At 38.3% G+C, this 57,671-nt stretch carries 37 protein-coding genes (1 of these 37 cut by a window edge); 31 read left to right on the plus strand and 6 right to left on the minus strand.

Annotated elements, in window-relative coordinates; genetic code table 11:
- The 13 genes from IM797_RS19665 to IM797_RS19720 all read left to right on the plus strand — a co-directional run.
- On the plus strand, positions 1–1,445 hold the 3' portion of the coding sequence (locus IM797_RS19665) for a RagB/SusD family nutrient uptake outer membrane protein (protein ID WP_194128879.1). 67 nt of this gene lie to the left of the window's left edge; only the last 1,445 of its 1,512 coding nucleotides appear in the window; the start codon falls outside the window, past its left edge; it ends in the stop codon at positions 1,443–1,445.
- Between the two features lie 26 nt (positions 1,446–1,471).
- Positions 1,472–2,416: a putative zinc-binding metallopeptidase gene (locus IM797_RS19670; RefSeq protein ID WP_194128880.1), complete on the plus strand. Its 945-nt coding sequence runs from the start codon at positions 1,472–1,474 to the stop codon at positions 2,414–2,416.
- Between the two features lie 24 nt (positions 2,417–2,440).
- Positions 2,441–4,888, plus strand: a complete 2,448-nt coding sequence (locus IM797_RS19675; RefSeq protein WP_194128881.1) for a zinc-dependent metalloprotease — start codon at positions 2,441–2,443, stop codon at positions 4,886–4,888.
- A gap of 22 nt (positions 4,889–4,910) precedes the next feature.
- A complete protein-coding gene (locus IM797_RS19680) occupies positions 4,911–7,262 on the plus strand; it encodes a zinc-dependent metalloprotease (protein WP_194128882.1) in 2,352 nt (783 codons plus the stop codon).
- A gap of 10 nt (positions 7,263–7,272) precedes the next feature.
- Positions 7,273–8,388, plus strand: coding sequence for a thioredoxin family protein (locus IM797_RS19685; protein WP_194128883.1), 1,116 nt, complete (start codon positions 7,273–7,275; stop codon positions 8,386–8,388).
- A 253-nt stretch (positions 8,389–8,641) separates the two neighbouring features.
- Positions 8,642–10,579: a DPP IV N-terminal domain-containing protein gene (locus tag IM797_RS19690; RefSeq protein WP_228098972.1), complete on the plus strand. Its 1,938-nt coding sequence runs from the start codon at positions 8,642–8,644 to the stop codon at positions 10,577–10,579.
- Between the two features lie 116 nt (positions 10,580–10,695).
- Positions 10,696–12,330 carry a hypothetical protein gene (locus IM797_RS19695; RefSeq protein ID WP_194128885.1) on the plus strand — a complete coding sequence of 545 codons (1,635 nt, stop codon included), beginning with the start codon at positions 10,696–10,698 and terminating at the stop codon, positions 12,328–12,330.
- Positions 12,331–13,122: 792 nt separating this feature from the next.
- Entirely contained in the window at positions 13,123–13,482 is a 360-nt protein-coding gene (locus IM797_RS19700) for a hypothetical protein (RefSeq protein ID WP_194128886.1), read from the plus strand.
- Positions 13,458–14,186: a rhodanese-like domain-containing protein gene (locus IM797_RS19705; RefSeq protein WP_228098973.1), complete on the plus strand. Its 729-nt coding sequence runs from the start codon at positions 13,458–13,460 to the stop codon at positions 14,184–14,186. The genes IM797_RS19700 and IM797_RS19705 overlap by 25 nt, the downstream gene beginning before the upstream one ends.
- Before the next feature lie 20 nt (positions 14,187–14,206).
- A complete protein-coding gene (locus IM797_RS28755; protein WP_370583099.1) occupies positions 14,207–14,419 on the plus strand; it encodes a rhodanese-like domain-containing protein in 213 nt (70 codons plus the stop codon).
- Between the two features lie 155 nt (positions 14,420–14,574).
- Positions 14,575–14,889 (plus strand): hypothetical protein, encoded by a 315-nt coding sequence (locus IM797_RS19710; RefSeq protein ID WP_194128887.1) that lies wholly within the window; start codon positions 14,575–14,577, stop codon positions 14,887–14,889.
- Positions 14,890–14,963: 74 nt separating this feature from the next.
- Positions 14,964–15,533, plus strand: a complete 570-nt coding sequence (locus IM797_RS19715; protein ID WP_194128888.1) for a YeeE/YedE family protein — start codon at positions 14,964–14,966, stop codon at positions 15,531–15,533.
- A gap of 6 nt (positions 15,534–15,539) precedes the next feature.
- A complete protein-coding gene (locus IM797_RS19720; RefSeq protein ID WP_194128889.1) occupies positions 15,540–16,040 on the plus strand; it encodes a DUF6691 family protein in 501 nt (166 codons plus the stop codon).
- A gap of 856 nt (positions 16,041–16,896) precedes the next feature.
- On the opposite strand, the gene IM797_RS19725 is transcribed toward IM797_RS19720, so the two are convergent.
- From IM797_RS19725 to IM797_RS19750, 6 genes are read right to left on the minus strand one after another with little or no spacing between them, the layout of a single operon-like run.
- On the minus strand, positions 16,897–17,319 hold the full coding sequence (locus IM797_RS19725) for a DoxX family protein (protein WP_228098974.1): 423 nt from the start codon (positions 17,317–17,319) through the stop codon (positions 16,897–16,899).
- A 23-nt stretch (positions 17,320–17,342) separates the two neighbouring features.
- The gene (locus tag IM797_RS19730; RefSeq protein ID WP_194128890.1) at positions 17,343–18,089 is read right to left on the minus strand and encodes a LytTR family DNA-binding domain-containing protein; all 747 of its coding nucleotides are present in this window, start codon (positions 18,087–18,089) and stop codon (positions 17,343–17,345) included.
- Between the two features lie 11 nt (positions 18,090–18,100).
- The gene (locus IM797_RS19735) at positions 18,101–19,180 is read right to left on the minus strand and encodes a sensor histidine kinase (RefSeq protein WP_194128891.1); all 1,080 of its coding nucleotides are present in this window, start codon (positions 19,178–19,180) and stop codon (positions 18,101–18,103) included.
- Between the two features lie 33 nt (positions 19,181–19,213).
- Positions 19,214–20,617, minus strand: a complete 1,404-nt coding sequence (locus IM797_RS19740) for an efflux transporter outer membrane subunit (RefSeq protein ID WP_194128892.1) — start codon at positions 20,615–20,617, stop codon at positions 19,214–19,216.
- Positions 20,618–20,627: 10 nt separating this feature from the next.
- Positions 20,628–23,795, minus strand: coding sequence for an efflux RND transporter permease subunit (locus IM797_RS19745; RefSeq protein WP_194128893.1), 3,168 nt, complete (start codon positions 23,793–23,795; stop codon positions 20,628–20,630).
- 21 nt (positions 23,796–23,816) lie between these two features.
- Positions 23,817–24,821, minus strand: coding sequence for an efflux RND transporter periplasmic adaptor subunit (locus IM797_RS19750; RefSeq protein WP_255526933.1), 1,005 nt, complete (start codon positions 24,819–24,821; stop codon positions 23,817–23,819).
- A 618-nt stretch (positions 24,822–25,439) separates the two neighbouring features.
- Here IM797_RS19750 and IM797_RS19755 point away from each other — a divergent pair.
- From IM797_RS19755 to IM797_RS19840, 18 genes are all read left to right on the plus strand, one after another.
- Complete coding sequence (locus IM797_RS19755) at positions 25,440–26,030, plus strand: RNA polymerase sigma factor (RefSeq protein ID WP_194128895.1); 591 nt, start codon at positions 25,440–25,442, stop codon at positions 26,028–26,030.
- Between the two features lie 230 nt (positions 26,031–26,260).
- Positions 26,261–27,310 (plus strand): FecR family protein, encoded by a 1,050-nt coding sequence (locus IM797_RS19760; RefSeq protein ID WP_194128896.1) that lies wholly within the window; start codon positions 26,261–26,263, stop codon positions 27,308–27,310.
- Entirely contained in the window at positions 27,307–30,867 is a 3,561-nt protein-coding gene (locus IM797_RS19765; protein WP_194128897.1) for a SusC/RagA family TonB-linked outer membrane protein, read from the plus strand. Before IM797_RS19760 ends, IM797_RS19765 begins: the two co-directional genes overlap by 4 nt.
- A gap of 26 nt (positions 30,868–30,893) precedes the next feature.
- Positions 30,894–32,255, plus strand: coding sequence for a RagB/SusD family nutrient uptake outer membrane protein (locus tag IM797_RS19770; protein WP_194128898.1), 1,362 nt, complete (start codon positions 30,894–30,896; stop codon positions 32,253–32,255).
- Positions 32,255–34,246, plus strand: coding sequence for a TlpA disulfide reductase family protein (locus IM797_RS19775; RefSeq protein ID WP_194128899.1), 1,992 nt, complete (start codon positions 32,255–32,257; stop codon positions 34,244–34,246). Before IM797_RS19770 ends, IM797_RS19775 begins: the two co-directional genes overlap by 1 nt.
- Positions 34,247–34,251: 5 nt before the next feature.
- Positions 34,252–35,865: a S41 family peptidase gene (locus IM797_RS19780; RefSeq protein WP_194128900.1), complete on the plus strand. Its 1,614-nt coding sequence runs from the start codon at positions 34,252–34,254 to the stop codon at positions 35,863–35,865.
- A gap of 53 nt (positions 35,866–35,918) precedes the next feature.
- Positions 35,919–37,067, plus strand: a complete 1,149-nt coding sequence (locus tag IM797_RS19785) for an AhpC/TSA family protein (RefSeq protein ID WP_194128901.1) — start codon at positions 35,919–35,921, stop codon at positions 37,065–37,067.
- 1,004 nt (positions 37,068–38,071) lie between these two features.
- Positions 38,072–38,668: an RNA polymerase sigma factor gene (locus IM797_RS19790; protein ID WP_194128902.1), complete on the plus strand. Its 597-nt coding sequence runs from the start codon at positions 38,072–38,074 to the stop codon at positions 38,666–38,668.
- Positions 38,669–38,751: 83 nt separating this feature from the next.
- Complete coding sequence (locus IM797_RS19795) at positions 38,752–39,900, plus strand: FecR family protein (protein WP_194128903.1); 1,149 nt, start codon at positions 38,752–38,754, stop codon at positions 39,898–39,900.
- 237 nt (positions 39,901–40,137) lie between these two features.
- A complete protein-coding gene (locus IM797_RS19800; RefSeq protein WP_194128904.1) occupies positions 40,138–43,599 on the plus strand; it encodes a SusC/RagA family TonB-linked outer membrane protein in 3,462 nt (1,153 codons plus the stop codon).
- Positions 43,600–43,603: 4 nt separating this feature from the next.
- Positions 43,604–45,136 (plus strand): RagB/SusD family nutrient uptake outer membrane protein, encoded by a 1,533-nt coding sequence (locus IM797_RS19805; RefSeq protein WP_194128905.1) that lies wholly within the window; start codon positions 43,604–43,606, stop codon positions 45,134–45,136.
- A gap of 8 nt (positions 45,137–45,144) precedes the next feature.
- Complete coding sequence (locus IM797_RS19810) at positions 45,145–45,774, plus strand: hypothetical protein (RefSeq protein ID WP_194128906.1); 630 nt, start codon at positions 45,145–45,147, stop codon at positions 45,772–45,774.
- Between the two features lie 10 nt (positions 45,775–45,784).
- Positions 45,785–46,219 (plus strand): hypothetical protein, encoded by a 435-nt coding sequence (locus tag IM797_RS19815; RefSeq protein ID WP_194128907.1) that lies wholly within the window; start codon positions 45,785–45,787, stop codon positions 46,217–46,219.
- On the plus strand, positions 46,220–49,069 hold the full coding sequence (locus tag IM797_RS19820) for a pitrilysin family protein (RefSeq protein WP_194128908.1): 2,850 nt from the start codon (positions 46,220–46,222) through the stop codon (positions 49,067–49,069).
- A 1,466-nt stretch (positions 49,070–50,535) separates the two neighbouring features.
- Positions 50,536–51,228, plus strand: a complete 693-nt coding sequence (locus tag IM797_RS19825; RefSeq protein WP_194128909.1) for an RNA polymerase sigma factor — start codon at positions 50,536–50,538, stop codon at positions 51,226–51,228.
- Between the two features lie 303 nt (positions 51,229–51,531).
- Positions 51,532–52,701 carry a FecR family protein gene (locus IM797_RS19830; RefSeq protein ID WP_194128910.1) on the plus strand — a complete coding sequence of 390 codons (1,170 nt, stop codon included), beginning with the start codon at positions 51,532–51,534 and terminating at the stop codon, positions 52,699–52,701.
- A gap of 284 nt (positions 52,702–52,985) precedes the next feature.
- On the plus strand, positions 52,986–56,207 hold the full coding sequence (locus IM797_RS19835) for a SusC/RagA family TonB-linked outer membrane protein (protein WP_194128911.1): 3,222 nt from the start codon (positions 52,986–52,988) through the stop codon (positions 56,205–56,207).
- A gap of 10 nt (positions 56,208–56,217) precedes the next feature.
- A complete protein-coding gene (locus IM797_RS19840) occupies positions 56,218–57,630 on the plus strand; it encodes a RagB/SusD family nutrient uptake outer membrane protein (protein WP_194128912.1) in 1,413 nt (470 codons plus the stop codon).
- Positions 57,631–57,671: the final 41 nt, after the last annotated feature.

The following is a 57,671-nucleotide window of genomic DNA, read 5'->3' on the forward strand; positions in this document are numbered from 1 at the left end:
TAGCGGAGTACAGTCAGGATGAAATGCGTCCGGGATCAACTGAGGACCTCACTGCACTCATGTACAGTGAAGCTTATCCTGCGAAAACATCACTTGAAACATTTGATGTATTGACTGATGATGTGCAAAATAATCCACTTGTTTCCGTAAACGGCATGCCGATTCCGGCTTACCTTACCCTATTACAGACTGGAACCGCAATGTATACCTTTGACAAAACTATGTTCGACCAGAACAATAAGCTGGCATCTGGAGCTGACAGCTATTCTGTACTCTATGTTAGAATCAAGGGGTGTAATGTGATCATGGACTACATTGATAAAGTAAAAGGTACAGCGGTAGACAAGAAAGCCATATTGGGACAATGTCTATTGCTTCGTTCTTACTACTATATGAAATTGATTACATTATATGGGGCAGCCTATAGTGCACCTGGAATAGACCCTGAGACCAGTTTAGGTGTGCCCCTGATTCTGGAAAGTCAGGTCAAAGATGGGGGAGTGTCCAGGAGTACTCTTAAGGAGGTATATGATCAGATTGAGAGAGACTTGATCAAGTCAGAGTTGTTGTTAAAGGACAATTATTCGCCATCCAGTCTATTCAGGGTGAGTAGTGATCTTGCAAATGCCTTACTGTGTCGTTTTTATCTATATAGGGGATTGGATAGTGACTGGGACAAGGTTATACAGTATGCAAATTTATCATTGGAGAAAAGGTCTACGCTTACTGCTTTGACAACTTTTTTTAATTCAGCAGGTAATGTTAGTTCTTTTGGACTATATAATTCCGCCAGTCCTGAAATGATCTGGATTTCTACATCAACTTTCAATACTAGTATTTTTCCGATAACTACTGACTTAAGGTCCTTGCCACCTTATACCGTATCAAATGATCTTACTCAACTTTATGATAAAGGTACAGGGACAAGCAATTATGGTGACCTGCGTTACCTGAACTATTTTCAGTTTTCTATTTTTAACGGTAGTAGATATGCTTATGCCACAGCGAAGCAAACATTGAATTCTGGTTATGGTTCGAAGGGATTTAGGGTAGCTGAATTATACTTGAACCGTGCTGAAGCGCATATCAGAAAATTGTTGAAATCCGGAAACGAATCGGATCGCCTAGCTGCACTTGAGGATTTGAATCGCTTGAGGCAAAGTAGGTACGATACAAGAAATACAGTTTATCTGCCCGTAAACATTATTGATGCTGCGCCACTTTATCAGTTTTACCAGCAGGAGCGTAGACGGGAGTTAGCTTTGGAAGATGGACACCGCTTTTTAGACCTCAAAAGATGGGGCTTAGGAGTCACTCACGTATATACTGGCCTCGATGATGTAAGTACAACTTTTGCACTTCCTGCGAATAGCCCACTTTATGCTTTGCCAATTCCATATACAGCTACACTGGCAAATTTGAGCATTGTACAAAACCCAAGGTAATCAAATGATCTCTTAAAACTAAACTAATGAAAGCACATATACACATAATAGCCACAATTTGGTTAGCGCTCAGCTTGAATTCATGCAAGAAATCTGAAGGAGAATTGAGCCCCTCAGGTATTATAGATAATTACAGTGTACCTCAAGGTAATAATACATACGACCAGACCATTGTAGGATATTACCAGAAATACGGCACTTACCTTTTGTATGAGTTTTCGGAAAAGGATGCCTACTGGACGCCTACTGATTGGAAAAAGCCGCTACCTGGAGGTGCAGGTGGGTCTTGGAGTGCTGGTACTGAAGTAGCTGGCTCAAATCCGGAAAATATTCCTGCCCAACTTGAGTTGTTAGATAAAAGCCTGTTTCAACATTATCCGAATGCTTTTCTGAAAACTTTTCTTCCGGTAAAAATCTTGTTATGCAGTAAAGTGGACTCTGTCTATAACACTTATGTATTCACACCTGTTTATACCGCAACAAAAGCTGTTAAAAAGGTTCCTGCACATTATAACTACGACAATATCGCAGTAAATTACGGTGATGCGACAATCTCAACCATGACTGCTGCAGAAAAGCTGGCCTTTTTGGCAAGGGTGAATCTGGTATTCATTCAGAGCATCATAAGCCGCGGACTTGTCAAACCAACCAGTGAGTTTATCAACAGCGCAGATTATATTACTGCTATGACTACACAGGCGCAAGCCTATGGTAAGGGAATTATCCTCAGTTATTCCTCTGTTAATGCTACCGCAGATTGGAATGCATATATCACTGCAATGGTGACTTATTCTGAGGCTGACCTGAACAAGACTGTTGTCATTACCAATACCTCGGCTGTTGGTATCCTTAATCCTACAAAGGATACGACTGGCTCTATCAAAAAACGCTATAGTATTGTACGAAACTATTTTATAGATAATTATCAGGTAGATCTGCAGAAGATAGGGAATGCGTCAAGAGGTCTGTAAATCATTCGAAACTCAAAAAAATAGATGAAATTAAAATTAAGGATGTGTCTGGTCATGGCTATTTTCGCAATGGCCCTAACCCTCAGGGCTCAGACAGATCGAAAGATCCAGGCTTTAGACAGTTATATTAAACCAACTGCAAAATCCCATAAGGGAATGTTTAATATTTACGAACAGGATAATAAGTATTTGGTAGAGATTCCTGATCATTTGCTAAACAGGGACATTCTCACTAGTATCACTATCATTCGTGGTTCTGCGCAGCGTAAACGTAACCCGGCAGATCGTTTTGGTTTTGCAGGAGATGCGGTCGGTGATCGAGTGATCCGGTTCAGAAAAGGGCAGGGTGCAAATATAGAATTGTTTGACCCAACTTTTGTACAGGCTTTTGATACCCTGAACATTTATCTGAATGTGCTCAAAAATACTTTGTTGCCAGCTTTGGTCTCTTTCGATATCCTGGCAAAGAGTAGTAATAGTTCGCTGATTGACATTACTGCCATGTTTAATTCAGATAGTGAACTGTTCTCGCTAAAAGTAGCGAAAGAGGACTTAAAGCTGGGTTCTTTTGACGCTCAAAAATCGAAGGTGCTTGGCGTAAATAGCTTTGACAATAATATTGTTTTTCGCTCAGTTAGAAGTTATACTGTGGGACAAGCTCCCACTCCTTCTGGCTTTCAGCCACCCGCTCTTACTGTGAAAAAAGAAGAACTAGCGCCAACCATCTGGGAGGTTGGTGCTTCCTGGTATTTACTCCCGGAACGGGCAATGAAACCACGTTATGCAGATGCAAGGGTTGGTTATTTTACAACGGGTATAATGAACTACGATAAAAACCCTGAACAGGTAGAAATGCAGTCGATGGCTAACCGGTGGCGTATTGAACCGAAGTCTGTAGATCTTGAAAGATATTTAAGGGGTGAGATCGTAGAACCTGAAAAACCAATTGTGTTTTATATTGATAGGGATATGCCGAAATATTTAATTCCGTATGTGATTCAGGGCGTAAATGCATGGCAATCTGCTTTTGAGAAAATTGGTTTTAAAAATGCTATAGTCGGTAAGCTCGCACCTACTTTATCTGAAAATCCGGAATACAGTATGGAAGATGCAAGGTATTCTTATATTTCCTATAAACCTTCGGAAATGGCAAATGCCTATGGTCCGCAGGTAGTTGACCCACGCTCAGGAGAGATTATTACTTCTCATATTGCGGTGTTTCACAGTATCCTGGAAATGCTGCAACGCTGGTATTTTTCCATGTGTGCGGTTAATGATCCAAAAGCCCGTAAAGCTAATTTTGATCAGGATCTGATCGGAAAGATGCTCAAGAATGTTATCACGCATGAGGTTGGGCATACATTGGGGCTGAGACATAATTTTATTGGTAGTTCGACCTATGCTTTGGACAGTATAAGAAGAGCAGACTTCGTCCGAAAAAACAGTTTCGGGCCGTCAGTAATGGATTACATGCGGTTTAATTATGTTGTTCAGCCGGGTGATGGTATTCCATCCGACCAGCTTTTACCCAGGATTGGCGTATATGATGATTATGCGATTGAATGGGGTTATAAGTATCGTCCGAATTACAACGATTCATTTAAGGAGGCCGTGGATTTATCTGCTTGGGTAACTGGGAAAAGAAAGGATCCAAGATTTAACTATATCAACGAAACGGATTTTTTTGACCCTCGTGTACAATCTGAAGATGTTGGAGACAATAGTATGAAAGCTTCTCGATTAGGTGTGGCAAACTTAAAGCTGACTATGTCAAATCTGGAGAAATGGGTAAAAGGTGATGATGATAATTATTTGGCATTGCGCTCCTTTTATCGTGCAGTAGAAGGACGTTATTACAACTACCTGGTACATGTGGTGAAAAATGTTGGTGGTGCTGAGATTGCTAATGCGCTGAGGTCTGAAAGCAAGTTCAACTACACACCATTAAGCAGAGAACAGCAAAAGGAAGCCATGGCTTACCTTAGCGAATATATGTTGACTGAACCCAAGTGGATGTATCCTGAAAGTATTAAAGCGAAAACAGGTTTTGATTTTGACACTGATGTTGAAAGGAGCTATTCTGACTTGATGGGACGTTTGTTGTCAAAGTACAGCCAGATCGTCCGCAATCAGCAGGTATCTTCACTTAATGCATACACCGTTAAGGAATTCCTTACAGATTTAAGAATGGCTATATATGGACGGATAAAGAAAGGTGAAGCCATTTCTCAGTATGATCGCATGTTGCAACGAAATTTTGTAAATAAAATATTAGGACACGCGGGTAATAAAAATAACCTTGCTGCCGATGTCAGCCTGGAAATGAAACGTTGTATCGATGCGATCGAACAACAGGCACGTAAGGATGTGGAATTGCAGCAGGACTCTTTATCAAAAATGCATCTTACTGCGATTGCAGATATGATTAAGGTTTGGCGTACCGGAAAAAGATCCTCGTTACTTAATGAATAAAATACTTATACCAATTAGAAGAATGAAATTTATATTATATACATTATACTTTAGCTTTTTTTGCGCTGTAATACAGGGGAAAGCTGCTGATGAGCCCAAGGCATTTGATAAATTTTACAAGAACAGCATGAAAATTACTCCTGGTGTTTTTCCTGTATATCAGGATGGGGATAAGTACTACCTTGAGATTTCTGCCGCTTTGCTCCGTACGGATGTCCTGGTCGTTGGAGATATCTCCAAAGGCTATGCGAGTGCAGTTGCACAGTCATCAGGTGTCATACGCTTTGATAAGGGAAACAATAATACGCTCAGTGTGACCAGGCAAAACTATAAGGAAGCTGTATCGACTGACTACAATCAGGAAATGGAAAGTCTAGTGCAGAAATCTAATCTGTTTCCGGTTAGTTTTGTGGTCAACATTGAGGCAATGGGTAAAATAGAGGGGAGTTACATTATTGATATGAGCAAGAATCTGCTTGAAAACGGGGATTTTTTCTCTTTCAAAGATTTTAATGCGCTGGCTAGACCTGATGCCAGTCGTTCTAAAGTACAGGAGGTCAAAGCTGCAAACAATGCTGTGGTTTTTACAGTACTACGTACACAGACAGATCCCGGTAAACAGATGAATTCTGGAAAAACTATTGATAAGGCAAGCGCTTTTTTACTCAACCTGACTTTCCAGAAGTTATCATCTCAGCAGATGCTGTTAAGAGAAGCAGATCCAAGGATCGGATTCAGTACGATAGCATTTAATGATTTCGGTAAAAGTCCTTATAAAGTTAGAGAGGTAAAAGCCATAAAAAAATGGAATCTGAGTGTTAAACCTAAAGATATGTCCAGGTATAAAAAGGGTAAGCTTGTGGATCCACAGGTCCCCATTACTGTCTATATAGATCGGATTACTCCAGCTTTTTTTCTACCCTATATTGTCAACTCTGTCTCAGCCTGGAACAAAGTGTTTGAATCTGCCGGGTTCAAGAATGTATTGCAGATCGGCTCAGATGAACAGGAAAACTGGCTTTCTTCGGGGAAGATCCAGGTAAAATGGGGTAATGCGTATGATAAGATAGTCACTTCTATTATTGAAGATCCCCGAAGTGGAGAGATCATTACTGCAAAAATGAATGTGAGTAATCGTATAGCAGAAGGGCTTATGCCAAGTTATTTTGTTCAGGCTGGAATGAAAGATCCTAGGATAGTCAGCAATGTTAATGACCTTCACGTACAAGGAGAAATCTTGCAGTGGAAGGTGACCCAGGCTTTCGCTGGTTTGTTTGGTATGGAGCCTAATTTTTCCGGAAGTTCCGCATATAGTACTTCTGTATTGAGGTCATCCACTTCGCTCAAAAAGCAGGGAATGTCGTCTTCTATTACCGATGATCTGCCTTTTAATTATGTGGTACAGCCTGAAGACCAGGTGCCGGTGGTTGAAATGATACCTCGGATAGGAGAATATGATCGTCTGGCTATAAAATGGGCTTATCGCATTTTTGAAAGTAAAAATGAGGAAATAAAGTTTTTAACTAATTTATCAGTAGCCGATACGGCATTTCGTTTCCTTCCTGAAGGAAAAAATGATCCTCTAGCTCAACATGGAGACTTGAGCTCAGAGCCGTTAAAGGCTTCGGCACTAGGTCTGAAAAACATCAGTAAATTGTATCCACAGTTGGAAAAAATTACCGGGATGATGCGCATGCCTGATGAAGACTGGAGTGTTTATGCCAGTTTATCGTCAGAGTTCTTGAAAACTTATGAGAATTACGTGAACCAGGTTGTTACGTTGGTCGGTGGTAGGTCGAAGTTGCCATTAATCAGGGGATATAATAGTATACCAAGCATTTACACGGTTAAAGCTCAACAGCAGGAGGCGTTGCAGTTTTTGAATCAGTATTTATTTAGTGGAGTTCCGGTTTGGATGAGTGATCCCCAATCTTCCAGATTGGGAAATGAATTGATTGATGTCAAGTTTCAAAGAATGGGGGAAAAAGTACTTCGTCAGTTGATGAGTCCTGAAGTAATCGGCAATCTGATCAGGGAGGAAAATACTGGAAGTCAAACAAGTTTTAAGGTTGCGGATCTGTTTTCGGCAATTGACCATTATGTATTTAAGGATTTTGATGTAAATAAACCTTATAGCAACTACAGCTCTGTCTTGCAATCTAATTTTGTTTACAACCTAGCACAGATCGTCGCAAAGAATTCAATTGTTTCGGGACTGAGTGAAGAGAATGTCGCATTGCATTTTTATTTCATGAGGGTACTGAAACACATCAACGAATTATCTGAGACTCACCGGGACGAGTTAACCCGTGAACGCTACAAAATGATGAAAATGACAATTGATAGAGAATACTTGCAAAAATCTACACTTTAATTTCAATTTAATGAAAAAGATATTATTGCCTTTACTATTGTTTACTTATTGCTTTGCAATGGCACAGAACAGAAAAATAAATTTTGATGCATTTTCTTTTAAGGAAGCGTTTGAGCGATCCAAAATACAAGGAAAATTGGTTTTTGTGGACTGCTATACCGTATGGTGCGGACCTTGTAAACAAATGGAGGCCGGTGTTTTTAAAACTGACAGTGTTGCAGATTTTTTTAACAGTAATTTCATCAATCTAAAACTGGATATGGAAAAGGGAGAGGGACCAGCTGCACTCAAAACATATAATGTTGGTGCTTTTCCTTCCTACCTGTTGTTAGACAATTTGGGTAAAGTTGTGTATAAGTTTGTTGGCGGTATGAGTGCTGATAAATTTATGACACATATCAGAAAGGGCATGAAACCTGGAAATGAGGTAGAGAAGATGAATGCCCGGTATACAGATGGCGAACGCGATCATGATTTTCTTCGGGAATATGTCTTGTTAAAAATCAGAATGTCTGAGCGGATTGAAGCAAAGCAGATTAATAATGAATTGATGACAATCATGACTCCCAAAGAACGCGCACTGCGCAAAAACTGGGTGCTTTTTGGTGAAAACAGGTATGCCATGTACCTTTCTGATGTGGGGAGTCCGAATTTTAAATATCTTGTCGGGCATTGGAAGGATTTTCTGAAGGAAGTACCAAAGGACACTATTGATAAAAAGATGTCTGCTGTTTTGAGGAAAACATGTGGATGGACGATGAATGGCTTTTATTTTAAAGAATTCGAATATAAAAGGAGTGATTTTGAAGAATACAAAAAACAAATCAAACTTACTGAGATGCCAGATAAGGAGCAGCTGCTGGTACTAATGGATGTAGCAATTGCGGCATCTGAGAAAAATCCAGAGTTGGTAACTGATTTGCTTGTGGCGAACATTGCCTCATTTTCTGAAGACAACAGGAGGATATTGTTTGAATATATATCTATGTGCAGTACAATTAAAGGGTACAATTACCCAAAAATTGTTTTGCTAGCCGATGAAGTCATCAAATCTTCATCTAATTCTTTCCTGATAAATACTTTCACCAAATACAAGATAAAATATGCCACTTCAAATGAAAATTAGTCTGCTTTTTTGTTTTATATTGGCATCCCCATTGTTGTCAATTGCGCAGCACACTGATCTGACTTTAGCAGAAAAATATGGTCCAGATAATCTCCAAAAACAGGTAGGAACATTAAAGATAATTCCTTTCTTTTTAAAGGATAATTCAAAATTTTGGACAAACATAAATCAGGATTTATACCTTGTAGATGTCAAAACAAAAACTAAAGAGTTGCTTTTCGATAAGCCATTGATTAAGAAAAATTTAGAAGATTTGACTAGGGGAGAAGTGAAGCCTGAGCAAATCAGTTACTCTACTGATTTCTCTAACAGGGAGGAGAATGTCAGGTTAAATTATAAAGGACATTCCTATGATTACAATTATTGGACTAAAAAAATTGTAAAAGCAAAATCTAAACTAAAGTTTTCATCAGATAGCACCAAGGGAAAGAAGTCACCGGATAATAATTGGTTACTTTACGCGAGGAAGCACCAGTTGTACTTAAAGAGAATAGTTGATGTTGAGGAACGGAAATTGTCGCAGGATGGAGAAGCTGGTTTTTCTTTTTCTATGAATGATACGGATAAGTATGCTGATGAAAATTCGTTAACAGACGCTGCATGGAGTGATAATTCTAGTCATTTTTATGTGTTGAGGCGTGACACAAGGAAGGTTGGAACGATGACAGTAAGTAACTCACTCACTCAGCCAAGACCGTACGTAAATACTTATAAATATGAATTGCCTGGTGACAAAGATGTAGCTCAATATGATTTTTATGTGGGTGATACGAGCGCTACTCATTTGCTAAAAGTAGCTGTTGAACGATGGCCTGATCAGGAATTATCCATAGTCAAAGCAAGCGGACCTAGCGATAAAGTCTATTTACTACGCAAAAAGCGGAGCCGTGATGAAATGGATCTGTGCGTTGTGGACCTGAAAACCGGTAAACTGGCTGTTTTGATTCATGAAGTTAGCAAACCTTTTATCAATGACGATCTCTTTAATGTCTCTATCTTAAATCAGGGTAAGGACATCATTTGGTGGTCTGACAGGACTGGCTGGGGTCAGTACTATCATTACGATAAAAATGGTAAACTATTGAATGCAATAACTAAAGGAAACTGGACTGCTGGTCGCATCAATGCAATTGATACTGCGAAGGCTGAGGTTTATTTATATGGCTATGGGCGAGAGAGGGGGATCAATCCATACTATGCAATGCTATATAAAGCAAGTTTGAATGGGAATTCGCTACGTCTGCTTACACCTGAAAATGCAACACATGCTGTATTTGTTTCACCGGATAGAAAATATGTGTTAGATAATTATTCCAGGATTGATCAGGGGCCTACTTCAGTGGTGAGGAGTAGTGAAGGTAAGTTTATCATGGAAGTCCTTAAGCCTTCAACTGATCGGCTTTACGCTTATGGCTGGAGGCATCCTGAGCCTTTTGTTGTGAAGGCGAAAGACGGGGTAACTGATTTGTATGGGTTGATGTGGAAACCATTTAACTTTGATCCGAATAAAAAATACCCGGTGATCTCACAAGTTTATCCTGGTCCGCAAATAGAAACAGTATGGACGGAATTTACAGTCCAGGATCGTTACAATAACACTGCACTTGCACAATTGGGTTTTATAGTGGTTTGTATGGGGCATCGTGGCAACTCTCCGTTGAGAGACGCAGCCTACTATAAATATGGCTATGGTAACCTTAGGGATAATGCAATTGAAGACGATCGTTACGGGTTGGAACAGCTTGGTGAAGAGAATGAATTTATGGATTTGAGCAGGGTTGGGATTTTTGGCCATTCAGGAGGAGGGATGATGACGGTTGCCGCAATGGCCAAATACCCTGATTTTTATAAGGCTGGTGTTTCTTCGTCTGGCAATCATGACAATAGGATTTATAACCGAACTTGGGGCGAGAGTTACCAGGGTTTTAAAAAACCGCTGGATTTGAATCAAAATTTAGCTGATAAGATTAACGGTCCTTTGTTATTGGTGGCAGGTGAATCTGATGCCAATGTAAACCCTGCGAATACCTTGAGGATGACGGATGCTTTAATCCTGGCAAACAAACAGTTTGATCTGCTGTTGCTTCCAGGACAAGGACATACTTACGAGGGCGTCTATAAAAAATATTATGAAAATCGTATACGTGAGTTTTTTAGCCGCCATCTTTTGATCAGTAATACTGCAAATTAGTAAGGTTACCAATTATTAAAAAACGTTGGGGGACATAATTACATCCTAGTTGAGTATGGATCTTGGGATTTAATGTCATTATATTTAACTACACGCTTAGATATTTATAGACGATAATGAAAAAAATACTAGTATTCTTTATGTTAATGACCTGTATGAAAGCCCATGCTGGGAAGATAGTCTGGCAGTGGTCAGTTCCAGTGGGCAAATCTGGCGATAGTCAGTCAAGGGCATGGTTGTGGATCCCGCCGGATTGCAAGGCTGTAAAGGCTGTTATTTTTGCGCAGCAGAATATGGAGGAGCAGTCGATTCTGGAAAATCCAAAATTTAGGAAGGAGATGGGCAAGCTTGGTATTGCAGAGGTATGGGTAAGTCCGGGATATGATTTGGTGTTCGACTTTTCCAAAGGATCAGGAGACTTATTTTCGGAAATCATGAGCAATCTTTCAATGGTATCAGGTTATCAGGAGCTTAGTTTTGTTCCATTCATAGGACTTGGACATTCCTGGGCAGCGAGTGCGCCATATGCAATGGCAGCATGGAGTCCCGAACGTGCGCTAGCTTGTATTTCTGTTAGTGGACAATGGCCCTATATCTGGGGTGCGTTTGCTCCTGATATATGGGGCGATCGAAATATTGATTTCATTCCATCAATCGTCACCATGGGAGAATATGAGGGAGCGCTTAATTTCGCCAATGAAGGACTCAGGCAGCGAAGCGCGAATCAATTCTTACCGCTTAGTATGCTAACAGGACCTGCTCAAGGGCATTTCAATGCTGCTCAGGAGAAAATTGACTTTCTTTCTTTTTACATTAAAAAAGTACTACACTTCCGCCTTCCAAAACATAGTGCTGCGGGAAAACAACCTAAATTGATTCCTATAGATCCTACAAAGACCGGATGGTTAGCTGAGAGATGGATGGGCGATTATAATGTCTCAAGTCCGGCAGCACCGGTGGATGATTATACGGGGAATAAACAGGAAGCATTTTGGTATTTTGATCAGGAAACTGTTCGTATGGTAGAGAAATATCAGGCAAGGCATAAGGGCAAGAAACATCAATTGATCGGTTTTACTCAAGATGATAAATTTGCTGAACAAAGATCTACTCACCAACAGTTTGACTTAGTCTTTAATCCATTACCGGATGGCGTTACTTTTAAGTTACAGGCTAAGTTTTATGATACAGTACCTGGAGGAAGCCCTAGGCCCGCCAATTGGACTGGACTAGCTGCCGGAAGTCATGTTGGTCATGTGCAAGGCGTGAAAACTATTTCAATAGATCCGATCGCAGGTCCAGTTAAAAAGATTAATGATTCAATATTCAGTGTACATCCCCAATTGGGATATCCACTGTTGCCAAGAAGTTATGAAGCATGGTTTGTCGCTACTGATCTTGGGGACCGCTTTTACCGTCCTGCAGTACAGCAGGCGAAAATGAATATTCCTGTCAGAAACTTAAAAGGTCGTGTGCAAAATATAATTTTTAAGCCCTTAGTGGAGCTTACAAATCCAAAATCATTTGTACTGAAGGCCGTATCTGATGCAGGATTACCAGTAGGATTTTATGTGCTCGAAGGTCCTGCTGTAATTGTCGATGGGATACTAAAGCTCTGTAAAGTTCCTCCGTCAGCAAAATTTCCTGTTAAGATAACCGTTGTAGCCTATCAGTATGGAAGTAATTCTGAACCATTTGTTCAGACTGCTGAAGAGGTTAAGCAAGTTTATTGGCTGCAAAATAACAGATAACTGTTTTATCTATTATAAGGTTTTGCAATCGAATAGGATATGCTATCCAATGAAAGCTTAATGTACATTTGTTCAAAAAAACTAAAGGATATCAAATTTATTTCCTTATCATAATGAAATGAGTTTAAAAAATTAGAAATAATATCTATATGATATTTTAAAGCTACAATCAATAAATTTAAACGAAAATAGAATTAAATATGTTGTTGTAGATTATTTGATATCAATAAATAATAATTGTCACCTTAAGTTTGCAGGCATTAAATAATGCAAAACTGGCATAACGTACGCTTCACATTATATAGATACCCTTGTACTAGTAAAGCTTATGAAGGAGTTATCTGATGAAGAATTGTTTGTGTTTATCCGCATGGATGACCAACGGGCATTTTCAATTCTATTTGACCGATACAAGCAATTAGTTTTTAGACATATCTGTCTGGAATAACAGGAATATTTTAGTTGTCGCGGACAGTATTCTTCCTTATCTGAAGGGGCGGCAAAGAATAGTATCCTTTATCTATATGTAAGAACAGCGAAAGAAATTAAATATCAAAAACTGCCTCTATAAAACCTTTGAACGTTCCTTTTTTTATGTGCCCGGTAATCATGATGTTTCAAATGGAATTCAGCATGAAATTTGGGTAAAGCAATTCGGACGTGACTACTACCATTTTATTTATAAGAATGTGCTTTTTATTGCGATGAACTCAATGACGGTGACGGAGTATCTTTTAGTGAGCATCAGCTGAATTATGTTAAAGAAGTTATTGATAAAAACAAAGATGTTAGATGGGCATTTTTGCTGATGCATCATCCGGTTTGGAACAAAAGAGAAAGCAATGGATTTTCAGCATCGATAAAAAATTAGAAGGGCGTACTTATACCGTAATTGCCGGTCACACCCGCCGTTATCTTTATGCAACACACAATGAGCAGGATTATTACATTCTGGGTACTACGGTAGGAAGTAACAGGCTTCGAGGTCTGGCATTCGGAGAGACTGATCATCTCAGTTGGGTAACCATGACACAAAAAGGTACTTCCCTCGGAAATTTCCAGGAGGGTTCAGTGGTGATACTCTTTTTCTGGGCGATGTGGGAAGACCTGATCTGGCACAGAAAGCTATGCATATTACACAGGAAGAATTAGCAGGTTTACTTTACGAAAGCCTGTACAAAAAAATACTTCCATTGCCAGATGATATGTTGGTGTATCCAGGACATGGAGCGGGTTCTGCTTGTGGGAAAAATATGATGGAGTTGACAGTGGATACCCTGGGCAATCAGAAGAAAATCAATTACGCACTTAAGCAGCCAAATAAAGAAGCATTTATAAAAGCGGTTAGTGAGGGATTGTTAGCTCCGCCTGCTTATTTTGGAATGAACGTGGCGATGAATAAAAAAGGTTACGGCAGGTTTGAGGAAATACTGAGCCATGGAATGAGAGGACTTGCAGCAGAGGATTTTGAACTGGAAGCAAAAGCAACTGGAGCATTAATCTTGGATACAAGAAGCGATAAGGATTTTGCTAAAGGATTTATTCCACAATCCATAAACATTGGGTTAGATGGTGATTTTGCACCTTGGGTAGGTGCACTGATTGTAGATGTAAGACAGGCTATTTTATTGATTACTGAACAAGGAAGGGAAGAAGAAGCTGTAACAAGATTAAGCCGTGTAGGATTTGACAATGTCTTGGGACATCTGAAACAAGGATTTGAAATATGGCGTAAAGCAGGCAAAGCGGTAGATCTGGTAAACCGCATCACGGTGGCACAATTTGCTTCGGAAGTTAAAATGGGAGAAAGTCAAATAATTGATGAAAAGAAAGTGAGTATGTTTCCCAGCATGTAAATGAATCCTACAGTAAACCATTGATCTACATCAACGATTGGTTGAAAGATATCAAGCCTCAGGAACATTTTTATCTACACTGTGCAGGAGGCTATCGCAGCATGATGGCTGCAAGCATTTTACAAGCACGAGGGTTCCGCAATTTCACTGATTTAGAGGGTGGTTTTAATGCTATTGTACAGACAAATATACCCACAACAGATTTTGTGTGTCCTAGTAGATTGTTTATTTAAATTATTTGAGTAAAAATAAAAATTGACATATGAAATTACATATTATATCAATAATCATTTTTGTTGCCTGCATAGTACTACATGACACAAAAGCGCAAAGTATAAAGTCAATAAAAAAACAGAACAAGCTATAGAAAAAAGGCAATTATGCTTTATTGGTTAATGGAGTTCAAAGCCTCAAAGCTAAAATATTAACTGGGAAAGAGCTTAACACAAAAAGTAAACAGATTGATGTTCAGATTGTAGTGTGTGGTGATTTTGTGAAAGAAATTATCAAAGAAAAAGTATTGCAAGACCTTGTTGTGGATGCTGTGAAAAAAACGAGATTGAAGATATTGGTTTGCGGTTTGTCAGTTGAACAATCTCGTATAGATAAAACACTTTTACCAATTCAGATACCAGTTACTACTAATGGGCTATTTTATATTTTTGGTCTACAAGAACTCGGATATAAAACAATTGCTCTTTAAAGTATTGACTGAAATCGTAGTGAATTTATATAATTATAAAATGTTGAAAGAAGTAAATGATAAAATATTTTAAAATGATAGAATTTTTAAAACACCCCTGGCCATGGTATATAGCCGGTCCACTAATTGGACTAACCGTTCCGGTATTATTAATTTTCGGAAATAAATCTTTCGGCATTAGTTCTTCTTTACGGCATATTTGTGCCTCGTGCCTACCATCGGATATTCCATTCTTCAAATACGATTGGAAGAAAGAAATGTGGAATCTGTTTTTTGTGTTTGGGATATTTATAGGAGGAGCAATAGCTGCGAATTTTTTAGCAAATCCTGCAATGATCGAAGTCAATTTAAAATTAACGGCTGAACTTGAACGATATGGAATTACTGACTATAAGAATTTAATCCCTGAAGACATTATGAACTGGAAGTCGCTGTTAACTCTGAAAGGATTTATAATAATAGCTGTTGGCGGTTTTCTAGTGGGTTTCGGAGCACGTTATGCCGGAGGTTGCACCAGCGGACATGCCATCATGGGATTATCCAGCCTGCAATGGCCCTCGCTCATTGCAACAATCTTTTTTATGACAGGTGGTTTTATTATGGTAAATTTTATTTTACCTCTTATACTTTCACTTAAAATATAAGGAAGCATGCAGAAAAATAAAAATATTAATAGAGATTTTCATTTTTGTTCTTTAGGGAATACAGGTTTAAAATACAGTGACTGTCACCACAAATTGCATCATAACATTAAATATATTTTTCTCGGAATATTTTTCGGTATTTTACTAGTAAAAGCAGAAGTGACGAGCTGGTTTCGTATTCAGGAAATGTTTCGTTTACAATCTTTCCATATGTACGGGATAATAGGAAGTGCCATGTTGCTGGGAATGACATCCGTTTGGCTGATTAAGAAGTTCAACCTTAAGTCCATTAATGGCGATAAAATAGCGTTAAATCCTAAGAAATTTAATAGAGGACAGATTTACGGCGGGCTATTGTTTGGCTTTGGATGGGCAATGACTGGTGCATGTCCTGGGCCTCTTTTTGCACAAATTGGAACTGGTGAAACAGTTATTTCCATTACCCTCTTAAGTGCCTTATGCGGTACTTGGGTTTACGGATTATTTAGGGATAAACTGCCGCATTAAAACCTGATGTTTCCATTAAAAAGATTGATGACTGTGGCATTAATCGTTTTTATAGCCAAAAGGTTGCATGCGCAGCAACATGATGAAACTTGGTTCCCTACAACGCTCAGCATTGCGGCAAGTTCCGAAAGTGAATTTAGATGTATAATTACAGCACAGGCGCCAAAATGGCTTTGCTGACCAATACCACTTGGATAGGACTCTGATGTAATCCTCAAGGAGTTGGATTCAATACTAAATAGTAGGAATTTAAAAATTTCAGTATCACCCTTTGCGTATTTCTCAAATTATAACTTATTCATAAAAAATCGGATGAAGAGGTGTGAGCCAGTCCCGATGTTAGGTTTTCTGCAGCGGCAGAAATACAGAGTTTGCTTTTCAGAAAAAAAATTCATGTTGAACAAGAAGGAGTTAGAATATCGCGACTTTTATAAAATGAAAGATATTGTAAGATTTAGGAATCGCCTGGGGCTTCGTTATGATCTGTTACAATATTGGAATTGAGCATTTACAACGAACTTCTGCTGAATGCTACAGGCACAAGAATCAATCATTTTTTGACCATAACAGAATGGGAATAGGGATTGATTATAAAGTGTTGAAAAATTTTAAAATTAATTTCGGATATATTTATGTTAAACATCTGCCCTTTACGAGCAATAATAATTTGAAAGAAAATGATATTCTCCTCAATTTTATTTACTTGAAGGGGCACTCCAAGACGGTACAGGTTAGACCATTTTGAATTCACCCCTTTTTTCATTAATTGTTGTTTTTTTAATCAAGGCTTTGAAATTTGCTATTAAAGTCGATTAGAATTGCATCGGTTCTTCATTTACTATTTTACACTAATCCTTTATTTAAGCAAGCCTTTATTTGATTTGTAAATTACATATTTACCTCCTCCCATAAAAAATAGGGCCAATCCAGCAAACATATATAATAGGGCAAGTTCGCCGTCTAGTCCACCATTTTCGTTTAATGTAAATGTGGACATACCGTGGGCTAGATATAATGCGAATAACATCACTATTGCAATCATCAGTCCAGAAATGCGTGGAAAGACACCCAAAATCAGTAAAAGTGGTGCCAGAACTTCACCAACAGGAACACCAATCCATAGAAAAGTAGGTAGCCCCTTTTCTGCAAGTGTTTGTTTGATGAAATCGTGACCATGGGTTAGCTTGGAAACACCATGAAAAAGCAATAATCCGCCGGTGGACATACGTAATAATAGTATGCCAAGATTTGAATTTAATTTTATTGAAAAATTACTCATAATTATTTATATTAAATTATTTTTTATTGATTTAACCATTCTTTAAACTTCGTAGATTTTTCTTTGCTAATAAAAATTTCCTTTTCTGAATGCTTTTTGAGGATGATTTTTAGTTTACCGTTAAAACTGTTCAGGATACGTTCGATGCTGTGGATATTGACAATAAACTGTCTATTAGCCCTAAAGAAATATTCAGGATCTAGCTCATCTTCCAGCTCATCTAAGGAATAAGGAACGACCTCTTCCACACCTGTGTTAAGTACCAGTTTTGTAGATTTGTACTCAAAATAAACAAAGGCAATTTTGCTGGCGTCAATGGTGATAAAACCATCAAAAGCAGGAAGTAGGAATCGTTTACGATAGATTTTTGATTTGCTGTTGACCAATTCAATCAATTGTTCGATATTTTGAGGTGAAATGATGTTTTTTACCCTGTCTAGACCCAATCTGAGCTCTTCTTTCTGAATTGGTTTTAGTAGATAATCCAAACTATTTACTTTAAATGCTCTTATAGCATATTCGTCATAGGCAGTAGTGAAGATTATTGGGAAGGAAACCTTAACCAACTTAAAGATATCAAAACTTATTCCATCGGATAATCTAATATCCATAAGTGCAACATCTGGTGAAGGATTGTTCAAAATCCATTGTACACTTTCTTCTACAGAACTTGCTTTTCCAATGACTAGGTAATCATCTGATATTTCGGTTACCAATCTTTGCAGACGCAACGCGATATGCTTTTCATCTTCTATGATTAAAATATTCATTTCTATTTATATTAGTCTAACAAAGGTAGTCCTACTGCATAAGTATCGGCACTTTCCTTGATCTCTGGTAAGCTATCAGATAGAATTTTGTAGCGATTAAATATGTTATTCAGTCCCAATTCAGTTGTTTGTAGAGAGTTCGGGATACGTTGTAAGTTGTTTTTTACCCATAAGAATCCTGTGCTTGTGTCGATGCTTATAATGATGTACAAAGGCATCGCAGCTGTTGCTCTATTGTGCTTAATTGCATTTTCAATGAGTAGTTGTAAACAGATTGGAGGGATATACTTATTCTCATAATCTTTTGGAATACGTAGATCAATGATCACATTATCCCCATGTCTGATATGGATAAGATATTTATAGGACTTTACAAAATTGATCTCTTCGTTTAAGGCTACAAGGTTCTTTTTCAAGTTTAGGATCATATAACGATATACTTGGGATAAGTTATCCAAAAACTTGTTTGCCAGATCTCTGTCTTCATTGATCAACGCAGACAAGGTGCTAAAGTTGTTGAATATAAAATGTGGATCTAATTGGAGTTTTAAGGACTGTAACTCTGATTCCATAGCTATTTCTCTTAGCTCCAATGCATTGATTTTGAGTTCTGAAGTTTCCGACATCGATTTCTTCCAATATTCAAGTAAGGAATATCCCGTGTGAAAAGTGCTTACAAAAATGGAAACGATAACCCCAACTAGAAAAAACTGCCAAATACTTATCGTTTGCTCAGTATTTTTAGGTTCCCCGTATTCTGTTTTATAGTAAAGATGTTGCAGATACAACACAAATGTTACCACGAATACTACCAAAATTAATTGCACTAAAACGCGTTGCATTGGTGCGTTGTCCCAAGTCAGCTTTTTATCTAAAAACCTGGCGATAAAGATACTGGCTTCCACAATTGCCCAAGATTGTAACAGACTAAAAATAAATTCTTCCAGCATCTCGAATAAATTCATACGGCTATATCTTGTAAGAAAATCGCCAAACGGATTCATCAGATAAGAAAGTAAATAAACCAGCACAAGTACCACAAATATGGAAATGAGCTTGATGGGCCACTTTGTGGATTTTATTTTTTTCAAAACATAATATTTAACTCTGTAAAGATACGTACATCAATTCCAACCACCACCTACGGCACGGTAAAGTTCTATCTTATTAGCGATTTGTTCTTTTTGCAATAGAGCGCTTGCCAGACTTGCCTGCAAGTAATTATTTTCTGCGGTGATAACTTCAAGATAATTAACAGTACCATTTTTAAACAATTTCTTTGTCACCTCTATCCCTTTCTCTATTTCCAGCTTCCTTAATTTTGTATAAGTAATCTGTTCATTTAATTTTTCCTCTTTTATAAGGGCAGCCGAAACTTCGCCATATGCAAGTAAAACAGATTGACGGAAATTAATAACTGCTTTTTCATAATCTATTTTTGCATGTTTTTTTTGTAGTTTCAAATTACCCCTGTTAAAAATGGGCTGTGTGATACCACCTGCAAAAGTATTGAACAAAGATGCCGGTACAGAGAACCAGTTGCTCACCTTTAATGAATTGACTCCTGTCTGTGTAGATAAACTCAAGGTCGGGTACAATGAAGCCTGAGCCACGCCAAACCGTGCATTTGCGGATCGCAAATTTAATTCTGAAGCGAAAACATCAGGACGGTTTGCGAGTACGGCAACATCATAATCCATATTAATACCATTGAGTTCGTTATTGATTTTTTCTTGCCTGTCTATTGCCGAGGGGTAGCTTCCACATAGAATACTGAGAGAAATTTCTTGCAGGGAAATATCCTGTTCTATCTGCGATTGCAAAACTTTCATTTGCTCGAGTTGTGCAGCAGTCTGCTGGATACCCAAGACATTGGCGTCGCCATATTTAAACTGAATACGCAATATCTCGAGTGTATTTTTACCCAATTGCTTATTTCTTTTGGTTACAAAAAGTTGATTGTCCAACATTAGTAAATTGTAATAAGCATTAGCTACATCGGCTACCAGTCTGGTTTGTATAGCCTTTTTTACCGCCAGGCTTTGTAAATAATCAGATAAGGCTGCTTCTTTTTGCATTTTAATTTTACCCCATATATCAATTTCCCAACTAAGTGCTAAAGAAGCTGTAAAATCCTGGGTTATGGTAGTGGACGTAAATTGTTGCGCAGAAATTCCGGCCAAACTATTTTTGGATGAAGTATTTCTGTTTACATTGATTTGTAGGTTAAGCTCTGGCAGGTAATTCAATTTTATCTTTTTAAAAATAGCTCCTGCAGTTTCTATGTTCTGTATAGCTAGTTGCATTTCGCTATTTTTTTCAATTGCTTTATCAATAAGCTGAACCAATTTTTCATTTTTAAAAAAGTCTTTTCTATTGAGAATGGCCATGTTGCTTTGGCCTATCTGCCTAGCGCCGAACTGAGGTGGTATTTGCAGGTCAGGTTTACTATAATCTTTGGTTACATTACAAGAAACCAAAAAAAGCAGCATCAATAAAATTGAACCGGTGTTTTTATCTCTTTTCATTTCTGGCATTTTATTCGTTATCATCATTAAAAAGTTCTTCCATTTGCGGCATTCTATCAGGACTAAAATATTCTTGCAAACTTTGAAAAAGCACAAACAGTACGGGAATAATAAATAATCCTATCAGTACGCCTGAAATCATTCCCCCCGCGGTACTAATACTTATAGATTTGTTGCCCACGGCAGAAGAACCACTTGCAAATATCAAGGGTGTTATCCCTGCCACAAATGCGATGGAAGTCATCAGGATCGGCCGCAGCCTGTGTCTGGAACCAGATAAGGCGGAGCGGACTAAGCTCATTCCGTTTTTACGCGCTTGCAATGCAAATTCTACAATCAGAATCGCATTTTTGGCCAGCAGGCCGATGAGCATAATTAAACCCACCTGTACGTAAATACTGTTAGTTAGACCGGCCATTCCGATGGCCAAATAAACCCCTAATAAACCCGTTGGGATAGAAAAAATAACTGCCATTGGAAGCAGGTAGCTTTCATACTGTGCCGCTAAAAGAAAATAGGTGAAAAGCACACAGAGTGAAAAAACAAAAATCATCTGGTTGCCTGATGCTTTTTCCTCCTTGCTCAAGCCTGTCCACTCGAAACCATAAGAAGCAGGCAAATTCATTTTCATTATTTTTTCTGCTACCTCCATTGCCTGGCTATTGCTAAAACCATCGGCAGGGAGAATATTTACTGTAATATTGTTGTAGAGGTTATACCTGTTGATGACTTCTGGACCATATACTTTCTTTAGTGTTACCATTGTGCTGATAGGTATCATATGTCCGGTATTACTTTTTACAAAAACCTGGCTTAGTGAATTTTCATCTGCTCTGTATTGCCCTTCTGCTTTAATATTTACACGGTAAAACCTTCCAAAACGAATAAAATCACTTGTTTGGCTACCTCCATAAAAAAGATTAAGTGTATTCATGACTTCTTTTGGATTAGTACCCAGTTGATAGGTTTTATCTTCGTCCAGTTCCATTTCCAATTGTGGAAAATCATTTCTAAACATTGTAAAGGCAGAACCAATTTCGGGGGCTTTGTTCAGCTCAGCCACCAGTTTCTGCGTCACCTTCGCAAACTGGTTTATCTCACCGCTCATCTTATCCTGAAGTACTAGCTCAGCGCCGCTTATACTTCCAAATCCTTCTACTGGGGGCGAACGAAATATACTCAATTCGCCTTCTTTTATCGATTTAAGTCGTTGGTTCATTGCCATTACGACTTTGTCCATATCTTTAACATCGCCTCTGTCTTTATATTCTTTCAAACGTATGAAACCAAGGCCATAGGATGGCCCGGAACTTCCACTAATTATATCAAAGCCCGACACACTGGTTACCAGTTCCACCTCTGGCATTTTTCCAAAAGCACTGTCGATACGGTCTATGACTGTGTTCGTGTAATTGTTATTTGTACCCGATTTCAATGCCAGGGAGTAGGTTACAAAACGGTCATCCTCTTCGGGAATAAAGGATTTCGGACTATTGTTCATCATCCATATTGAAAGAATTGTTATAAAGCCAAGTCCTGCTAAAGCCAGCCATTTCTTTTTAATTAGCCAATTCACCGATTGGATGTAACGGCCGGTCATGGTATCGAAACTGGAATTGAAGCCCATAAAAAACCGGTCTTTGAAATTTTTATTTATTTTTTTTACACCGTTATGCTGATGTGTGTTTTTAAGCAAAAGTGCACAGAGCGCAGGACTTAATGTAAGAGCATTCAATGCGGAAATAAGAATCGCAATTGCTAACGTAAAGGCAAACTGTTTATAAAATATCCCTGCGGGACCGTCCATAAAACCAATAGGTAAAAATACTGCCGACATCACCAGGGTAATGGAAACAATGGCACTGGTGATTTCGCCCATTGTCGCAATAGTTGCTTCCTTTGCATGCAAACCAGTTTTTTGCATCTTGGTGTGAACAGCCTCGACAACCACAATGGCATCATCTACGACAATGCCAATAGCCAGAACCAATGCAAAAAGCGTAAGTACGTTCATTGTAAAACCAAGTATCTGCAGGAAAAAGAAAGTCCCAATAATGGCAACTGGTATCGCTATTGCAGGAATAAGTGTAGAGCGTAAATCCTGTAAGAAAAGAAAAACCACAATAAAAACCAGGATAAAAGCTTCGATGAAAGTATTGCGTACCTGTGTAATGGATTGGTCCAACCTTTCTTTTACGCTTTGAATGATATTGTATTCAATGCCTTTTGGGAAACTCTTGCTAAAGCTCTCCAATTGTGCTCTTACCGCAGTTTCTATATCGTTGGCATTGGAACCGCTGGATTGCTGGATTCCGATCACAACCGCTGGGTAACCGTTTTCCTTATTGTCGCTACCATAGAACGATGCACCAAATTCAATTTTTGCAACATCCCTGAGTCGAAGTATGGCGCCATCAGCATTGGCCTTAACGACAATCTTTTCGAAATCCTCTGGGGTATTCAGTTTTCCCTTGTACTTGATCGTATATTGCATCGGTGCATTAGATTCTTCACCCAATTTTCCGGGCGATGCTTCCAAGCTACTGTTGGCAATGGCGTTATCTATATCTTGTGGAACAAGGTTGTTGACAGTCATTTTTTGTGGATCAAGCCAAATTCGCATGGCATAATCCTTCGAACCTAATATCTGTACATTCCCAATCCCGGGAATACGTTTTAGGCTTGTTATAAGATTGATTTTTGCATAATTCTGCAAAAAAAGTTCATCATATTTCGCTGCATCTTTACTCGAAATATTGAAGAACATGATACTGCTGTTCTGTTGCTTGGTCGTTGTAATTCCTGCCCTTATCACTTCAGCTGGAATTAGGCTGTTTACTTGTGCCACGCGGTTCTGAACATTTACAGATGCCTGGTCAGGGTTTACACCCTGCTTAAAGACTATACGCAAAGAAAAGGAACCATCGCTACCTGCCGAAGAAGAGATGTACTCCATATTCTCTACCCCATTGATGGCATCTTCCAAAGGGGTAATGACGGAGCGAATTACGGTTTCACTGTTACCACCGGGATAAGAACCTGATACATTTACCGTTGGTGGAGCGATGTCTGGAAACATGGTAATAGGTATTTGTCGCATGCTTACAAAGCCCAATAATACCATCACGATCGAAATTACGGTTGCCAATACCGGCTTTGTAATTATTTTTTTTAGCATCTTGAATCAAATAAGGAGTTTTTATTTTTCGGGTGTGATCTGTTCCCCTTCCTGAATAAGGTTTAGATCTTTGGTCACAATTCTATCGCCAGGGTTTAGTCCGCTTGATACCAAGTAATTTTCGCCACTCTTGCCAGCCAATTTTACCGCCACACGCTCTGCTTTGTTTTGTTTGTTTAAGCGATAGACAAAAATCTTATTTTGCACGTCAAGGGTGGCCAGTACAGGTACCAAAATAACATCCTTGTAATTTTCGGGCAATACAATCTTCCCGGTATTACCAGAGCGTAAAATGTTTTCCTTGTTCTCAAATGCTGCCCTTACACTGATCGCACCTGTTGCCTTGTCAAATTGCCCATCAATCATCTGTATTTTTCCTTCTTTTGAATAAGTATTTCCATCGGCAAGAATAAGCTTCACTGAAGGCATATCTGAAACCTTATCCTGAAAAGATTTCGCTTCAGCAATTGAGATGAAACGCAGGTAATCCTTCTCTGTCATCGAGAAGTAAGCATATACCTCGCTTACATCAGACAAAGTGGTTAGTGGCAATGCATCGCCTTTGGCAACCAAATTCCCCATACGCTTGGGTATACGTCCAATGTATCCTGATACCGGTGCTTTAATTAATGAAAATGAGAGGTTTACTTTGGCGGCTTCCACCAGTGCGGTGTTTTGATTGACTATCGCCTCGGCATTCTGAAATGTTGCTTTAGCTGATTTAAATTGATAGTCTGAAACTACATTGCTATTACTTAGATCCTTGTTTTTATCAAGCTCCAAAGTCGCATTTGCGAGGATTGCCTTGGAAGCATTTAATGTAGCTTTTGCGGTATTCAACTGCTCTATTAATGAATGGTCATTGATTTTAAAAAGGGGATGTCCTGCCGCTACGTAACTGCCCTCGTCAACATATATTTTTTCTATATAGCCCTCTGCCTGAGAACGTATATCTACATTCACCTTTCCTTCTATTCGGGCAGGATAATTAGTATCGACATCAGCATCTATCTCTTGTAAAACCATAATTGGTAGTTTTTTTACTACTTGATTTTGGTTCTTACCAATATCTGAACTACAGCCGAACTGTAAAAAGCAGAAACAAATGATTATGAAATTAGAACGACTTCCAAACAAATGCATATCGATTGATTTTTTTATGCAATTATCGTAAAGAATGGTCGGTCATCAATTAGATTTTTAAATGAAACGGAAGAAACGCAAAATGAAACGGATGTATGTGATGATGAAGTAAGATCCGCCACCGCTTTAAACTATTTTTTATGAAAAATTATTTTTTGTATATGTACTTTTGATGGAATTAAAAGTGTTCGTCGATTTTTTTCTAGCGGTGAATGGGTTTGTTGGGCATAATGGTAATGAGTAAAGTGATGTTTTTTCAGTTTAATGTGTGTGTTGTTGATGGTCTTTCTCTATTTTTTTTCAAAATTAAAATTACCCTTAAATTTTGATTTTCATTTTTTTTTAGCATTTTTTTAGCTAAGTTGGCTCATAATAAATGTTTTGATTGTATACTGTAGCTTTTGGATTTAACATTTTAGACCTATTTTTTTATCTAAAATTCGTAACATTTACTGATATTTGAATTCTCTTCCTTAATCTTTTGTAAATGATATTTGTTTTATGACTCGCGAAGAAAAAGCATGGGGTGAGTTTAGGTCTGGCGATGAGGGCGCGCTTAAGTTTATATTTAATATTTACTACAATCCGCTTTTTAACTATGGACATAAATTTACATTTGATGACTATCTTATAGAAGATGTTATTCAGGATACTTTTGTAAAGCTTTGGGAAGACAGATCGAAGATAAATGAGACCGGATCGGTTAAGAACTATATTTATAAGACTTTTCGAAGACGTCTGATCCGTAAGCTGGACTACGCACCACAGGTTATGGCCTTTCCTGCAGCGCAGGATAAAATCGATTTCAATATTGAGCTTGGTCACGATCATCAGATGATTAGTAATGAACGTGCAAAAAGGATACAACAAAATCTTGCGGATGCGCTTGAGAAGATGCTCCCCAGGCAACGCGAGATCATTCACCTTCGCTACTTCGAAGAAATGGATTTTGATGAAATCGCTGATGTAATGCAGCTCTCCACTAAAGCAACTTATAAAATGCTTTACCGTGCAATAGATACCTTAAAAAAACACTTACCTAGGTTTGATTATTTGGTTATAATATATTTGTTAAATCTTTCCAGAAGATAACTACATCACTTTCTTTCCGACCTTCATGGAAAAAATAAAGTGCTCATTGAATAACCAGTCCAGTCAAAAAGCATTAAATTTTGTAAATATATTTGTGGCATTTTTCGGTACTTATAAGCCTCGATCTATAATAAAATACATTTAAGGGAAAGCCTTTATTTTTTATTTAAAAAAGTTGAAAAATAGTGGGGTAAAAAATTAAACTCATGTGTATATAGTATTAACAAATCATGAATAATTTGAATTTACCAGACTATAGCCGTTTTGAGGCAATAGATTTTTTTAATGATGAGATCTTCATTAAATATGCATTACATGTTGAAGCTGATCAGCAGGCTTATTGGCACCAGGTATTAGGTAAGTATCCTGAAAAGGAGTCTGCATTGATGGAGGCTGAAACCTGGGTTAGAATTTTGAATGCGCAGAAAATACATAAGCCGATAACAAATTCTGAGGATGCCTGGATCAGTATCACTTCAAGGATTGCTGAAAACGATCTGTCAAGAACAAACTCTAACAGTCAATTCAAGCGTATTGCCATTTGGTTGTCTGGAATTGCAGCACTATTTTTCATCTATTTTGTTGCGGTTGAATTTTTAGAGCTTGGCAGAAAGACTTTTCAATCAAGGTACGGTGAACTACGCCGGTTGAGCTTCCCTGATGAATCGATCGCGATTCTGAATGCCAACAGCAAGGTTCATTATTTTAGAGGCTGGAGCTCAGATAAACCCAGGGAGTTATGGCTTGAAGGGGAGGCTTCTTTTAAAGTGAAACATGTGGCTATCAAGAATAGATTTCAGGAAGCTGATTCCTTCAAGGTACATGTAAACGGAATTAGACTTACGGTATTAGGCACACAGTTCAATGTAAAGGACAGAAGGGGTGAAACATTAATATCTCTGATTGAGGGTAGCTTGAGGGTTGATAAGGAGGAGGCAGGCGGTTTCTCAAGAATTATGAAGCCTGGAGAGGTATTCAGGTATGACGGAAAAGAGCTTCATGAAATGGTATCTGAAAAAACAGCAAAAGCTAGTCAGGACTGGACACACAGGGAACTGGAACTTGATGGCTATACGTTGCAGGATATCATTCATGTGTTGGAAGATAACTATGGATATCACGTACAAATGAATGCTTCGGAACTTGCTAATAAGAAACTATCTGGAACTATACCCTTAAGCAGTGATGCAGATATTCTATTTGTTATGCGAAAGGTATTCGATATCAATATCATTAAGAATAAAAATCAACTAACTATCAACCATAAAACCAAAAAATGAAAAGAAAACTACTGATCTTAATGACCTTACTTCTTAGTTTGGGAGTTCGATCTGCCATGGCACAGCAGAAGCTAAGCTTGAAGCAGGCGCTGGATGAAATTCAGAAAACATACGGGACCAAGTTCTCCTACCAACCTGAACTCATCACAGGCATGAACGTAAGTTTGAAACTACCTATTTCCAAAACAGAGCCCGTAGAGAGTGTACTCAAGAGAATACTTTATCCAAATTCTTTACTGTTTTTGTATGTTCAGGAAAAATACTATACAATTATTCGTGACACCAGGGCTCAAGACCAGCAGGCCGATGAGGAAACCAAAAAAATACCAGAGCCGAATTACAGAACAATTACAGGAGTAGTTACCGATGAAAAGGGACGTCCGCTTTTAGGTGCTACTGTTCTACCGGAGGGGCTCGCTGTGCGGCAAGGCGTAATTACAAGCAGCGATGGCAGATATGTCTTGAGATTAACCGAAAAGGCCGACGCCCTAGTGTTTACTTATATAGGAATGCAACCTAAAAAGTTGGAGATCGGCACAGGTAATACCGTAAATGTAACACTTTACACGGAGCAAAAAATGCTTGAGGAAGTTTCAGTTGTTTCTACAGGTTACGCTAAACTTCCAAAAGATCGCGCTACTGGTGCATTCGGGCTTATCAAAGCAAAAGATATTAAGGAGGTTCCCGCTATCAATATACTGGAAAAACTGGAAGGTTCGTTACCTGGAATGCAGGTAGATCTCAGAAAAAATACCATCAGCATACGGGGTACAAATAGCTTTGGTATAGGTGCTTCTATTGACCCTTTAATTGTTATAGATGGATTTCCTCTTATGAATAACGTAGATTCCAAAGCAAAGCTTTCCAGTTTCATTGGAAATGCCAGTGGCGGAGCAGTTCTAGGTAGATTAAATCCGGATGATATTGAAAGTATTACAGTTCTTAAAGATGCCGCCGCTTCTTCTATATGGGGTGCTAATGCAGCAAATGGTGTAATTGTCATCGAGACAAAAAAAGGAAGGAATACACCGCCGGTATTGTCTTTTGGAATGAATTTAAGTGTGTCTTCACCTGCAAGTTTAAATAAACTCAAAGTGATGAACAGTGCACAGTATATAGACCTAGAGCGCGAAATTAAGGATTTGGGTTTCATCAGTGATCCTGCTATTGGTCAAAGTTGGATGCTTTTCAACAGCAACAGGCCGATTAGTGAAGCTTTGGAATGGATGTTTAAAGTAGACAGAGGCACTGCAACGGCGGAAGAACGTGACGCTGCCCTCACTGCGCTTGGAAAGATAGATAATAAATCTCAGATCCGTGATCTTCTGCTGCAGCGGGCCGTCTCTCAACAGTATAACTTGTCGCTTTCTGGTGGCTCAAATAAGAGTACCTACTTCTTATCAACAAATTATACTAAAGATATCCCGGTTTTCAGAGGAAATAAAGCGGAAAGTTTTTTTGTAAATTCTAGTTTGACCAACAAGTTGTTTAATGACCGTGTAAACCTTTCATTTGGGTTAAATTACAACTATTCGATAAGTTTAAATAATCCGACTGCCGTAGATGCTATTGGTAATGGTGAAAGGGGATTAAGACCCTATGAATTGCTTAGGGATGCAAACGGGAATAATTTAACTCGTTCAATTCGATTCAGGGAAGAAGTAACAAAGGATTTTCAACTTAAAGGCTATCTTCCATGGGATTATTCTCCATTGGATCAATTAGGCCAAACCAATTATACTGAAGAGTCTAATCGGCTACGTTTAAATATGGGGATAGATACCCGAATTGTGGATGGCGTTAATTTCAATGTGCTGGGCATGTTGCAAAGGAATATCCAGGATGCCGAAAATATAGATAAAGTTGGTAGTTACGATATGCGTGATTTGATAAATTATGCTACGATTATAGACCAGAGTAGCGGTGAACTGAAAATGGGTATTCCTTATGGAGGTTTGTTAAATCAGCGTAATTACAATGGTTGGGAGTATACATTAAGGTCACAGGTCAATGTAGACAAAAATATAAGTAGCTTTCTTAATGTGAATTTTCTTGCAGGTAGCGAAATACGACAGAACCGCTATACATCTGTTTCTCAGTCGCGCTATGGCTTTAATGAAGACACCTATAGCAATGTGGTTGTTAATCCGACAATACCATATAATAATATAGAGGGATGGACTTCCACACTTTCTTACAATGACGTTATGAGGAAAGGCATAACACGTGCACTATCCTATTATTCCAATCTTGGTTTATCTTTCCTGGATGGGAAGTATCTAGCCTCTGGAAGTTTGCGTTTTGATGATTTCACCTTAACTGGTGCCTCGCGAGGTCAACGTGGAAAACCACTTTGGTCAACAGGCTTCAAATGGAATGCGAAGATGGAGCCGTTTGTTCAGCAGATAAACTGGCTGGATGCTTTAGATTTCAGGTTAACTTATGGAGTAGGGGGTACTTTGCCTTTGGGAATCGGAAATCAGGTCGTGATCAATGTAAGTAAGGATAATCAGACCGGTGAGCAGACTGCTACGATTGACAGGCCTATAAATAGCCAAATTTCCTGGGAGAAAGTAAAGACAGCGAATTTCGGGTTGGATTTTGCGGTGCTTAACAGGAGGCTATCTTTTACGGTTGATGTTTACAATAAAAAAACGTCTGACATTCTTTATTATCTTCCTTTTAATCCAACTTATGGATGGAGTAATTTGCAGTTTAACAGTGCGTCAATGAAAGGTAACGGTTTCGAACTGGGACTGAGGGCTAATGTAATCCACCATAAAGATTACTCCTGGAACTCTATTTTTAACTTTTCTTATAATACAAATGAGGTAACGGACAATCGTTTTGTGAAAAATACCACTAGCAACCAAGTCACGTCATCTACGCCTACAGTTGGCCTTCCCTTTGATTATTTATATTCGTATCGATTTGCCGGCCTGGATGCTAAAGGTCAGTCCCAGGTCTATAAGAAAAATGGCGAAATTGTAGATCAATCAGTTGGAAATAATCAGCTCAATTCTGAGGATCTGGTTTATATGGGCAGAACTACAGCTCCTTACTTCGGCGCGTTCAATAATGATTTCCGCTATAAAGATTTCACACTTGGTGTCAGAATTAGTTACTCTATGGGGAATGTCGTCAGAAAACCTTCAATCGAGAATTATCCTACTTACTCTCCTTATCAGGGGGCAATTGGAACACAGTTAGATTTGGCTTCAAGGTGGAGAAATCCTGGCGATGAGAATTTTACAAAAGTTCCTGGTCTGAAAGATATTTCTTTCAATAGCCTAAATCGATATATGTATTCGGATTTACTGACCATTAGTGGTAGTTACATTCGTTTACAACAGATTTCATTAGGTTACGGAGCTTCTAATGATTTGCTAAAGGGGACTCCGTTTAAAACAGCTTCTATAAGTGCAAGTGTGAGAAACCTAGGACTGATCTGGCGCAAAAACAAGGATGGCGTAGATCCTTCTTACCTGGCAACGAATACTTACAATAATCTACCGCCTACAAAGGCATTCTTTATTAGTATTAACACCTCTTTCTAATTTTTAATAATCGAAAAGTATTTATAATGGAAAAATTAAAATATAAATTGTGGATCTGCTTATTTATAGCTTTAACGACATCTTCGTGCAGGAAATATGTAGAAGTGGATCAATATGACCAACGTACCTTAAAGTATACTGACGACTATCAGTTTGTAATAAATAACAGGAGTAACTTTGAGTCAACCTATATTCTTCCGCAGGTAACCAGTGATGACATTGCTACTTTGGATGTAAGCCAACAGGCATCATGGAACTCGGAATATAAGGCTGCTTACATATGGTCAAGCAACTACTATGGTGATGCACAAACTGATATTGGATGGACTAACCTTTACAAACAAATTTACGTTTGCAACGAAGTTACTACCGGAGTGATGTCAAGCCTCAACGGAACTGAGGTACAAAAAAAGCGAATCTATGGAGAAGCTTTGGTGCACCGCGCCTTTGCCTATTTGGCACTTGTGAACCAATACGGTGAAATTTATAATCCCTCAAATGCGAATAGTCAGGTTGGAGTTCCTCTCCTCCTTAAGCCTAATCTTTTTCAGAAGTTGGACAGAGCAAGTGTAAAAGAGATATACGACCAGATCATCAAAGACACTGAAGAGGCCATTCCGTCACTTCCGAATCTAGGTAGCCATAACGGACATCCTGGGAAAGTTTCTGCTTATGCTTTATTGTCGAGGTGCTATCTGTTTATGCGCAATTTCAAATTATCAGGAGAATATGCAGATAAAGCACTTGAATTGAAAAATTCACTGAATAATCTTGAAACCTTCATAGGCAATACGTCAAGTTTTCCAAGAAAACTTGACGACCCGGAAATCATTTTGTCAAAGACTGCTGCAGGTCAGTTTCAGACGCAGTTAAATCCGAAGCTGATTGATTTATTTGATAGGACAAGCAAAAATGGAGATTTGAGGTACGAATTGTTCACTGCGACTTCAGTTAATGGAATACCAGGAAGTGCCTATATCAGGCCTAGATTTACATTTGAAGGTGTATATACGGGATTAGGTGTTCCGGAGCTTATGCTCAACAGAGCAGAAGTGTATGCACGTGAAGGCAACCTGGCCAAAACCTTGGAACTATTAAATAAACTGCGGGAGAATCGTTTCAGATCTGGTTATCCAACGCTGTCCATCACAAATCCTGCTGATCTTCTTCCTGCTGTGATCAATGAACGCAGGAGGGAATTTATGGGCACTGGTTTTCGCTGGTTTGACCAGAGAAGACTCAGTCTTGATGCAGATTTTGCTAAACCTGTCATCAGAACATTTGATGGCGTCGATTATACATTGGCACCCGGTAGCAACCTTTATATTTATCCGGTCGCACAAGCTGTGCTAGAACTTAATCCAGAAATAAAACAAAGCCCAAGATAATGAGAAAAAGAATTTTTATAGCCTTATTTACCCTGTTGTCTATATCCAGTTATGCACAGCAGCAGGTAACTTCAAAGCTAAGTCTTCAGCCGACATTGCCTGTAGCAGGAAAAGAACTGGACATTAGTTATGATGCATCAGGAAGTGATTTGGAATTTAGTGATGAGGTAAAAGCCGCATTGGTCCTGTTCCAGAATTTTGATTGGATAGCGCAAAGCCTGCCATTATCGAAGCGTAATGGCAAATGGACAGCTAAATATCTGCTCCCTCAAAATGTCACCTTTATAGCGGTTAAATTCTATCGGGGAGATATTGAAAGGCCAGATGTAGTTGACAATAATGAAGGGAAGGGATTTTATACAGCTGTTTTATCTTCAAAAGGAAAGCTTGTGGCTGGTAGCTATCTTGCCGAAGCAATTCTATTAACACCTCCGGTTCCCGGAGGTTTGCTTGATGGTTTCTCAGCACCAAAAGAGAATATTTCCAACACAGAGGCATTGCTGGAAAAAGAAGGGCAGATAAAAGGATCCGGGATTGAAAAATACATGTCGGCTTATTTGATGTTAAAGAAGAAAATAATGTCTGAGACTGCATTCAGAAAGTACGCTGATGGCATACTTAAGGATCAGCTGAAAAGTATAAATATCAGTGAGCAGCTACTTGGAGATATTCAAAGATATTACAGTTTCGATCTAAAAGATAAGGCTATGGCCCAAAAAGTGGCCAACCGCATAAAGGAGTTATACCCAAATGGAAGCGCAGCGAGGTTTCTTGCTTTTGAAGAAGTCATGGCTTTAAAAGACCTCAAAAAACATCAGGACGCAGCCTTGCAGTTTCTAAAAGATTTTCCACTGACCGTGTGGCGCAAAAATCCGGATTCCAGGGCATTCGCTTATTACACAATATACAGGGGGATTGCAGAGTATTATTTTGATAACCACGAATATGATAAATATTTGTCTTTGTTTGATATCATAGATTTTAAGACAGCAAATGAGCTTTATCGATGGAATATACTGAGAGGATTTCTGTCGAATAAGGTTGATAAGAAAATTTTATTTGACATGAGCAGTAAGCTTATACCTTACCTTTTAGCGCATCAAAAGGATAATTCCTACATGGATGATTTTCAAGATTCTTTAAAGGCTCAGCAAAATGCCGATCAACAGATGGACGACAGGTTGTATACGCACATTGCCCTGGCAAAAGAGACAGGCAGTTATGCTGAAGGTAGAAATTACCTTAAGAAGTTAACTTCAGATGGCTTATACAGTAATGCTGAAATCAACGAAATTCATCTTTTTATCCTTGAGAAGCTTGTTGATGAAAAAGGTATTTTAACTCTTCTGGAGATGAGTGTTAAAAATAGTGCGGTCACTCCATCAATGTTTGATAAACTCAAATCAATATACTTGAAGAATCATAACGGTAATGAGGTAGGCTATCAGAACTATCTGAATTCACTAAAGTCGAAATCAAAAAATGATGCTATGGCCAATCATGTTAGAGAAAATATGGTTGACCACCCATTGATTCCATTTACACTTGAAGATGCAAATGGAAATATTGTTAATTCAGCAGATTGGAAGGATAAGATTGTAGTGATTGATTTTTGGGCTACTTGGTGCAGACCTTGCATCATGGCTTTCCCTGGTATGCAATTGTTAGTCGATAAATATGCTAAAGATCAGCAGGTTGTTATATACCTGGTAGGTACAATGCAGACTGGAGACTATAAAGCTAAATCAGTTAATTATGTGAAAAGCAATGGTTTTCGTTTTAATATGCTCCACGATGCAGTGGACAAGAATGGAGAGCAGGAAAAAGTATTTAAGAGCTTAGTCCCACTCTTTAATTCTTCGGCTATTCCGCGTAAAATTATTCTGAAGAATGGGAGGGTTCGTTACAGTTCGGAAGGCTATTCAGGGAGTCCCAGTCAGCTTATGGACGAGTTGTCCATGGCTATTGAAATGTTGAGATCAGAGAAATAAAAAAAATGAGATATATAGATAAGATAGCGCTAACGATTTTAGGATCTTTACTCACACTTACAGTGCGGGCCCAGATGAATCCTAAAGCAAAGTTACAGGATGCATTGAAAATGATTCAGGATAACTATGTTGATCCAGTGAATGATGAAAGATTAGTAGATGTAGCTATAAAAAGCATGTTGAGTAATTTGGATCCGCACTCCAGCTATATTAGCCGGGAGGAGGCTGAGTCGTTGAATCAGGCGATGTCCGGTAGTTTCGCTGGGATTGGAGTTCAGTTTTTAATGGTTAATGACAGTACCTTTGTAACAGGAATAAACCCGGATGGACCAGCTGCCAGAGCTGGACTTAGGCAAGGAGATCGAATCCTTCGAATCGACAATCTGTCTATAATTGGAAAAGGATTGAAGAACCAGAATATCATGGTCATGCTTAGAGGAGAGAAAGGTAAGGCAGTTGAGCTGCAGGTGATGAGGGATGGTAGGGATGTACCTGTAAAAATAAAGGTGGTTCGGGAACAGATTGCAGACCTATCTATTCGTACCAGTTATATGGTTGGTAAAGAGATTGGCTATATCTCTCTATCAATTTTTAGTGAATCTACCAGAAGGGAGATGGATGCTGCATTGAAAAAACTAAAAGCGCTTGGGATGAAAAAGCTGATACTTGATTTGCAGGGGAATGGTGGCGGTTACGTACAGGCAGCTATTGGGGTCGCTGACGAATTTTTGCCAAAAGAAAGCCTGGTTTTTTATTCAGTAGGTCATGACGGAGCTAAGGATAATTATGCTACAGGTGGCTTTGGCCAATTTATGACCGGAGATTTGGTTGTGCTCATCGATGAGTCTACCGCCTCTTCCAGTGAAATTGTAACTGGAGCTTTGCAGGATTGGGACAGGGCAGTAGTGATTGGACGCAGGAGTTTTGGTAAAGGTGTAATGCAAAAGCCGTTGTCAATGGCCGACGGCTCTGTCTTACAGTTAACAGGTGCACGCTATTATACGCCTTCTGGAAGATCTATACAGAAGCCTTATGCGAAAGGAAAGGAAGATTATGCTGAAGATTTTAACCGCAGAATGGCTTCTGGCGAACTTAAAGAAGAAGGTCACTTTAGTTTTCCAGACTCCTTAAAATTCAATACGCTGACTTATAAGAAAACAGTTTACGGCGGTGGAGGGATAATGCCGGACCGCTTTGTTCCGATAGACAATAATCTATACAGCATTTGGATGAACAATGTAATGGGAAGCGGATTGGTTACTAAGGCTAGTTTCGACTTTGTGCAGTCCAACAGGTCATCATTGTTGCGCAAATATCCTGATTTTACAACATTTAATAGTTTCTTTAAAGCAGATGATAAGGTTTTGGAGAAAATAATACAAGAAGCGGCGCTGAGTTTTAAAGACATGCCTCAAACTTCAGATAAAGCGGCTAAAAAAAGCCTTTCAGTGGAGTTTAAGGCAGAGACTGCTCAGCTACTATACCCGGGAAAAGATCACCAATTTCTGGTACGTAATGAGGCAAACGAAAGCTTTTTGTCTGCAGTTCAGATTTTGAAGGATCAGTTCCTTTATAACCGGTTATTAAAAGGTATTGCAAAATCCCAAACTAAGGAATAAACTGATTTTTATACTTACGACTCAAACCATTAATATTAACAAATAGATAAAAAATGAAAAAAATAAATAAAACAAAACTAGCTGTTTTTGCCTCCATTATTCCATTTTGTGTTTCTGCACAAACAGGGTATTCTATCAAAGGACAGATAGGTAAGCTGAATAAACCTGCTAAAGCATTTCTCTTAGTTCATAATGAGGGTAATCAGCAATTGGACTCTACTTACATTCTAAATGGAAAGTTCGAGTTCAAAGGCTCGGTATCCTCTCCTATGGATGCAACCATACGTGTGAAACATGATGGGATTCCTGATGAGCCCGGAAAGAAAACTGGATTTGATGTAAAGCCGCTTTTACTAGCAAATGAAAACATCTCGGTTATTGCGAAAGATTCCGTTTCGCATGCGGTAATTGAAGGTTCAGCAGTAAATGCTGAAAATGAAAAAGTAAATGCTTATTTGCACCCAATATATAATAAATTTGAACTACTCAATAAAGAGTTTCAACAGCAACCTGAGGCAAAGAAACAGGATCAGGCTTATATACAAACTCTTGAAAACCGTGCTAAGGCGGTTGAAAAGGAAATTTTTGATGCTAAAATGTCTTATATTCTGAAAAACCCTAATCAGCACATGGCTCTAATGGCACTAAATTCATTGTTAGGGCCTGAATTCGATGCGATTGCTATGGAGAAAGTTTTTGTTGCTCTAAGCGAAAATTTGAGAAACTCATACTTGGGTAAGCAGGTTGAGGGAAAAATACAGTCTGTTAAAAAAACGCAAGAAGGTGTTCAGGCAACTGATTTTTCACAGCCTGATATATATGGTAATCTGATAAAGCTATCAGACTATAAGGGGAAATATGTATTGATCGATTTCTGGGCTTCATGGTGCGCACCCTGCAGAAGGGAGAATCCAAATCTTGTTAAGGCTTATGCGAAATATAAACAAGAAGGTTTTGAAATACTCGGTGTGTCTTTGGACAAAGCCAGTGATAAAGCTAAGTGGCTGAAGGCTATAGAGGATGATAAACTGACCTGGAAGCAAGTTGGAGACCTGAAAGGCTGGGATAATGAAGCTGGATTGCTCTATGACGTCAAGGCTATTCCGATGAACTTCTTGATTGATCCTACAGGCAAAATTATTGGGAAATACCTTAGGGGTGAGGTGCTAGATAAAAAGCTTGAAGAAATCTACAAGAAATAAGTCCTAATATTTAAGTATAAAAATAGCCGAAAGGCTATTTTTATACTGTAGTTTCTTGATCAAATGTGAATTTTTGGTGTATTAATGTATAATCATTTTACAAACAAATTCTTAGCTATTTTTGAAGTTGAAATATATACAAAACTTGTTAACCTTAGCAAGATTTTGGAAATCCCGAAGTGATAAAAGAGCATTACATTTTAGTCATTTTAAGAATGGATTAAAAACAGGTGTTTAAGTCCGACAAGAGCCTTTCTTAGTCATAAAATCTTGAGTTCCAATTTACATTTCTACGGTTTAAAAATTATTCCGCTTTCTCTGTTTGTATCTTTTCTATATGCTTGACAACAGGATTGCTAGCTTTGACCTAAAGTCCAGTGTGTGTTACAATTAAAGTAGGCTCATACTTTGCTTATGTTGCTGCGGGAACGATGATTCTCGGGAAATGTTGTTTATATACAAAAGTTCGGATTTACCAAACTTGATTTTCTCTGATAGATTTTTAGAGAGCTTTGTTGAACCCTTTTCTATTTCTTTTTGTAGTTTTCTGAATCTTTTCCAATACTCCCCGTTAGACTGACTGATAAGTTTTTTGACCAAACCTAATTTAATACTCGTTTTTGCTCTCCTAGCGAAAGATTTTTAAATTCCTTTGAAATTATTTTTTTTATTTTTAGTTAAAATTACACTATTTTTAAGTTGAATTTATGATGATATTATTTGGGTGTTTAACATATATAGACCGAATTGTTTGATGTACTAAGCCTTAAGTTTTATAATTGTTTCATCAAAAATTTAGATTTTAGTATATTAAATGACTCTTCACTTATTGAAGGCTTGCAAATCATAAAAGTCGATTATGGATATTGATGAATTTTAAACTCGATCTGAGCTTAATATGTATTTCTCTAATTCTTATATTCATGTTTTTTTACTAATATTGCTAATAGCTTTAGGTAAAATGAATATTCATTTCTTAAATTGCTTTTGCGTGGGATTATTGTATGGAACTTTTCAATAAACTTAGTGATTCTGAGATCTTGTCTCATTTAAAGTTAGGGAATCATGATGTTTTTCATATGGTTTATGAGTTTTATCATAAAAAAGTTTATGCAGTTGCCCTTAAAATATTAAAGCAACCTCTTGATGCAGAGGAGGTTATGCAGGAGGTTCTATTGAAGTTGTGGCTTTCTGCACCTAAACTCAGGGAAGAATCAAATCTGGAAGCTTACCTAAAAACCTTAGCAAAAAATGCTTGCTATAATCTTTTAAGGAGACAGCTACTGGAGGCAAAGGTATCAGCTTTAAATAAATTTGATTTTAATGAGTCACATAATAATACCGAAGAGCATATCTTACTAATGGATGCCCGTAGAGTTTTACAGGATGCGATTAATCAACTGCCGCCACAACAAAAGAAAATTTATGAACTTTGTCACCAGCAGGGCTTAAAATATGATGAGGTAGCGAGTCAGCTAAATATTTCTCACAATACGGTTCAGACTTATATGAAGCTCGCGTTACGCACAGTTCGCAATTATGTGAGAAGCCATACTCATTTATATGTCCTGATCATACTGTTTGGTTTGTTAGAAAAATAATTCTTTTGCCAGCCCCCCCTTTTCTCCTGATGGGTGTTTATATATTAAAAGGTCATTATAAATCCATATGAATACCAAAAATCATGGAATCAAAGAAGTTAATCTACTTATTCAATAAATTCACCAGTGGAAAAGCTACATTGAAGGAGATTATTGAGTTGGATAGCGCATTAAATGAAGATAAAAATGAGTTGTCAGCAAAAAAAATAATTGAAGACGAATGGGATGGCATCAGAACTGATGAATTTGCTCATATAATTATAAACGATTCAAAGAAAATTTATAATGGAATAATTAGCCAGCCTCAACATAAAATTATTAGAAGAAAATTATGGCTACAAGTTGCTGCGGCTTCTTTAATTTTGCTGGTTTGCGGCTATGCGATTTTGCATTTTCAAGGAAGGAATGATTTAGTAAAAACCGGTCCATCTGCCAATATCTTACCTGGGAAAAATGGCGCTACGCTGAAACTTTCCAGTGGTAAAATCATCAACTTAACTCAATCTGCTGGTCCAGAGATAGTCAAAGATTCTGGAGTAAGTATTTCAAGAAAAGACGACGGACAGCTAGTCTATCAAATGGAACAAGCCGATGAATATAAGCAGATTAATGTGCTGTCAACAGCAAATGGTCAGGTTTTTAAATTGGTACTACCAGATGGATCTATGGTTTGGTTGAACGCAGCCTCTAGCCTTACTTATAATACTACCCTACTAGAGGGGGGATTGAGAAATGTGAAACTAGTTGGCGAGGGGTATTTTGAAATAGCAAAAGATAAGAAACATCCTTTTGTTGTCGAAAGCAAGGGGCAAAAAGTAACTGTGCTTGGAACTCATTTTAATATACGCAGTTATCAGGAGGATATGTCAATTAGAACAACATTGTTGGAGGGCGCTGTTAATGTTTCCAGTACTTCTGGAAATTGTATGCTAAAACCAGGGCAACAATCAATATTCCGTGAAGGAAAGATCATTGTTTCAACTGTAAATCCGGAGCAGAGTATTGCCTGGAAAAATGGCTTTTTTGAATACGAAAACGATGATTTAAATACTATTGTGGGTGATCTGAAACGATGGTATAATATTGAAGCAGACATGGATAATATTCCTGCAATTAAATTCTCAGGCATCATCCCAAGAACAAAAAAATTATCCGAAGTTTTTAAAATCTTTAAAATAACAAGTGATATCAATATGCAAATCAGGGAAGGGAGGTTAGAAGTGACTAAATAATTACGCAATAGAAATCAAAAACGAATGTAGTCGGTCTTTCTTAAAATAACCGGAGCGCTCGAACGCCCCGGTAAGAATTAGGCCATAATCATTTGTGCCCGTTAAAGCAATACCAAACCAATCAATAACCTAAACTATAAATGTATGAAATTAAATATTCTTTGTAAAAGAATAATTAGTCCGGCTTGGGCTTTCCTCAGCAGGGTATCAAACTGGCATTACCAAATAATTTTGACTATGAAACTTGTATGTGTTTTTCTGTTAATATTTTGCTTTCAGCTGAAGGCTAAAGTCGCAGCACAACTTATTGATCTAAAGACTAAAAATGCGCCTTTGGAGCGAGTACTTCAGGAAATAAGGAAACAAAGTAACTATACTTTTTTTTATAAGTCGGATCAACTGACAAAAGCAAACCCTGTCACCATTGATGTTCAGGCTGCTTCATTAATCAGCGTACTGGATAAATGTTTCCAGGGACAACCTTTCACTTATGTAGTCGAAGACCAAATGATTCTCATAAAACCGGTTAAAAAGAATAGTAAAACCAACGCAGAGGATATCATCATCAAAGGTGTGGTTACAGGAGAAAATCGAAAACCACTTGCCGAAGCTTCGGTGATAATTAAGGGCAGCAACAAGGCGACAAAAACTAACCTGCACGGTGAGTTCTCCATCAGTGTGACCAATACACAAGCTGTGTTGGTCATTTCCTATATTGGATACCAAAAAAGAGAAATTCCTGCAAGTGCAAGTAGTTTTAACATCCAATTGAAAATCGCAACAACTGACTTGGATGAAGCCATTGTTGTTGCATATGGCTCCTCTTCTAAAAGACAAGATGTTGGAGCCAGAAGTATTGTTACTGCTAAGGAATTTGAAGGAATTCCTTCTGCAAGTATCGCTACACTCTTGCAGGGCAGGGTTGCGGGCATGGACGTCACTACAAATTCCGGATCACCGGGTGGTGGCGGAACAGCGATCACCATCAGGGGATATAACTCTCTAGGTGTAGAACAGGCGCGTCGCTTTAGTAACCCACTTTGGGTAATTGATGGGGTACCTATGAATACATTTTCATCACCCGTTACGGGAACAAACTTACTTGCAGACATCAATCCGGATATGATTGAATCGGTTCAGGTATTGAAAGATGCCTCCGCAGCTTCAATCTATGGATCTAGGGCGGCAAATGGGGTTATTTTGGTGACGACAAAAAAAGGCACCAAAGACAACAAAGGGCAATTCAATGTGAACATATCTTCAAGTTTAAGTTTGCTTCCAAGATTTCCTGATGTAACCATAGGTAAGGCTGAACGTGATTTCCATATTAAATCGGTAAGAAATCAACTGGTTGGCTATTATGACTACGAGAACAAGAAATATTCTATACCTACCAGCTATAATGATCCCAATCCAGGGCTCGATGGGTTTTGGCAGCCTAATTATAACGGCGGTTTTAGCTCACCACAACTACAAGACAGCTTAAATACTTATTATAACAACTCTACGAACTGGTTTCCTGTTTATTACCAGACTGCAAAAGTTACTAATGGTAATGTTCAGGCTTTTGGGAGTATGGATAAGATTTCTTATGGGATAGGTCTTGGACTATATAACGAGGAAGGTGTTTCCAGAGGCTCTGATTTTACTAGAGTAAACCTTTTGAGTAACTTTACGGTTTCTCCAGTTAAAAACCTGGATCTTACGCTAAGGATCAACCTAACCGGCACAGACAGAAGCAAATCTGTAAAAGATGGAGGGCTCAATCGTGGTAGTGCAATTGAAACAGTACCGGGTGATCCTCTGGAACTTTCTTCTACCGTACCAGGTCCAGGTTCAGCATTTTACGATACTAAACTGGCATCTTTAAGGTATGTGGATGAAAAAAACAGGGGAAACCGGCTGACATCAAATTTCGACCTGAAATACCATTTATTGCCTGGCTTAGATGTCTCCTCTAACGTGTCATATGATTACTCTTTACAAAAAAGAAATTACTATGCACCTTCATTTCTTGATGTGAATAATAGGGGTAGGAGTACAGGAGAAGTAGAAAGTAATTCACAGATTTTAAATGAGAACTTACTTACGTACAGCTTGAATATCCGGAAAAACCATAATTTAAAAGTATTGGCTGGTTTCTCCAGCCAATACGACCGATATGAATATAATGGCGGTACGGCAATGGGTTCACCAAGTGACCTTATTTTCTATTCAAGACCTGGCTTCCCTTTGCTTGGCACTCAAACTGCCTTCGGTACAACAACAACTACTGCATTGCAAACCTTTACATCTGACATGCAGGAGAAAGTATTGAATAGTTTATTCGGCAGATTAGAGTATAATTTCAAAGAGAAGTATATTTTCAATATGTCCTTCAGAAGAGACGGATCATCTGTTTTTGGTAAGAATAATAAATTTGCTTATTTCCCATCTGTTGCCGCCGGCTGGTCATTTGCAGAAGAGCGTTTTGTTAAAGACAATCTGCCTTTTCTGAATTTCGGTAAATTAAGAGCTAGCTGGGGGAAATCAGGCTTAACTTTTTCTCAGACCTATCTTGCGCTTGGTCTGCTTGACAATACCCCATATCCATATACCGGTCAGGCAGGAATTAGCCCACATTATATTGATGGACTCCTGAATCCTGATCTGAGCTGGGAAAAAACATCACAAATGGATTTGGGTATAGATCTTGAGATGTTTGACAACCGCTTAAGTATTACTTCTGATTATTATTATAGGAAGACAACTGATTTGCTGTATAACTCTGTTTTACCTGGCGACTACTCAGGCTATGTCACACAATGGAGAAATATGGGGGCAATATCAAACGAGGGTATAGAACTAATGGTGAAATATGCTCTGATAAGGAAAAAGGGAATGACCTGGAATATCTCTGTGAATGCTGCACGCAATTGGAATCTTTTGCTAGACACTTATAATAATAGAGATCTTTACAGAACAGATTCCAGGGATTATTTTGTAATTGGTAAATCTTTAAGTGGCATTTATGGTTACAAGACCAAAGGTTTTGTTGAAAATCAAAACCAAGTGCCAGTCTATTTTAACGTGAATGGTGATCTTGTGCCGCTCGCTCCTCAGTATGATACTGGTAATTTCTATAAATCAGGAGACATTAACTATGAGGATACCAATGGTGATGGTGTGATCAACTCAAATGATCGTGTGTATCTGGGAAGTACCCTGCCAAAAATATATGGCGGCCTGGTGAATGAATTCAGATGGAAAAGTTTTGAACTGAATTTATCTATGGTCTATTCTATTGGAAGAAAAATGTTCAATGCTGTTCCGGGCGCCTCTATTGCAAGTTCACAAAGTCCGCTTTTATTTAACCCCAACCATGTTACTTTTTGGACTGTCCCAGGCAACAATACTAAATATCCGCGTCTACAAATATCTAACTCCTCAGGTTTTACAGATGTACTTGACAGAAATATTGAAACAGTAAATTACATCAAGTTAAAAACCCTGACACTTGGATATTCACTGCCAGAAAGCTTTGTTAAACGCATAAAGGTGAGCGGCGTGAAATTTTATGCAAGTGGTGAGAATATTTTCACCATAACCAATTATTCTGGTCTTGACCCAGAGGTGGTATCAATCGAAACTGGAATAGACAATGGAAAACAATATGGCATTCCACGAAAGTTAACCTTAGGATTAACCGTTAAATTATAATCCAATGAAAAATCTAAACTTATTTATAATCATATTTACACTGCTTGTTACCTCTGGTTGCAAGAAATTGGATATAGAGCCGCAAAACTCTGTAACTTTTGAAAACTATTTTAAAACTGAAAATGATTTGTACAGGGCACTGATTGGTGTTCAAGCTGATCTCCGGTTAATGGCTCTGGATGGCTCTTCAAACCCTGTATTAAAAGGGGAAAAGCTCGACGTCCTTAATCAGTCTGGCAGCATTTTCAGATTGCGGAATCTTGATCCAATCTATTATAAAAGTACAACACAGTATACTTCTTGGAACAATTGGTACCGAGTTATTGCCGGTGCAAACTTAGTGATTGATAACGTTTCGAGACCACAAGGGATGACAGAACAGCGAAAAAATGAGTATCTCGCTCAGGCTTATTTCTACCGCTCCTTCGCTTACTTTTCCGTGATCAAACAATGGGGTAATGCACCTTTGATAAAGAATAGCCTTGATGTTGGTCGTAAAGGAGTTACAGCTTGGCAGGCTATTGCAGATTACATTATTTCCGATCTAGAAAAAGCTGCTGAAATGTTACCCAGAGTTCAGGACCTAAAAGATCCAAATGGACTCTCAATAACCACAAAAAATGCGCCGGCCAAGGGTACAGCCAATGCCTTGCTAAGCCAGGTATATGCCTGGAAAGCGGCTTTGAATAAAGAGCCAGCTTTGTATGCTAAGGCAGAAGAAGCTGCAACAAGAGTTATAGAGGGTGGGGAATACAGCCTGGTAGGAACACCAGAAGAAGTATGTACAAAAGTTCTGGTTGGAAACAGCACCGAGGGCATATTTGAAGCACCATTGCGTGGATATTTTTTTACTGAGTTCAATCCTTATTTTATTAGCACGGCTATGAGTGCAGCTTTGTCTTATCAGAGCTATCCAGTATTTCCACTGGACAACGCGGGAGACATAAAGAATGTGAGTTCAAAATTTCTTAAGCAAACAGTAAACGACTTGTATGGAGCTACAGATCTTAGAAAAAATGCTTATTTCTTTAAACCGGATTCTATGGCCAATCTATCTAATGATATTACAGGTGGATTTGCTTATCCATACAAATGGCGTTTTCCACTTGTTCAGATTTCTGGCTTTTTAGCCGGCCAGGTAATAAATTTCAATCAGGATAAGGTTTTTATCCGACTTGCCGACATCATCCTGCTGCGTGCGGAATGTCGCGAAAGACAAGGAAAATCTGGGCTAGCTGCAGATGACCTGAATGTGATTCGTAATCGTGCAAAGGCAGCCGTCTATCCTTCTGCAAGTGATATTGGCAGTCTTCAGCTGATAATCTTCAGGGAGCGCGAAAAAGAGCTGCTAATGGAAGGTTTCCGTTACTATGATATACTTAGAAACGGTTATTACAGAACAGAATTGAGTAGTGCTTTCAGCAGGCTATCCGATCAGGATATTGCCGATGGGGCATTTTATGACCCTGTTGGGAATGCCGCTTTTAGCGATAATCCAGAGATGCGTCAAAACAGTTATTGGCTTAAACATTTTTAAGAGAGATCATGAGAAATATATTAATTTATCTAAGATACATTGGCATCGGAGTAATTTTTTTATCCGCTTGTACCAAGCAGAGTGTAATTGACAGTGGTGTTTCAAATGGGATTCATCAAGGTAGTATGATGGCCTATTTTAAAACGGATTCTTATAACTGGGATTCTACCATAGTCATCATTAAAAGAGCAAATTTAGAAACGCTCTTTTCTGGAAAAGATAATGCACACCCGCAAATTACTTTCTGGGGCCCTACAAACCATTCTATTAGGAGATATATGCTGGTCAATAACATCAACAGCATTCAGGACATACCAGTTGATTTATGCAGGGAAATGATATTGAAACATGTGTTGGACAAAAGATTTCTAAAGAATGAATTTGCATTTAGAAATCCATCTTATAGTATATCAGATCCCAGAGGAGGTGGTACAGAATTCAATTGTCTAGCAGGTAACCAGCTAAGGGCATATAAAGAACAATACAATGACCCTGCTGCTCCTAACGTAGGACCAATATATCTGCGTCTATATTCAGTCACATCACAAATAGATGTCCCTGTAGCTTCCGCTGACATACAGACAGATAATGGTGTAGTGATGTCATTAGGATACGATTATCTTCTAGGTAATATTTAAAGAACTAGCGATGAAAAAAATAAATTATTTCATACTTGCAGTCCTGATGATTTCGGCCTGTAAGAAAATAACACCAGGTTATCTTGAAACTGATGGTGGCCAGTACAGCACGGATTCACTGGTTGTGAGAAAAGAACTTTCTGACACATTGATGTTTGAAGCAGATTATGATCGTAAACGGCTTAACATTCCATGGGTTTCTACGCCAATGGAAGGCATAATGGGTACTGCTCAGATAAAAATTGGCTTAAAAGACATAACCAGCCAGAATGGTGATGCGGCTATGCTTAAATCTATCATTTTTGTCCGTGGCGATGGTACAATATCTGTCCCACTAAAGAATAACCTACCGGTTGGTAGATATTTAATCTCTTTAAATATATCTAATGAAGGGTACAGCAGGGAACTAAATAATATTTTTAAAGTTATCGTTATATCTAAATAAATGAAAAACAATTTTCTTATAAATAAAATAAACAGGATTTTAAATAATCACATCGTGTTAACAGGTCTGATGGTTTTTGGGCTTCTGGGTACTATGCAAGCACAAGACCGTAAAGAAAATTTTAAGTTAAACGAACCGCTCATACTCAATCCTGCGGTAAAAACAGGAATGTTAGCGAATGGCTTTACCTATTTTATTCAAAAGAATGCAGTTCCTGAAAAGAAGGCTGTATTGTTCCTGGCTAATAAAGTAGGCTCCATCCTGGAGGAAGACTCCCAAAGGGGGCTCGCACATTTCCTTGAACACATGAGTTTCAATGGCACCATTCATTACCCTAAAAATGAACTGATCAACTACCTGGAGAAAGCGGGTGTTCGCTTTGGGGCTGATTTGAATGCTTATACTAATTATGATGAGACTGTTTATCAATTGCCTATTCCAACGAATGATCCTGAACTGTTAAAAAATGCCATTCAGATTATGAGAGATTGGGCTAAAGGGCTCACATTGGACTCAATTGAAATTGAGAAGGAACGTGGAGTGATCATGGAAGAAAAAAGATTACAGAAAACAGGTCAGCAGCGGGTAGGTGAAAAGACTTTCCCAATGTTGGTTAATCACTCTAGGTATGCCGATAGAAGTCCTATTGGTACAGATGATGTGATTCAGCATTTCAAACATCAGGAGATTAAGGATTTTTACAACGATTGGTATCGTCCTGATCTTCAATCAATTATAATTGTTGGTGATATAGATGTAGATGCTACTGAAAAATTGATCAAAGAAAAATTTTCAGATTTGAAAATGCCTGTGGTGGTTCGTAAAAGAATAGATTATTATATTCCACTTAAAGGTGAAAATCATTTTATTGCCGTTGCTGATAAGGAATTATTGTCAACTGTTTTCCAGATTGCTTACAAAAGGCCGGCCTCAGTTGCAACTACAGTTGTAGAATACAGGAAATCAATGATATCTTTTTTTGCGAATCAGATGATGGCTGAAAGACTTTCAGATGCTTCTCAGGCAAATCCTCCTTATTCATCCATTTCAGCTGGAATTAATAGCCTGGTGAAGGGGGTCGAGGCATTGTCTATACAGATCGTGGCTAATCCCGGAAGTTTAAAAGATAATTTTACAGCCGCATGGGGAGAAATCCAACGGATTAAGAAAACCGGCTTTAGCGCTGTTAATCTGCAGAAGGCGAAAAAACTCTTGATCAGTATAAATGAAAAAATAGAGAAAGAGCGGAACAAGGCCAGTTCTTTGGAACTGGCAAATAACTATCTTCAGTTTTATCTAGAAAGCAGTCCTACCATGGGCGTTGATGCAGAAACGAAATTGATCAAAGAACTGATCGATGGCATTTCTCTGGATGAGGTAAACAGTTTTATCTCAACATATATATCCGATAGAGACAGGGACATAATCATTATGTCAACAGTAAAGGATATACCAAATCTGCCTACAGAAGAAGATCTGAACGATTGGATGTCATCCTCAGAAGATGATAAACTATCAAAGATTGAAGATTTGGATTTAAATGCTCCATTGATGTTAAAAAAGCCAAAACCTGGAAGTATATTATCAGAGAAAAAAAATGGCAAAATAGGTTTCACTGAGCTGATATTGAACAATGGTGCAAAAGTTGTCTTGAAAAAAACTGACTTCATGAATGATGAAGTCAATATTTTTGCGCAAAGCAAGGGAGGGACTTCACTTTATTCTGATGAGGAAGTACAGTCTGCAAAGAATGCTGTAGGAATTGCAACCTCAGGTGGAGTAGGACGTTTTACAAATATCCAACTTAAAAAAATTCTTAGTGCAAAGAGTGTTAGTGCTTCTCCATTCATCGGTGATCGTTCAGAAGGTATAAACGCATCTTCCTCATTAAATGATCTTGAGACTACTTTTCAGCTCATCAATTTATATTTAACCCAGCCTAAACCAGACAGTTTATTCTTTAATAGAAGCTTGATTAACTATCGTGACATGGTTGATGGTAGGTATAACTCGCCTGAAAATATATTTCAGGATACCATTACCCGTGTATTGACTCAAAATAACATCCGTAAATCTCCACCCTCGTTAGCAAATGTAGAGAAGATAAATTTTAATAGGGGATTAGAAATCTATAAAGAAAGGTTTGCAAACGTCGGTGATTTCGTTTTCACCATTGTTGGCAATTTTGACGAGAAGAAAATCAGATCTTTGTTACAAACTTATATCGCCTCTATTCCCTCGGCGCCGCAAAGAGAGCAGGCAAAAAACATAATAGTTGAGATTCCAAAGGGGATGATTTCTAAAACAGTGTATGCCGGTTCCGAAGATAAGGCAAGTATTTCACTGGTGTTCAGTGGAGATTACAGTTATACTGAGCCAAACAACATAGCTATGGACGCATTGTCATCTATACTAAATAGAAAACTAACAGAAGAGTTGCGTGAAAAGGAATCCGGAGTATATACGCCTTCGGCAGCAGTTACCTATGAAAAATTTCCTGCTCAAAAATATGCTATCGTAATTTCTTTCGGTTGTTCACCTCAAAATGTTGATAAATTGATTACATCCGCAATAAATGTTGTAAAGCAATTGAAGACAAAAGAAGTTGATGTTGAAGATATTCAGAAATTCACTGCTGAACAGCGAGTTACGATGCAGGGTGCATTAAAAAGTAATGGTTTCTGGATCAACTACCTAAGCCGGAACAGGCTAGATGATTTGAATGATGAAATGATACTAGGCTACATGGATGAGCTTAGTAAGTTAACTCCAAGGTCCTTGAATTTAATTGCATCTAAATATTTCGCAGATGATAATTTGATTCGTTTTGTGCTTCTACCGGAAAAATAAGAAAACTAGCTCAGCCTTATTTAATCAAAGATATTTGGCTGAGCTAGTTAATAATAGAATAGCAAGTTGTTCATTCTTGTTAATGTCTTGAATTTTATGTAATTGTAAAAAGATTTAGGTCATTCGTATTGTGATTAAACAATGGAAGAAAACAAATTAGGATTCCCAAATGACTTTTTCAAGCAGTTCAAGTCAAAGTGCCCATTTCAGTGAAAGTAACCGATGTGTTTCGGATCAAACTGACCGCCTGATGGTCTACCGAGCGTAGTAGCTAATGCCCTACAAATTGCCACCAAAGATAATTAATTCCAGATAACCCATAACCTGGCGCCAAAAGAAATGGCTCAAATCCAGTCATCATTCCCTTCACCCGCCTTTTGCGATCAAACAGGATCCTTACCAACAGAACTGTCATGCCTACATTTTAACTCCATCTTAAATAAGCCGTTATAAGCCGCTCAAAAACGAAGATCCAATCCGTAGAACCTATCAGCCCTGAGCGTTCTCTATTTAGAGCTAAAACTGAAAGTTGAGTTGAGCCATTCTAACTGAAAAATGTGCATTTAAGCACAAAATACTTTAGTTTTCGCCGAAATAAAATGGTCATTATGGAGCGGAATTAAACGTAAATTTGATTGCGGAATAAAGATGTCAGATTTGACGAAACTCCCACGTTGATCTTTCATTAGTTTTTATTGTCTTATAGGTATTCAAAAGGACTTCGTCCTTGGGGAAGCTTCAAAAAAGAATCTATAGCTAGATTATATGCCCTCAAAAAAATGACAGGCACTAATGGGTTTCTTGCTCTAAAGATAAAATATCTTCTGGAATTGATGATGAGCATAGAGCCATTGTATCATCTGCGTGAGGGGTAAACAAGCCGGCATGCCAATCTTAAGAACGGCAAAAGCAAAAACACTGTTCCCAGTTTAAGCACTGGTGAGTTTGAGTTGGAAACCGGCAGTGACCGGTTCGGCTTTTGACCCCAAGTTGCACTCAAAAGGCAGCTGGATTATTACTGAGGAACTGAAAGTAAATATTTTTCAATATATGCCATGGGCACTAGCATGCGTGTAATGCTTCGCAACAGTGGTTTTATAAGTTCTCCTTTAATAAGGAATTTGTTAGCAATATAGCTTTTGATTATTAAGGTCTTATTGAATGTAGCTAGCAAGGCGACCAAATGCTTTTCTAATCTTCCTAGGATTTCAGCAGCAGTTAAAATAACTACCTATTTAAATAATGTTTTTTGATATGTTCTTATTTATTTTCAATAATGGAAATATAAAGAACGTCAGGTGTTTTTGTGTTTTTTTGTTTTGCTTTGCCGAATTAAAATGATATTGATTGCTGCAATTAATGATTTCCCGAAAATGAAATTTGTTATTCTGTCAATATATCTATATTTTAAGCCCGCTTTGTGTCTTCCGCGGAACGGGAGAAATCTAATTGACTATATTTAATTCATGAATCGGGAAATACAGAAATTTGAAGAATTGTTTAAAAAAAATCATCAATTTCTTTGTATGATCGCTTATAAAATCGTTGATGATCATTATGTAGCTGAGGATCTGGTACAAGATTTTTTTGTAAAATACTGGGAAAAAGGAGATAAGATTCACCTTATAACTAATTTTGAACGGTTTGCATATAGATCTGTCAGAAATGGGTGTATAGATTATCTTCGCAAAAAATCTGTATCAGATAAACGTTTTTGCGATTTGCTGTCGCATGCAGATTTTCAAGAATCAGAAAGTTTGGAAATTCCTGATAATGACCAACGTCTAATTAGAGTTCTTAAACTGCTGGATGAACTGCCTGTGGAGCGTAGAAAAGTTTTTGAACTTCATGCCCTTGAGGACTTGAGTTATATGCAGATTGCCAATAAGCTCGGTATTTCTGTAAATACTGTTAAAACACAGCTACGAAGGACTTATATGAAATTCCGTGGGAAAATTCTGATTTTGTTGTTTATCAGTGCTTTTTTTAAATTGTATTTTGGATTACACTCCATTGGTTTTCAAAAGAAGGATTTTCTGGCTGCAAGTTTAAATAGTCAGATTGGTTATCTAACATTTCGCATGGATGTCCTGAACTTCATTGACCGACTCGTATTTAAGCGAGCTTTTCAGATGTTCAAAAAATCGAACTGGAAATAACTTTAAAATTAGTTATGAAGGGCTTAATGATCTTCTAAAAAAAACACTCTTCCGGTCGTGACAGGATCATAATGATTATGAAAACCTGTGATAAGCTGATAAAAGCTAATAAAAAACAAACAGCTTGACGATCTTTAGAAAATTCAACTAATGCTAATAAAGATTTTTTTGTTGTTATCTGCGGGAATATTAATGAAATTGCCATTATATTCTATAAAAAATTATACCTCATTGATTCTGATCGGATATTTTTTTTGAAATACTGTCACCCATATGAAGTGTTGTTGCGTCATGTATATGAATATGAGCCAAAATAACAAAGATATCAATTGGGAAAATCTGATGAGTGACCTGGAGAGAGAACAATCAGATTTTAATCACCTGACAAAGCAGGAAAAAGAAATATTGACTGAACTATCTGATATAAAGACTGAGACTTCTAACTTGCTTAGGGGTTATAAGCAGTATCGTACGGATTTGAGGTGGCAGGAATTCAAGCAGTACGTTGAGGTTGATCGAATAAAAAATCAAAAATTTAAGCTTTGGCTCAAAATCGGAATCGCGGCTGCGATTGGCCTCATTATTGTTTCGACAGGTATCTTGTTTCTCAGTAGTAATAAGCTGGATAATCCAACTTCAGAAGTTGTTTACAATAGCGATATTTCTCCCGGAAAACAAGGCGCGACGTTAACTTTAGCCAATGGGAAACAAGTAAAGCTTACTGAAATGCAAAATGGTGAACTAGGTGAGGAGAATGGAGTGGTCATTACAAAAACTTCAAATGGTCAATTGTTTTACGAAATTACAAGTACTAAAGTTAATGAGATGGGAGTAGCTACCGTGAATACTCTGGCTACAGCAAAAGGAGAAACCTATCAGGTCCGTTTACCAGATGGTTCCTTGGTTTGGTTAAATGCGGAATCAAGTTTAACATATCCAGTAAAGCTTATAGAGAATGGAAAAAGAATGGTTAAGCTTGTAGGTGAAGGGTATTTTGAAGTCGCAAAAGATAAGTCACATCCATTTATTGTGGAAAGTACAGGACAAAGGGTGGAGGTACTGGGGACGCATTTTAATCTAAATGCTTATTCGGATGAAAAAAATGTGAAGACTACACTTATAGAGGGGAGTGTGAAGATTTCCTCAAACGACATGGAAGCAATACTCAGACCGGGTAATCAGGCACTGAATAATGGGCAGCTCATCAAGGTAAAAGAAGTAGATACAGAAATGGCTGTAGCATGGAAGAATAACAATTTTACTTTTGAACGCTTACCAATAGATGAGATTATGCGCATGGTCGCAAGATGGTACAATGTTGATATTGTTTATACTGGATCTATACCGACAGAGAAGTTCTGGGGTGCGGTATCTAGGTTCGAAAATGTATCTGAGGTACTCAATACACTTGAATCTACGGGGAAAGTAAACTTTAAAATCGATGGGAGAAAAATATATGTATCCAGGCCATAGCTATTTCGCATCTATTTCTCAAACCTTAACTAATAAATTATTAACCAATCCAAATCAAATGAAAAGAAAGCTACTAGAATCAATTTAAGAAAAACAAACCAGAAGTGCGGAAACACTCTGGTTTGTGTCCGGACAATCAATTAAAAATCAACTGTTTATGTGCAGGTGCCTGAAACTTCGAATCAGAAGGCATTCTGCTTAACCAAACTTTAAAACAAATGTATCAATTTTATACAAAAAAAAATGGTGTAGCTGTGCGGCTATACCACAAAATATGGCTCATTATGCGATTAACCACCGTCATATTCATAGCATCTCTAATGCAAGTCAGCGCTGCTGGTTTTGCACAAAAAATTACTTTGTCCAAATCCAAAGCTCCGCTCGAGGAGGTGATCAGGATACTGAGATTGCAGAGTGGATTTAATTTTATAACAACAGGAGAATTACTGGATCAGTCTGCAGAGGTTACCATCAATGTGAAAGGGGCAGAATTTAAAGAAGTATTGGAGCGGATTTTTGAGAATCAACCAATCACTTACCGTATGTATAAAAATACGGTTACTTTATTGCCAAGAAAAGAGTCGTCGGTCATCGAGCGACTCAGGGAAGCGTTTATTCCCGCTCTGGACTTGACCCTTAAGATTACAGATGAGCAAGGGAATGCATTGCCAGGGGCAACTGTTAAGATTTTGAGGACCAGTAAGGTATTCAGTACCGATAACAGTGGTACGATAAAACTAACGAATCTCGAAGAAAATGAAGCCATAGAGATTTATTTTTTAGGATATGAAACAGCCAGATTAAAAGCCGGTCCTGGATTAAGGCAGATCAGCATGAAACCTGAAATAGCTAAACTGAATGAGGTGGTTATCAACAAGGGATACTATACAACTACACAGAAATTGAATACAGGTTCTGCTATTCAGATTACGTCTGCAGATCTGGAGAAGCAACCTATTGCAAATCCTATTCAAGCACTTCAGGGAATGGTTCCTGGAATGTATATCAAATCTAATTCGGGTATGTCAGGGGCGTCAACTACAGTGTTAATAAGGGGACGTAACTCAATCAATTCAGGTCTAATTCCTTTATATATCATAGATGGAGTGCCATTTAATGGCGTACCGGTAGATCAGCAGTTGGGACCTGCTGTTACGATTCTAGGTGGCCAGGCAAATGGAAATACTGATCCTCTGAACAACATCAATCCTGCGGATATAGAAAGTATGACTATTTTAAAAGATGCAGATGCGACAGCGATTTATGGATCAAGAGGAGCAAATGGCGTTGTGCTAATCACAACTAAGAGGGCAGGAAAAGGAAAGCCTACCCTGAATGTTAATTTTATGAGTGGTTTAGGGGAGGTGGTAAAGCAGCGTCAATTATTGTCTTCGGAGGCTTATCTAGCCCTACGTAAGCAAGCTTTTGCAAATGATAACCTTGAGCCCACAGCAGTCACTGCTCCTGATTTGCTAGTCTGGGACCAGGCTGCAAATAAAAATTATCAGGACCTTCTGATAGGTAATACCGCAAGGCTTAATGAAGCGACGGCATCACTTGCTATGGGGGCCGATAGGTCATCTCTGTTATTTAGCGGTACCTATCGGGACGAAAAGTCTGTAATGTACGGAGGAAAAGGTTTTAAAAGGGGAGGTTTTAATCTCCGCGGTAGTCATGCATCCAGCGATAACCGATTGAAAATGGATCTTGGTGCGAATTTAAGTATTAGTAACAACAACATGCCAGGTGCAGATTTTGCAGCAGCTGCGATCACCATACCTGCAAATTATCCGCTTTATGATCCTGCCGGGCAGCTTTATTGGATCAGGAATTTTAATAATCCACTTGGAACAGCTCGACAGGCATTGCTTAACCAGAGTAGCAATATTGTCTTAAGTGCAAATATTTATTATCAGATATTAAAGAGTCTGAGTTTTAAAACCAACTTAGGTTATAATATGGTTTCTCAGAAGCTGACAGCTACAAATCCTGGAAGTGCACAAAACCCGCTGGTGGTAACACCGCTGTCATCAGGGATTTACAATAGTAATGAAGGGAAAGTATACATTGCTGAACCCCAGTTGGATTACAAGACTAAGTTATGGAGAGGAAATCTTACAGCTACTTTGGGCGGAGCCTGGCAAAATAGTAAAAACGAGATGCCCTATTTCATTAACGCTAATACATTTGCTTCTGAAGCATTGTTGGGCAGCTATACAAATGCAGCAGTATTTACTACGATAAGAAGTCTTAGTTCAGATTACCGTTATGTATCGGGATTTGGTTTGTTGAATTATAATATTGCGGATAAATATATCTTCAATGCAACTTTCAGGAGGGACGGCTCCTCTCGCTTTGGTCCAGGAAAAAAGTATGGGAATTTTGGATCTGTAGGTACAGCTTGGATATTTTCTGAGGAATCTTTTGTTAAAGAAAAACTCAATTTTTTAAGTTTCGGAAAGCTGCGGAGCAGTTACGGAGTTATTGGTAATGATCAGGTAGATAATTATGGTTATATGGATACTTATACGACCACTACCTCAAGTTATGGTGGTAATTCTGGCTTTTATCCTACTAGAATTGCTAACCCTGTTTTCAGATGGGAATCGAACCGCAAGTTCGAAATTGCAGCTGAGCTGGGTTTTTTAAAAGACAGGATTAGACTAACCTCTTCTTACTATCGCAACCGATCTGACAACATGGTAGTAAGATCTGCACCTTTACCTGCACAAACCGGTTTTGTTTCCTATACAGAAAATCTGGACGCATTGATAGAGAATTCCGGAGTCGAGTTTGATCTCCATACGGTTCCAGTAAAGAGCAATTCGCTGACCTGGGAGCTGAATTTTAACATATCTGCGTCCAGAAATAAATTATTAAATCTTCCTGCGGAATTATTTAGCTTATATGGAAATACCTATCAAGTCGGTAAGAGCATCAGTTCTTATGCTGTATATAAGCACACGGGGTTTGTTGATGGAGTAGCGCAATTTGAGGATTTAAATGGAGATGGAAGTATCAGATTTGGTTTAACCAATGATTATTATGTAGCAGCGCCGAGAGATCCGAAATTTTTTGGTGGGCTTTCATCCGGATTAACTTATAAGCGGTTGCGTTTGGATTTGCTATTTAACTTTGCTCGGCAGAAAGGTATTGCTCAAACTGCTTTTCCTGGACTAATAGGTAGTCAGCTCAGTGATATGCTTGATATTCCCTTCAAGCCGAGTACACTTACAAGTTCTTCAGCCTATTCATCTTATGCAAGGTATATCGCTTCGGATGCAGTCATTGTAGATGCCTCCTTTATCCGCCTTAGAAACTTATCGCTCAGTTATGCTTTACCAGAGCGATTGCTTGGAACTGTAAAGGCTAAAAAAGCACAGTTGTTTTTGCGTGGACAGAATTTATTTACGATAACGAATTATAAAGGTTTAGATCCTGAAACGCAAGGTTCAATTTTGCCACCGCTAAAAATGATAACGGCAGGTATTCAGTGTTCATTTTAATATAAACGTGATGAAAAATATTTTAAAAATTAATAAATTAAATATCATTTCAGCTTTATCTCTGGTAATGATTTTATTCAGCAGCTGTGAGAAATTAATCGAGGTAGATGTTCCTGTAAATCAGCTTACAAGCAATGAGGTTTTTCTGGATTCAGTTACTGCTCAGGCAGCTGTGAACGGCATGTATTCTGTGATGTACAACACTACAAATGCAGGTACCGTTACTGCCTCCACATTTGGCACTTTTGTGATCAATATTCCTGCGCGTTCGGCTGACGAGATGTATTGGCCGTCTAGTCCGGATGATGAATTTGTAACAAACACTATTCTACCGGAATCTACCAATATTACTTCACTCTGGATTAGTCCTTATCAAACCATTTATCAGGCAAATAAGATCATCTCCGGTATGGAGGCTTCGTCATTATCATCGACATTAAAAAAGCAGTTGATAGGCGAGGCTAAATTTGTCAGGGCTTTCTGCTATTTTACGCTGGTTAACTTTTTTGGTGATGTTCCTCTGGTAGTGTCGACAGATGTTTTGGTAACACGGGTCCAGGGTCGTACCCCGGTAGCGCAAATTTATAGCCAGATGATTCAGGATCTTAAGGATGCGCAATCAGCTCTATCTGCAAACTATTCATGGTCCGCCAATCTAAGAACAAGGCCAAATACCTGGGCGGCAACAGCTCTTCTGGCCAGGGTTTATTTATACAATAAGGATTATGCATTGGCCGAGTCAGAATCCTCAAAGGTAATTGCCCAGCAACCCATGTTTGGTTTACCAAGGCTAAATGAAACCTTTTTAAAGGCGAGTACTGAAACGATATGGGCATTTAATACCAATCAGTTCGGTTATCCTTTTATTGCAAGAGCGTTATTGCCAACCAGTAGTGCTGCAGATCCAAATCAGGCTTTGACAACTACTTTGGTTTCTGCTTTTGAACGAAGTTCAACAACTCCGGATCTTGAGGATGACAGATATGCTGCCTGGGTAAGAACTTCACCTGGAGGGATAGCTTATGCTGCGAAATATACCTCTAACACCGCGGGAGCTAATACTGAGTTTGCTGTGGTACTGAGGTTGGCTGAACAGTATCTGATCCGTGCTGAAGCCCGCGCTCAGCAGAATAACCTTTTAGGTTCTATTTCTGACATTGACCGAATTCGTACACGCGCTGGTCTGCGTGGTACTACTGCTCAAAGCCGAGAACAGTTGTTGCTGGCTGTAGAACATGAGCGACAGGTGGAGTTATTTCTTGAATATGGACATCGCTGGTTTGATTTGAAGCGCACCGGGCGGGCAGATGTGGTTTTAGGTGCATTAAAGGGGGATAATTGGCATTCAACTGATCTACTCTATCCTATTCCACAATCACAAATTATAAATAATACGAATCTAAAACAGAATGATGGTTATTGAACTACTCAATAAAAGCGGCCAAGTGCCGCTTTTATTCTTAA

The organism is Pedobacter sp. MC2016-24 (assembly GCF_015223055.1).
Lineage (GTDB): Bacteria > Bacteroidota > Bacteroidia > Sphingobacteriales > Sphingobacteriaceae > Pedobacter.

Bases quoted from the DNA above. Each gene is read 5' to 3' on its own strand.
- IM797_RS19820 (WP_194128908.1), top strand. From the start codon at position 46,220: ATGAAAAACAATTTTCTTATAAATAAAATAAACAGGATTTTAAATAAT.
- IM797_RS19670 (WP_194128880.1), top strand. From the start codon at position 1,472: ATGAAAGCACATATACACATAATAGCCACAATTTGGTTAGCGCTCAGC.
- IM797_RS19840 (WP_194128912.1), top strand. From the start codon at position 56,218: ATGAAAAATATTTTAAAAATTAATAAATTAAATATCATTTCAGCTTTA.
- IM797_RS19825 (WP_194128909.1), top strand. From the start codon at position 50,536: ATGAATCGGGAAATACAGAAATTTGAAGAATTGTTTAAAAAAAATCAT.
- IM797_RS19815 (WP_194128907.1), top strand. From the start codon at position 45,785: ATGAAAAAAATAAATTATTTCATACTTGCAGTCCTGATGATTTCGGCC.
- IM797_RS19765 (WP_194128897.1), top strand. From the start codon at position 27,307: ATGAAAAGAAAACTACTGATCTTAATGACCTTACTTCTTAGTTTGGGA.
- IM797_RS19790 (WP_194128902.1), top strand. From the start codon at position 38,072: ATGGAACTTTTCAATAAACTTAGTGATTCTGAGATCTTGTCTCATTTA.
- IM797_RS19795 (WP_194128903.1), top strand. From the start codon at position 38,752: ATGGAATCAAAGAAGTTAATCTACTTATTCAATAAATTCACCAGTGGA.
- IM797_RS19745 (WP_194128893.1), bottom strand. From the start codon at position 23,795: ATGCTAAAAAAAATAATTACAAAGCCGGTATTGGCAACCGTAATTTCG.
- IM797_RS19740 (WP_194128892.1), bottom strand. From the start codon at position 20,617: ATGAAAAGAGATAAAAACACCGGTTCAATTTTATTGATGCTGCTTTTT.
- IM797_RS19785 (WP_194128901.1), top strand. From the start codon at position 35,919: ATGAAAAAAATAAATAAAACAAAACTAGCTGTTTTTGCCTCCATTATT.
- IM797_RS19720 (WP_194128889.1), top strand. From the start codon at position 15,540: ATGCAGAAAAATAAAAATATTAATAGAGATTTTCATTTTTGTTCTTTA.
- IM797_RS19730 (WP_194128890.1), bottom strand. From the start codon at position 18,089: ATGAATATTTTAATCATAGAAGATGAAAAGCATATCGCGTTGCGTCTG.
- IM797_RS19675 (WP_194128881.1), top strand. From the start codon at position 2,441: ATGAAATTAAAATTAAGGATGTGTCTGGTCATGGCTATTTTCGCAATG.
- IM797_RS19680 (WP_194128882.1), top strand. From the start codon at position 4,911: ATGAAATTTATATTATATACATTATACTTTAGCTTTTTTTGCGCTGTA.
- IM797_RS19725 (WP_228098974.1), bottom strand. From the start codon at position 17,319: ATGAGTAATTTTTCAATAAAATTAAATTCAAATCTTGGCATACTATTA.
- IM797_RS19835 (WP_194128911.1), top strand. From the start codon at position 52,986: ATGCGATTAACCACCGTCATATTCATAGCATCTCTAATGCAAGTCAGC.
- IM797_RS19695 (WP_194128885.1), top strand. From the start codon at position 10,696: ATGAAAAAAATACTAGTATTCTTTATGTTAATGACCTGTATGAAAGCC.
- IM797_RS19760 (WP_194128896.1), top strand. From the start codon at position 26,261: ATGAATAATTTGAATTTACCAGACTATAGCCGTTTTGAGGCAATAGAT.
- IM797_RS19830 (WP_194128910.1), top strand. From the start codon at position 51,532: ATGAGCCAAAATAACAAAGATATCAATTGGGAAAATCTGATGAGTGAC.
- IM797_RS19755 (WP_194128895.1), top strand. From the start codon at position 25,440: ATGACTCGCGAAGAAAAAGCATGGGGTGAGTTTAGGTCTGGCGATGAG.
- IM797_RS19810 (WP_194128906.1), top strand. From the start codon at position 45,145: ATGAGAAATATATTAATTTATCTAAGATACATTGGCATCGGAGTAATT.
- IM797_RS19800 (WP_194128904.1), top strand. From the start codon at position 40,138: ATGAAACTTGTATGTGTTTTTCTGTTAATATTTTGCTTTCAGCTGAAG.
- IM797_RS19780 (WP_194128900.1), top strand. From the start codon at position 34,252: ATGAGATATATAGATAAGATAGCGCTAACGATTTTAGGATCTTTACTC.
- IM797_RS19750 (WP_255526933.1), bottom strand. From the start codon at position 24,821: ATGGTTTTACAAGAGATAGATGCTGATGTCGATACTAATTATCCTGCC.
- IM797_RS19775 (WP_194128899.1), top strand. From the start codon at position 32,255: ATGAGAAAAAGAATTTTTATAGCCTTATTTACCCTGTTGTCTATATCC.
- IM797_RS19770 (WP_194128898.1), top strand. From the start codon at position 30,894: ATGGAAAAATTAAAATATAAATTGTGGATCTGCTTATTTATAGCTTTA.
- IM797_RS19715 (WP_194128888.1), top strand. From the start codon at position 14,964: ATGATAGAATTTTTAAAACACCCCTGGCCATGGTATATAGCCGGTCCA.
- IM797_RS19805 (WP_194128905.1), top strand. From the start codon at position 43,604: ATGAAAAATCTAAACTTATTTATAATCATATTTACACTGCTTGTTACC.
- IM797_RS19700 (WP_194128886.1), top strand. From the start codon at position 13,123: ATGGGCATTTTTGCTGATGCATCATCCGGTTTGGAACAAAAGAGAAAG.
- IM797_RS19685 (WP_194128883.1), top strand. From the start codon at position 7,273: ATGAAAAAGATATTATTGCCTTTACTATTGTTTACTTATTGCTTTGCA.
- IM797_RS19705 (WP_228098973.1), top strand. From the start codon at position 13,458: ATGCATATTACACAGGAAGAATTAGCAGGTTTACTTTACGAAAGCCTG.